53 protein-coding genes and 1 pseudogene (2 of these 54 running past the window's edge) are annotated in these 56787 nt (G+C 70.7%); 36 read left to right on the top strand and 18 right to left on the bottom strand.

What is annotated here, in order from left to right; genetic code table 11:
* The 13 genes from OG408_RS33395 to OG408_RS33455 form a co-directional block, all read left to right on the top strand.
* On the top strand, positions 1–757 hold the 3' portion of the coding sequence (locus OG408_RS33395; RefSeq protein WP_326673534.1) for an ATP-grasp domain-containing protein. 104 nt of this gene lie to the left of the window's left edge; only the last 757 of its 861 coding nucleotides appear in the window; the start codon falls outside the window, past its left edge; its stop codon occupies positions 755–757.
* Positions 754–1764 (top strand): N-acetyl-gamma-glutamyl-phosphate reductase, encoded by a 1011-nt coding sequence (gene argC / locus OG408_RS33400; RefSeq protein ID WP_266785004.1) that lies wholly within the window; start codon positions 754–756, stop codon positions 1762–1764. The genes OG408_RS33395 and argC overlap by 4 nt, the downstream gene beginning before the upstream one ends.
* A 2-nt stretch (positions 1765–1766) precedes the next feature.
* Positions 1767–2591 (top strand): [LysW]-aminoadipate kinase, encoded by an 825-nt coding sequence (locus OG408_RS33405; protein ID WP_266785006.1) that lies wholly within the window; start codon positions 1767–1769, stop codon positions 2589–2591.
* Complete coding sequence (locus tag OG408_RS33410; protein ID WP_326673535.1) at positions 2588–3676, top strand: M20/M25/M40 family metallo-hydrolase; 1089 nt, start codon at positions 2588–2590, stop codon at positions 3674–3676. The genes OG408_RS33405 and OG408_RS33410 overlap by 4 nt, the downstream gene beginning before the upstream one ends.
* A complete protein-coding gene (locus tag OG408_RS33415; RefSeq protein ID WP_266785011.1) occupies positions 3673–4401 on the top strand; it encodes a sulfotransferase family protein in 729 nt (242 codons plus the stop codon). The genes OG408_RS33410 and OG408_RS33415 overlap by 4 nt, the downstream gene beginning before the upstream one ends.
* Positions 4402–4614: 213 nt before the next feature.
* The gene (locus tag OG408_RS33420) at positions 4615–5877 is read left to right on the top strand and encodes an MFS transporter (protein ID WP_266785013.1); all 1263 of its coding nucleotides are present in this window, start codon (positions 4615–4617) and stop codon (positions 5875–5877) included.
* Between the two features lie 35 nt (positions 5878–5912).
* Positions 5913–6269: a VOC family protein gene (locus OG408_RS33425; protein ID WP_266785015.1), complete on the top strand. Its 357-nt coding sequence runs from the start codon at positions 5913–5915 to the stop codon at positions 6267–6269.
* A gap of 91 nt (positions 6270–6360) precedes the next feature.
* Positions 6361–6636 carry a phosphopantetheine-binding protein gene (locus tag OG408_RS33430; RefSeq protein WP_266785017.1) on the top strand — a complete coding sequence of 92 codons (276 nt, stop codon included), beginning with the start codon at positions 6361–6363 and terminating at the stop codon, positions 6634–6636.
* Positions 6633–8159 (top strand): AMP-binding protein, encoded by a 1527-nt coding sequence (locus OG408_RS33435; RefSeq protein WP_266785019.1) that lies wholly within the window; start codon positions 6633–6635, stop codon positions 8157–8159. The genes OG408_RS33430 and OG408_RS33435 overlap by 4 nt, the downstream gene beginning before the upstream one ends.
* The gene (locus OG408_RS33440; protein WP_266785021.1) at positions 8159–9460 is read left to right on the top strand and encodes a condensation domain-containing protein; all 1302 of its coding nucleotides are present in this window, start codon (positions 8159–8161) and stop codon (positions 9458–9460) included. Before OG408_RS33435 ends, OG408_RS33440 begins: the two co-directional genes overlap by 1 nt.
* Before the next feature lie 124 nt (positions 9461–9584).
* A complete protein-coding gene (gene cysC / locus OG408_RS33445) occupies positions 9585–10160 on the top strand; it encodes an adenylyl-sulfate kinase (RefSeq protein WP_326673536.1) in 576 nt (191 codons plus the stop codon).
* Positions 10157–11089, top strand: coding sequence for a sulfate adenylyltransferase subunit CysD (cysD, locus tag OG408_RS33450; protein ID WP_266785025.1), 933 nt, complete (start codon positions 10157–10159; stop codon positions 11087–11089). The genes cysC and cysD overlap by 4 nt, the downstream gene beginning before the upstream one ends.
* 2 nt (positions 11090–11091) lie before the next feature.
* Positions 11092–12423, top strand: coding sequence for a sulfate adenylyltransferase subunit 1 (locus OG408_RS33455; RefSeq protein ID WP_326673537.1), 1332 nt, complete (start codon positions 11092–11094; stop codon positions 12421–12423).
* A gap of 127 nt (positions 12424–12550) precedes the next feature.
* Here OG408_RS33455 and OG408_RS33460 read toward each other — a convergent pair whose 3' ends face one another.
* Both OG408_RS33460 and OG408_RS33465 read right to left on the bottom strand, forming a co-directional pair.
* Positions 12551–13324: a maleylpyruvate isomerase family mycothiol-dependent enzyme gene (locus OG408_RS33460; RefSeq protein ID WP_326673538.1), complete on the bottom strand. Its 774-nt coding sequence runs from the start codon at positions 13322–13324 to the stop codon at positions 12551–12553.
* A gap of 258 nt (positions 13325–13582) precedes the next feature.
* A complete protein-coding gene (locus OG408_RS33465; protein ID WP_326673539.1) occupies positions 13583–14554 on the bottom strand; it encodes an SDR family NAD(P)-dependent oxidoreductase in 972 nt (323 codons plus the stop codon).
* Positions 14555–14610: 56 nt separating this feature from the next.
* On the opposite strand from OG408_RS33465, the gene OG408_RS33470 reads away from it, so the two are divergent.
* Positions 14611–15033, top strand: coding sequence for a MerR family transcriptional regulator (locus tag OG408_RS33470; RefSeq protein ID WP_326673540.1), 423 nt, complete (start codon positions 14611–14613; stop codon positions 15031–15033).
* Between the two features lie 158 nt (positions 15034–15191).
* Here the strand turns inward: OG408_RS33470 and OG408_RS33475 are convergent, their stop codons facing one another.
* Positions 15192–15923 (bottom strand): SDR family oxidoreductase, encoded by a 732-nt coding sequence (locus OG408_RS33475; RefSeq protein WP_285565090.1) that lies wholly within the window; start codon positions 15921–15923, stop codon positions 15192–15194.
* A 95-nt stretch (positions 15924–16018) separates the two neighbouring features.
* Between OG408_RS33475 and OG408_RS33480 the strand changes: the two genes are divergently transcribed.
* Together OG408_RS33480 and OG408_RS33485 are read left to right on the top strand one after the other, a co-directional pair.
* Positions 16019–16930 carry a LysR family transcriptional regulator gene (locus tag OG408_RS33480; protein ID WP_285565089.1) on the top strand — a complete coding sequence of 304 codons (912 nt, stop codon included), beginning with the start codon at positions 16019–16021 and terminating at the stop codon, positions 16928–16930.
* A gap of 418 nt (positions 16931–17348) precedes the next feature.
* Positions 17349–17489 (top strand): hypothetical protein, encoded by a 141-nt coding sequence (locus OG408_RS33485; protein WP_266785039.1) that lies wholly within the window; start codon positions 17349–17351, stop codon positions 17487–17489.
* 204 nt (positions 17490–17693) lie between these two features.
* Here OG408_RS33485 and OG408_RS33490 read toward each other — a convergent pair whose 3' ends face one another.
* The 3 genes from OG408_RS33490 to OG408_RS33500 form a co-directional block, all read right to left on the bottom strand.
* Positions 17694–18389: an alpha/beta hydrolase gene (locus tag OG408_RS33490; protein ID WP_326673541.1), complete on the bottom strand. Its 696-nt coding sequence runs from the start codon at positions 18387–18389 to the stop codon at positions 17694–17696.
* 90 nt (positions 18390–18479) lie between these two features.
* Positions 18480–20066, bottom strand: coding sequence for a sodium/solute symporter (locus OG408_RS33495; protein WP_326673542.1), 1587 nt, complete (start codon positions 20064–20066; stop codon positions 18480–18482).
* The gene (locus OG408_RS33500; RefSeq protein ID WP_326673543.1) at positions 20063–20419 is read right to left on the bottom strand and encodes a hypothetical protein; all 357 of its coding nucleotides are present in this window, start codon (positions 20417–20419) and stop codon (positions 20063–20065) included. Before OG408_RS33500 ends, OG408_RS33495 begins: the two co-directional genes overlap by 4 nt.
* A 401-nt stretch (positions 20420–20820) precedes the next feature.
* On the opposite strand from OG408_RS33500, the gene OG408_RS33505 reads away from it, so the two are divergent.
* The 4 genes from OG408_RS33505 (at position 20821) to OG408_RS33520 (ending at position 24874) form a co-directional block, all read left to right on the top strand.
* Entirely contained in the window at positions 20821–22521 is a 1701-nt protein-coding gene (locus OG408_RS33505; RefSeq protein ID WP_326673544.1) for a class I adenylate-forming enzyme family protein, read from the top strand.
* A gap of 553 nt (positions 22522–23074) precedes the next feature.
* Positions 23075–23860 (top strand): esterase/lipase family protein, encoded by a 786-nt coding sequence (locus OG408_RS33510; RefSeq protein WP_326673545.1) that lies wholly within the window; start codon positions 23075–23077, stop codon positions 23858–23860.
* Positions 23861–24393: 533 nt separating this feature from the next.
* Positions 24394–24711, top strand: a complete 318-nt coding sequence (locus tag OG408_RS33515) for a hypothetical protein (RefSeq protein ID WP_326673546.1) — start codon at positions 24394–24396, stop codon at positions 24709–24711.
* Positions 24698–24874 carry a hypothetical protein gene (locus OG408_RS33520; protein ID WP_326673547.1) on the top strand — a complete coding sequence of 59 codons (177 nt, stop codon included), beginning with the start codon at positions 24698–24700 and terminating at the stop codon, positions 24872–24874. The genes OG408_RS33515 and OG408_RS33520 overlap by 14 nt, the downstream gene beginning before the upstream one ends.
* A 101-nt stretch (positions 24875–24975) precedes the next feature.
* Here OG408_RS33520 and OG408_RS33525 read toward each other — a convergent pair whose 3' ends face one another.
* From OG408_RS33525 to OG408_RS33545, 5 genes and pseudogenes are all read right to left on the bottom strand, one after another.
* Positions 24976–26238, bottom strand: a complete 1263-nt coding sequence (locus tag OG408_RS33525) for an ABC transporter substrate-binding protein (protein WP_266785051.1) — start codon at positions 26236–26238, stop codon at positions 24976–24978.
* Positions 26235–27416 (bottom strand): branched-chain amino acid ABC transporter permease, encoded by a 1182-nt coding sequence (locus OG408_RS33530; RefSeq protein ID WP_326674631.1) that lies wholly within the window; start codon positions 27414–27416, stop codon positions 26235–26237. The genes OG408_RS33525 and OG408_RS33530 overlap by 4 nt, the downstream gene beginning before the upstream one ends.
* A gap of 37 nt (positions 27417–27453) precedes the next feature.
* A pseudogene (locus OG408_RS33535) lies at positions 27454–28343 on the bottom strand (branched-chain amino acid ABC transporter permease).
* A complete protein-coding gene (locus OG408_RS33540) occupies positions 28340–29203 on the bottom strand; it encodes an ABC transporter ATP-binding protein (RefSeq protein ID WP_405407100.1) in 864 nt (287 codons plus the stop codon). The pseudogene OG408_RS33535 and the gene OG408_RS33540 overlap by 4 nt, the downstream one beginning before the upstream one ends.
* Before the next feature lie 8 nt (positions 29204–29211).
* The gene (locus OG408_RS33545) at positions 29212–30075 is read right to left on the bottom strand and encodes an ABC transporter ATP-binding protein (RefSeq protein WP_285565079.1); all 864 of its coding nucleotides are present in this window, start codon (positions 30073–30075) and stop codon (positions 29212–29214) included.
* A 364-nt stretch (positions 30076–30439) separates the two neighbouring features.
* On the opposite strand from OG408_RS33545, the gene OG408_RS33550 reads away from it, so the two are divergent.
* Positions 30440–32344 carry an alkyl/aryl-sulfatase gene (locus tag OG408_RS33550; RefSeq protein ID WP_326673548.1) on the top strand — a complete coding sequence of 635 codons (1905 nt, stop codon included), beginning with the start codon at positions 30440–30442 and terminating at the stop codon, positions 32342–32344.
* Between the two features lie 20 nt (positions 32345–32364).
* Here OG408_RS33550 and OG408_RS33555 read toward each other — a convergent pair whose 3' ends face one another.
* Both OG408_RS33555 and OG408_RS33560 read right to left on the bottom strand, forming a co-directional pair.
* Positions 32365–33588 carry a TetR/AcrR family transcriptional regulator gene (locus OG408_RS33555; RefSeq protein WP_326673549.1) on the bottom strand — a complete coding sequence of 408 codons (1224 nt, stop codon included), beginning with the start codon at positions 33586–33588 and terminating at the stop codon, positions 32365–32367.
* Positions 33589–33700: 112 nt separating this feature from the next.
* On the bottom strand, positions 33701–34963 hold the full coding sequence (locus OG408_RS33560) for a PucR family transcriptional regulator (protein ID WP_266785060.1): 1263 nt from the start codon (positions 34961–34963) through the stop codon (positions 33701–33703).
* Positions 34964–35114: 151 nt separating this feature from the next.
* Here OG408_RS33560 and OG408_RS33565 point away from each other — a divergent pair, with 151 nt between their 5' ends.
* The 6 genes from OG408_RS33565 (at position 35115) to OG408_RS33590 (ending at position 40109) form a co-directional block, all read left to right on the top strand.
* A complete protein-coding gene (locus OG408_RS33565) occupies positions 35115–36452 on the top strand; it encodes an MFS transporter (RefSeq protein ID WP_326673550.1) in 1338 nt (445 codons plus the stop codon).
* A gap of 140 nt (positions 36453–36592) precedes the next feature.
* On the top strand, positions 36593–36742 hold the full coding sequence (locus tag OG408_RS33570; protein ID WP_266785064.1) for a hypothetical protein: 150 nt from the start codon (positions 36593–36595) through the stop codon (positions 36740–36742).
* Positions 36743–36745: 3 nt separating this feature from the next.
* The gene (locus OG408_RS33575; RefSeq protein WP_266785066.1) at positions 36746–37204 is read left to right on the top strand and encodes a MaoC family dehydratase N-terminal domain-containing protein; all 459 of its coding nucleotides are present in this window, start codon (positions 36746–36748) and stop codon (positions 37202–37204) included.
* Positions 37201–37590: a MaoC/PaaZ C-terminal domain-containing protein gene (locus tag OG408_RS33580; RefSeq protein ID WP_326673551.1), complete on the top strand. Its 390-nt coding sequence runs from the start codon at positions 37201–37203 to the stop codon at positions 37588–37590. Before OG408_RS33575 ends, OG408_RS33580 begins: the two co-directional genes overlap by 4 nt.
* Before the next feature lie 115 nt (positions 37591–37705).
* Positions 37706–38863 carry an acyl-CoA dehydrogenase family protein gene (locus OG408_RS33585; protein ID WP_326673552.1) on the top strand — a complete coding sequence of 386 codons (1158 nt, stop codon included), beginning with the start codon at positions 37706–37708 and terminating at the stop codon, positions 38861–38863.
* A gap of 130 nt (positions 38864–38993) precedes the next feature.
* Positions 38994–40109: a CaiB/BaiF CoA transferase family protein gene (locus OG408_RS33590; protein ID WP_285565075.1), complete on the top strand. Its 1116-nt coding sequence runs from the start codon at positions 38994–38996 to the stop codon at positions 40107–40109.
* A 66-nt stretch (positions 40110–40175) separates the two neighbouring features.
* Here OG408_RS33590 and OG408_RS33595 read toward each other — a convergent pair whose 3' ends face one another.
* A complete protein-coding gene (locus OG408_RS33595) occupies positions 40176–41351 on the bottom strand; it encodes a thiolase family protein (RefSeq protein ID WP_266785074.1) in 1176 nt (391 codons plus the stop codon).
* 178 nt (positions 41352–41529) lie between these two features.
* Here OG408_RS33595 and OG408_RS33600 point away from each other — a divergent pair, with 178 nt between their 5' ends.
* From OG408_RS33600 to OG408_RS33640, 9 genes are all read left to right on the top strand, one after another.
* Positions 41530–42687, top strand: a complete 1158-nt coding sequence (locus OG408_RS33600; protein WP_266785076.1) for an acyl-CoA dehydrogenase family protein — start codon at positions 41530–41532, stop codon at positions 42685–42687.
* 32 nt (positions 42688–42719) lie between these two features.
* Positions 42720–43484, top strand: coding sequence for an SDR family NAD(P)-dependent oxidoreductase (locus OG408_RS33605; protein WP_285565074.1), 765 nt, complete (start codon positions 42720–42722; stop codon positions 43482–43484).
* A 32-nt stretch (positions 43485–43516) separates the two neighbouring features.
* Positions 43517–44284, top strand: a complete 768-nt coding sequence (locus OG408_RS33610; RefSeq protein WP_285565073.1) for an SDR family oxidoreductase — start codon at positions 43517–43519, stop codon at positions 44282–44284.
* A gap of 82 nt (positions 44285–44366) precedes the next feature.
* Positions 44367–45908: an AMP-binding protein gene (locus tag OG408_RS33615; RefSeq protein WP_326673553.1), complete on the top strand. Its 1542-nt coding sequence runs from the start codon at positions 44367–44369 to the stop codon at positions 45906–45908.
* Positions 45909–45922: 14 nt separating this feature from the next.
* Positions 45923–46705, top strand: coding sequence for an enoyl-CoA hydratase/isomerase family protein (locus tag OG408_RS33620; RefSeq protein ID WP_285565071.1), 783 nt, complete (start codon positions 45923–45925; stop codon positions 46703–46705).
* A 39-nt stretch (positions 46706–46744) separates the two neighbouring features.
* A complete protein-coding gene (locus OG408_RS33625; protein WP_266785086.1) occupies positions 46745–47866 on the top strand; it encodes an acyl-CoA dehydrogenase family protein in 1122 nt (373 codons plus the stop codon).
* Positions 47863–48849 (top strand): acyl-CoA dehydrogenase family protein, encoded by a 987-nt coding sequence (locus OG408_RS33630; RefSeq protein WP_266785088.1) that lies wholly within the window; start codon positions 47863–47865, stop codon positions 48847–48849. The genes OG408_RS33625 and OG408_RS33630 overlap by 4 nt, the downstream gene beginning before the upstream one ends.
* 3 nt (positions 48850–48852) lie before the next feature.
* Positions 48853–50724, top strand: coding sequence for an alkyl/aryl-sulfatase (locus OG408_RS33635; RefSeq protein WP_326673554.1), 1872 nt, complete (start codon positions 48853–48855; stop codon positions 50722–50724).
* Positions 50725–51469: 745 nt separating this feature from the next.
* Positions 51470–52456: an esterase/lipase family protein gene (locus OG408_RS33640; RefSeq protein WP_266785094.1), complete on the top strand. Its 987-nt coding sequence runs from the start codon at positions 51470–51472 to the stop codon at positions 52454–52456.
* A 92-nt stretch (positions 52457–52548) separates the two neighbouring features.
* On the opposite strand, the gene OG408_RS33645 is transcribed toward OG408_RS33640, so the two are convergent.
* From OG408_RS33645 to OG408_RS33660, 4 genes are all read right to left on the bottom strand, one after another.
* The gene (locus OG408_RS33645) at positions 52549–54240 is read right to left on the bottom strand and encodes a class I adenylate-forming enzyme family protein (RefSeq protein WP_266785096.1); all 1692 of its coding nucleotides are present in this window, start codon (positions 54238–54240) and stop codon (positions 52549–52551) included.
* A gap of 121 nt (positions 54241–54361) precedes the next feature.
* On the bottom strand, positions 54362–55126 hold the full coding sequence (locus OG408_RS33650; RefSeq protein ID WP_326673555.1) for a crotonase/enoyl-CoA hydratase family protein: 765 nt from the start codon (positions 55124–55126) through the stop codon (positions 54362–54364).
* A gap of 59 nt (positions 55127–55185) precedes the next feature.
* On the bottom strand, positions 55186–56091 hold the full coding sequence (locus OG408_RS33655) for an acyl-CoA thioesterase (protein WP_326673556.1): 906 nt from the start codon (positions 56089–56091) through the stop codon (positions 55186–55188).
* A gap of 12 nt (positions 56092–56103) precedes the next feature.
* A protein-coding gene (locus tag OG408_RS33660; protein ID WP_326673557.1) for a thiolase family protein crosses the window boundary here: on the bottom strand, positions 56104–56787 show its 3' portion. Its footprint extends 483 nt past the window's final position; 684 of the gene's 1167 nt are visible here — the last part of the coding sequence; the start codon falls outside the window, past its right edge; its stop codon occupies positions 56104–56106.

Genomic DNA, 56787 nt, shown 5'->3' on the forward strand with positions numbered 1-56787 from the left:
CATGTCGTTCGGACCGAAGGACACCGAGGGGCTGCGGGGGATGACGGTCCTCAACCGTGAGATCTCCAGCCAGCGTGCGGCGCTCGCGGCGGAGTCGCTGGAGGCCTTCGGAGCCCGGCCGCTGAACGACGCGTCGGCGACCCGGGTCTGCGGCAACAAATGGTCCACCTACCTGCGGTTGACGCAGTGCGGCGTGCCGACCCCGGTGACCCTGCTGGCGCCGACACCGGAGACCGGCAGGGAGGCCATCGCCTCGATCGGCTACCCCGCCGTGATCAAACCCCTGAGCTCGTCCTGGGGGAACCGGGTCGGTCTGATCACCGACCAGTACGCGGCCGACGCCGTCCTGGAGACCTGCGCCGCGCTGCCGTCGGCGGTCGCGAGAACGGTGATCGTCCAGGAGGCGGTCCGGCCCGGTTCGCCGGACATCCGGGGGATCGTGGTCGACGGCGTCTGCCTGGGCCTGATCACCCGGTCGGGCGGCGACTGGCGGAACAACGTGGCCAGGGGAGCGACGGTCGAGCAGCACGCACCGGACGAGGAGCTCGGGCGGCTGTGCGTGCGGGCCGCCGCAGCCGTGGGCGCGAGGATCGCCGGTGTGGACCTGGTCGAGCGCGCGGACGGGGCACACACGGTGATCGAGGTGAACTCCCGGGTGGAATTCCAGGGATTCGAGCGGGCGACGGGTGTCGACGTCGCCGCACGCATGGTCGAGGCCTGCACAGCCGAGATGATCGAGGTGAAGGAACCGGTATGAAGCGCATCGCAGTTGTGGGCGGCAGGGGGTTCGTGGGAGGTGAGCTGCTGCGCCTGCTCGTCCACCACCCCGGGGTCGAGGTCGCCGCGGTGACCTCCGACACCCACGCCGGCCGTGCCGTGGAGAACGCGCACCCACCGCTGCGCGGGAGCGGTCTCCGGTACAGCAGGCGCGAGGACCTGGAGCCGGTCGACCTCGTGTTCCTCGCCGGTGTCCACGGCTCCACGGCGAAGATCCTCGACGGCATGGCGGCGCTCGCCCCGAAGATCGTCGACCTGACGGCCGACTTCCGGATCGAGGACGCCGCGCTCATGGAGCGCTACTACGGCTGGAGCCGTCAGGGCGAGCAGGCGAAGGCGTTCGTCCGCGGTCTGCCCGAACTGCACCGCAAACAGATCGTCGACGCGGACCGGGTCGCCGTCCCGGGCTGCATGGCCACCAGCGCGATCCTCAGCCTCGCACCGCTCGCGGCCCGGGGCCTCCTGACGGATGTACAGGTCGACGCGCGGACCGGCAGCAGCGGCGGCGGCGCCTCCGGAGGCGACGGCAACTCCCACGCCCTGCGCAGCGGAGTGATGCGGGTGTTCGCACCCTTCGACCACCGTCACGAGGCCGAGGTGTCCGAGGCGCTCCGCGTGGACGCGTCGATGACGGTCACCGCGACCCCGCAGGTGCGCGGCGTGCAGACGCTGACGAAGGTCGCGGTCGGCGAGGTGAGCGAGCGCGAGCTGCTCACCATGTACCGCGAGGACTACGGCGCGGAGCCGTTCGTCCGCCTGGTCAACAGCCCGCGGGGGACGTACCGCTACCCGGACCCGAAGGTCCTGCTCGGCTCGAACTACTGCGATGTCGGCATCGTCGCCGACCACCGCGGCAAGGCCCTCGTGATGGGGAGCCTCGACAACCTGATGAAGGGGGCCGCGGGCGGCGCGGTGCAGTGCATGAACCTCATGCTCGGTCTGCCGGAGACGTCCGGGCTGACCTTTCCCGGTCTGCACCCGGTGTGACCATGACGAGAATCGTGGTGAAGTGGGGCGGCAGCCTCCAGGAGAACAGCGGGGCGATCGCCGACGACATCGCCTCCCTGTGGCGCGAGCACGACATCATCGTGGTGCACGGCGGCTCCCGGGACATCGACGACACCGTCAGGGAACTCGGGCTGCCGCGGCGCACCTTGAGGTCACCGGACGGCATGGTCACGCGGTACACCGACGCGCCGACCCTCACCGCTCTCATGATGGCGATGCGGGGGCGGACCCAGCCGCGGATCATCGCGGAGCTGGCGGCGCGCGGCGTCGAGGCCGTGGGGCTGTCGGGCATGGACGGGGGACTGATCCGCACCGAACGCAAGACGGCGGTCCGTGCGGTGTTCGGTGACAGCGTGCGCGTGGTGCGCGACAACTTCGCCGGCCGCGTCGTCGGTGTGGACACACGTGTCCTGGAGGCCCTGCACACCTGCGGCATGGTTCCCGTCGTGTGCCCGCCGGGCATGACGGCCGACGGGCAGGCGACCAACGTGGACGCGGACCGGATGGCCTGCGCGATCGCGGCGGCCTGGCGCGCGGACCGGCTGCTGCTCTTCACGGACACACCGGGGGTGCTCGCCGACCGCGACGATCCCGCCTCCACCATCGCCTCACTGAGCCGGGACGACGCCCGGAAGCTGGTGCCGGAACTGAGCGGCGGCATGCGGATGAAGGTCGCCGCCGCGGTGGAGGCACTGGGCGGGGGCGCACAGGCGGTTCAGGTCTGCGACGGCCGGGTCCACGCCCCCGTCGCGGCGGCTCTACGAGGGAGCGGAACCCTGATCGGGAAGGGCCGGGACACATTATGACGACTCATCATGCGAGACCCGAGGAAGGACAGCTGACCGACCACGACGCGGTCGCGCTGCTGGCCGAGGTGGTGGCGATACCGTCCGTCTCCGGCAGCGAGCAGAAGCTGGCGGAGCGGCTGCGGGACTTCGCCGCCGGGTACGGCGCGGAGAGCTACCTGGACGACGCGGGGAACGTGCACGCGCTGGTCGGGCACGGAACGCGCACGGTGATGCTGCTCAGCCACCTGGACACCGTGCCGGGCGAGGTCCCCTTCGAGCACGGCGAGAACCTCATCCGCGGCCGCGGGGCCGTCGACGCCAAGGGCCCGCTGACGGCCATGCTCGTCGCGGCGCTCACCAGCCGTCACCTCGGCATCCGGATCCACTGGGTGGGCGTGGTCGAGGAGGAGACGCTGTGGTCGCGGGGCGCGGAGCACGTCCGTACGACCGTGCCGGTCCCCGACGCCGTGATCGTGGGGGAGCCGAGCGGGGCTTCGTCGGTGACCATCGGCTACAAGGGAATGGTCGAACTCGAGGCGCGCTGCGATGTCCCGCGTACACACACCGCGACCCCCGGACCGAAGGCCAGCGAGATCCTGGTACGCGCTCTGGCCCGGCTCTTCGACACGTACGGGACGCGAGGGAACGACCATTTCAAGGACGTGGGAATGGTCGTCAGGGACGGCCGTTTCGAACCGTTCTCCAGTGTGTGTTCGCTGGTGTTCCGCACCCCGCCCGGAACAATGGCCGAGGGGCTGCGGCGCGACGTCTCCGCGGTGCTCGGCGAGGCGGTCGACGTGTCGGCCGTGTACGAGGTACCCGCCGTCATGGTGGCGCGGAGTTCGGTGTGCGTACGGGCACTGTCCCGCGCCATCGTCCTCGAAGGGCTGCGGCCCAACCACAAACTCAAGACCGGCACGAGCGACATGAACACGTTGAGCAGGACCTGGAACGTGCCGATGGCCACGTACGGGCCGGGGGACTGCCATCAGGACCACACCGACAACGAACACATCCTGATCCAGGAGTACCTCGACGGAATGCACATCCTGCGGACCGCCCTGAGCGAACTGGACCGAACTCTCCCGGAGGCAGCGTCATGACGGACCAGCCGAGTCTTCTGGCGCTGTGGTGTGTTCCGCGCTCGCGGTCGACCGCCTTCGAGCGTGCGATGTACGAGCGCGGTGACTTCCTCGTCGTCCACGAACCGTTCTCACGGGTGTGCGACTTCGGTGAGGCGGAAGTCGCGGGCCGTACGTGCACGAGCCAGGAGCAGGTGATGGCAGCGCTGGCCGAAACGGCGGCGGACCGGCCGGTCTTCTTCAAGGACACGACCGACTTCCGCCTCGACCGGCTCGGCGCGAGCCCGGACTTCCTGCGGCGGTGCCGCCACGCCGCGATGGTCCGCAACCCCCGCGACACCGTGCGCTCGCACCTCGTCATGCAGTCCGACGCCACGTCACCGGCCATGGGGTTCGGGCACCTGTGGGACATCGTCTCCACGGTGACGTCCGCCGGGCATCCGATGCACCTCGTCGACGGCGACCGGGTGGCCGGTGACGCCGAGGCGGAGATGCGGCGCTACTGCACTGCCATGGGGATCGACTTCCTCGCCGAGGCGCTCGACTTCAAGAAGGAGCCGCCGGCGAGCTGGAAGACGACGGAACGCTGGCACGCCGGTGCCAGCGAGTCGAACGCCCTCGGCGTCGCCCCGGCCGGGAGGAAGCAGTTCCCGGAGAACCTGGAGCAGACCGCTCTCGCCTTCGAGCAGGATCAACTGCCTTACTACGAACGGATCACGGCGACCCTGGGCGGAGGCGGCGCCTAGTGCCACGCGCCGCCTTCCGGCCGGTCGGGCCGATCCCGGCAAGCGCCGAACGGTGTACGGGCCAGGACATTAGGTTGTCATGAGCGCTGAAGCCCGACGGCCCGGTCCGGACCGGGCCGACGGCCGCACGCGTCCGCCGGTCACGGCGGACCGCCGAATGGTGCTCGACCCCACAGAGCAATGCGTAAGCGCAAGGACGACAGAGGAGCGGACATGACGTTGGGCCGTAGTTTCACCAAACTGTGGTGGTCTCAGGGGCTGTCCAACCTGGCCGACGGCCTGGTGCTGGCGGCTGTGCCTCTTCTCGCCGTGACGATGACCCGGGACCCGCTGCTGGTCTCGGGCATGACGGTGGCGCAGTTCCTGCCGTGGCTGATCTTCACCCTGCCGGCCGGGGCGCTCGCCGACCGCATCGACCGGCGTCTCATCATGGTGTGGGGAAACGCGATCCGCGCCGTCGGTTTCGGTCTGCTCGTCCTGACGCTCGTGGCCGATCTGCGCAGCATCCTCATCCTGTACCTGGCCGTGTTCCTCGCGGGAACGGCCGAGACACTGGTGGACAACGCGGCGCTGACGGTGCCGCCGCGGCTGGTCAAACGCAGCGACCTGGAGCGGGCCAACGGCCGCCTGTTCGCGACCCAGTCGGCCATCAACAACTTCATCGGGCCGACGGCGGGCGCCGCCCTGTTCGCCATGTCGGCGATCATGGTCTTCTCCTCCACCGCGGGGCTCTTCGCCCTCGGCGCCCTGGCCGCGCTCACCCTGCCGCGGATGCTGCCCACCGCGAGTGACACCAGCGGTTCCAAGCACACGCCAGGAGAGGTCGTCCGCAGCATCCGGGAGGGCTGGTCCTACTTCTGGAACCACCGGCTGCTGCGACGGGTGGCGTTCATCTCCGGCTCGATCAACCTGTTCTCCTCGGCGACCGGTGGTCTGCTCGTCCTGCTGGCGACGGGTCCCCTGGGCGTCTCCGAATCCTGGTACGGCATCTTCATCGCGGTGCCGGCCGTGGGCGCCGTCATCGGTTCGCTGATCGCGGCGAGGGTCGTCCCGGTCATCGGCGGCGGCCCGGTCACCTGGCTCGCCGCGCTCGTGCCCGCCGCCAGCTTCGTCGTCCTCGGCCTCAGCGGCAGCATCATCCTGTCCGAGGTCATCATGTTCTTCGCGGCCATCGCCACGGCCCTGAACCAGATCGTGGTCAGCACGCTCCGCCAGGCCGCGGTCCCCGACGAACTGCTCGGCCGGGCCACCGCCGGATACCGCCTGATCGTGCTCGGCGCCGTGCCGGTCGGCGCGGTGCTCGGCGGCGGGCTGGGCCGCTGGCTGGGCCCGGAGTCCACCTTCGTCGTGTGCGGCATCGGACTGACCCTCGCCGCGTTCGTGTTCGCCTCACGGGTGTCGACCCGGGCTCTGCGGGAGGCCGAGCGCGATGCCGAGCCCACGACCACGACCACGACCGCCGAACAGATCTCCTGAACACCGCCCGCACGTCCGGAAAAGAGCGCACCCCGATGAGCCTGACCCTGTCCCACACGACCGTTGACTCACGTGACCCGTACGCCCAGGCCCAATGGTGGTGCGAGATGGCGGAGTTCACCCCGAAGGAGGGGGTGCGGCCGGGGTCCGACGAGTGCTACGTCGTCACCGAGCACGGGTACACGGTCCTCTTCATCCTCGTGCCCGACGGCAAGCAGGTGAAGAACCGCATGCACTTCTGCATGCGCCCCGAGGGCGATGCCCAGGACGCGGAGGTGGCACGCGCGCTCGCGCTGGGCGCGAGTGTCGTCACCGACTTCCGCTCGTCGGACGGCTGGGTGGTCATGGCCGATCCGGAGGGCAACGAGTTCTGCATCCTGGCCGGCCGGTAGAAGACCGGCGGGCCCCGCGCGACGACAGGCCGAACAGCCACGACCGGCCGAACAGCCACGACAACCCGAGCAGACGAGAACAGGAGATCCCGTGACCGAGAACCGCGATGTCGTGTGCAAGGCCGCGTACGAGCAGCCGGCCGACGAACTGGAGGAGCAGGTCGCCGCCGTCATCGCCGAGGTGCTGGACGTCGACCTGGTGGGCCGGCGCGACAGCTTCTACGACTTCGGCGGCACGTCCCTGGCGGCCATCCGCATCTGCGCCCGCATCGAGCGCCGTCTCGGACTGCGTGTCGACCCGGCCTGGCTGCTCGAACACGACGAGCTGGCCGACTTCGCCGAGCAGATCCGGCTCGGTGCGGCGTGACCGGGCCGCAGCAGCTGCCGCCGCTGCGCACCGTGCACGCCGCGGTGGCCGCGTACGCCGAGCAGGCTCCCCACGACCTCGCCCTGGTCCAGGGCGAGGAACGCGTCGACTACCGGACACTCACCACGGCGGCGAGGGTGGTGGCCGGCCGTCTCGCCGCCTGGGGTGTGCGGCCGGGAGACATCGTCCCGCTGCTGGTCCCGCGCGGCGCCCACCTGATAGCCCTCCAGCTCGGCGTCCTGATGAGCGGCGCGGCGTACGCCACCCTCGACCCGCGCTGGCCGGCCGGCCGTATCGCGTCCATCCTCGCCCAGCTCGACGACCCGGTCGTCGTGGGCCTGTCCGGCGGCGAGCCGCCCGGTGTCACCCGCACGCTCGACGCCGTGCCGCTGTCCGGGATCACGGACGGCGCGGGACCCGCGCTCTTCGAACCGGTGCGGACCGCGCTGGACGATCCGGCCATGGTGTTCTTCACCTCCGGCAGCACCGGTGTCCCCAAGGGGGTGCTCATCCCTCACCGCGCGGTCACCCGGATGTTCGGCCCGGGCGGACTGGACGGATTCGGGCCGGGGCACATCACGGCTCAGGTCGCGCCCGGGGCCTGGGACATGTACGCCTTCGAGCTGTGGGGCCAGCTCACCACCGGCGGCGCCTGCGTCGTGGTCGACGAGAACCACCTGATGCCCAGCCGGTTACGCACCCTCGTCGCCGGCCAGGGCGTCGACACGGTGTGGCTGACGACCTCGCTGTTCAATCTGATCGTCGACGAGGACCTGGGCGCGTTCGAGGGACTGGGGACGCTGTACGTCGGGGGCGAGAAGCAGTCCCCGCGGCATGTGGCGCTGTTCCTGGAGCGCTTTCCCGGGCTGCCGCTCTGGAACGGGTTCGGCCCGGCCGAGAACTGCATGCTGACGACCGTGCACCGGATGGGCCCGGCCGACAGCGCGGCGCCCGCCGGCATCCCGGTGGGCGTGCCCGTACCCCACACCACGGTGCTGCTGCTGCGGGAGGACGGATCACCCGCACCCCGCGGCGAACGCGGCGAGATCGTCGCGGCCGGCCCCGGCGTGGCCCTGGGATACCTGAACAACGAGACACAGACGCGCGAGCGGTTCCCGGTCCTGGAGATAGCGGGCGAGAAGCGCCGCGTCCTGCGGACCGGCGACATCGGCATGGTCGACGACGACGGGATTCTGCACTACTACGGCCGTCGCGACCGGCAGATCAAGCTCAGCGGGAACCGGATCGAACTCGGTGACGTCGAGGCGGCCGCGTCGGCGATCCCGGAGATCCGGACCTGCGCCGCCGTCGCCCGCACCGACCCCGGCGGGACCGTCGCACACATCCTGCTCGTCTACACCCTGGTCGACGGCGCCGGACCGGCTCCCCGGGACATACGCAAGGAACTCACCACGAGACTTCCCGCGTACGCCGTCCCCGGCAGGTTCGAGCAGGTGGACGAGCTGCCGCTGCGCGACAACGGCAAGGTCGACCTGCAGGCTCTGGAGAGGCGCACCGCCTGATGCGTGAGTACCCGCAGACCTTCGAGCAAGAGGCGCTCTGGATCGCCGACCAGTTCATGGGGGACCCCTCCCCGTTCCTGGAGACCTGGGCCCAGCACATCGTGGGGCCGCTCGACGTCCCCGCGCTGGAACGGGCCCTGGCCTCGCTGGTCGAACGGCACGCGGTGTTCCGCACCGGGTTCACGCTCGGCGAGCAGGGCGCGGTGCAGTGCGTCGACCCGGCCGGTGCGGTCCCCCTGGAACGCCTCCCGTGGCCCGGCGGCGAACTGCACGAGACCTTGCGGCGGGCCGGGCAGCGACCGCTGGACCTGACCGTGTCACCGGCCCGGCTGACCCTGTACGACCTGGCGCCGGACGAGTACGTGCTGCTGCTCCAGATCCACCATGTCGCCGTCGACGACGCCTCCCTGGTGCTGCTCGACCAGGAACTGTCGGCCCTGTACGCCGAGGAGACCGGGGGCGGTCCGGCCGGACTCGCACCGCCGGGGCTGTCGCTCGGCGAACACGCGGTCCGGGCCCGGGCGGCCGGGATCGCGCCGGACGACCTCGCGTTCTGGGCCGCGTTCCTGGACGGGGCGCCCGTGCTCACCCACCTGCCGCCCCGGCCCCGGCCGCTCGCCGCCCGGCGTGGCTCCGCCTGTGAGTGCGTGCGCGCCACCGTCCCCGCCGCGCTGGGTGACGCCGTACGCACGGCGGCACGCGCGCTGCGCACCACACCGCACGTGCTGATGAGTACCTGCATGGCGGTGACCGCGGCCGCGGTGAACGGTGCGGACGTGGTGATCGGGAGCCCCGTGTCCCGACGCGGCGAACCGGATCTCGACACCGTCTTCGGCTGTCTGACCGATCTCCTGCCGGTGCGGTACCTGGTCCCCGCCACCGCCACGTTCGGCGAGGTGTGCACCGCGGCGAAACGCCGGTCGCTGGACGTGCTGCGGCACCGCAACGTGCCCTACGCCCGGATCGGCGGCGGCGTCACCCGCAAGCGGGGCGTGCTCTCCGGCGAGCACCTGGGCCGCATCTGCCTCGTCCTCGACCAGTCACCGAGCCGGCTGGACCTGCCGGGGCTGCGGTGCGAGCGGGTGCACGTGGGGGGAGCGTCGGCGAAGTTCGACTGGCTCCAGTACGTCGTCGCGGACGGCAGCGGCTGGGACGTACGGGCCGACTACGCCACGGACTACTTCACCGAGGACGAGGCGGCGCTCATGCTGCGGCAGTGGCTGACCGCGCTGACGACGGCCGCCGACGACCCCGGCGTGCCGGTGCGCGAGCTGTTCGACCGGCTGGCCGCGCTGGCATGACACACACCCCGCGGTCCGGGAACTCCCCGTCCCCGGCCCGGGTCGCACCCCCACGACTGCTCTTCGCACAGGTCGATCTGCCGCAGGCGGACAACGCTGGACCTCCAGAAAGAGAGCGACACCGGTGAAAACGGAGCTGCGAACCAGCCTGACCACGCGCGACTGCGCGTGCGGTGGGACGGTATGGCTGACGGGCCTGCCGAGCTCGGGAAAGACGACGATCGCCCACGCCGTGGCCGACCGGCTGCGCGACGAGGGGCGCAGGGTGGAGGTGCTCGACGGCGACGAATTCCGCCGGACCCTCTCCGCGGGCCTCGGCTTCGGCCGCGCCGACCGGCACACGAACGTCCAGCGCATCGGACTGGTCGCGGAGGTGCTCGCCCGCAACGGCGTACTGGTGCTCGTCCCGGCCATCGCCCCCTACGCGGACAGCCGGCAGGTCGTGAGGGAGCGTCATGACGCCTCGCACACGCCCTACTTGGAGATCCACGTCGCCACGCCCTCGGACACCTGCGCCCAGCGCGACGTGAAGGGCCTGTACGCCAGGCAGGCCGCCGGCGAGCTCACCGGACTGACCGGCGTCGACGACCCCTACGAAGCACCGGACAAGCCCGACCTGCGCATCGACGCGCACGAACAGTCCGTCACCGAATCCGCGTCGGCGCTGCTGGGCCTGCTGGCGGAGAGGCGGCTGATATGAGCTCCCGCCCCGGCGACCTGTTCGCGGACCACTGCTCCGCCCTCAGCCACCTGGACGCCCTGGAGTCCGAGGCGGTGCACATCCTCCGCGAGGTGGAGGGCGAGTTCGAACGGCCGGTGATCCTGTTCTCCGGCGGCAAGGACTCCATCGTCATGCTCCACCTGGCGCTGAAGGCGTTCGCACCGGCGGCGGTGCCGTTCCCGCTGCTGCACGTGGACACCGGGCACAACTTCCCCGAGGTCATCGCCCACCGCGACCGCGTCGTGGCGGAACACGGGCTGCGCCTGCACGTCGCCTCCGTGCAGGAGTACATCGACGCCGGGAAGCTCCGTGAGCGCCCCGACGGCACCCGCAACCCGCTCCAGACGGTGCCGCTGACGGAGCGGATCCGCAGCGAGCGGTTCGACGCGGTGTTCGGCGGCGGGCGGCGCGACGAGGAGAAGGCGCGGGCCAAGGAAAGGGTGTTCTCGCTGCGCGACGAGTTCTCCCAGTGGGACCCGCGCCGCCAGCGCCCCGAACTGTGGCAGCTGTACAACGGCCGGCACGCGCCCGGCGAACACGTACGCGTCTTCCCGCTGTCCAACTGGACCGAACTGGACGTGTGGCAGTACATCGCCCGCGAGAACATCGGCCTCCCCGAGATCTACTACGCCCACAAGCGGCCCGTCTTCCGGCGCGGCTCCATGTGGCTGACCGCCGGCGACTGGGGCGGCCCGGCCGGCGACGAGACGGTCGAGACCCGGCTGGTCCGCTACCGGACCGTGGGTGACATGTCGTGCACCGGCGCGGTCGACTCCGAGGCGACGACCATCGAGGGCGTCATCACCGAGATCGCCGCGTCCCGCCTCACCGAACGGGGCGCCACCCGCGCCGACGACAAGCTCTCCGAAGCGGCGATGGAAGACCGCAAACGCGAAGGGTACTTCTAGACATGAGCGGAAACAGCACCACCGCCCGGGAGCCGGCCGCCCCGTCGGCCGCCACCCTGCTGCGCTTCGCCACCGCGGGCTCCGTCGACGACGGCAAGTCCACCCTCGTCGGACGTCTGCTGCACGACTCCAAGTCGGTGCTCGCCGACCAGATGGAGGCCGTCGAGCACGCCTCCCGCTCGCGCGGCTCCGGCGCACCCGACCTGGCGCTGCTCACCGACGGACTGCGCGCCGAGCGCGAGCAGGGCATCACCATCGACGTGGCCTACCGCTTCTTCGCCACCGCCCGGCGCAGGTTCATCCTCGCCGACACCCCGGGCCATGTGCAGTACACCCGCAACATGGTCACCGGCGCCTCCACGGCCGAACTGACGGTCGTCCTGGTGGACGCCCGCAACGGCGTCGTCGAACAGACCCGCCGCCACGCCGCCATCGCCGCCCTGCTGCGCGTCCCCCACGTCGTCCTCGCCGTCAACAAGATGGACCTCGTCGGCTACCGGGAGGCCGTATTCGCCGCCATCGCCGAGGAGTTCACGGCGTACGCCACCGAGCTGGGCGTCCCCGAGGTCACCGCCATCCCCATCTCGGCACTGGCCGGGGACAACGTCGTCGAACCCTCCGCCCGCATGGACTGGTACGGCGGTCCCACCGTCCTCGAACACCTGGAATCGGTCGAACCGGCGGACCGGGCGGCGGACATCTCCTCCAGGTTCCCCGTCCAGACGGTCATCCGGCACGAGGGGGAGCGGTACTACGCGGGCCAGCTGCTCACGGGCCGCCTCCGGGTCGGGGAGACGGTGACCGTGCAGCCCTCCGGCCGCGTCACCACCATCACCTCGCTCGACGTCCTCGGCCGGCCGGCGGACGCCGTGTCGGCGGGCTCGTCCCTCAGCGTCCGGCTGGCCGACGAACTCGACGTCGGACGCGGCGACATGCTCACCGCCGGGACTCAACCGCCCCGGATCGCCCGGGAGATCGACGCGACCGTGTGCCATGTCGCCGACACACCGCTCACCGTCGGCCAGCGGGTGCTGCTCAAACACACCACCCGCACCGTGAGAGCGATCGTCGAGGACATTCCGTCGCGGCTCACGCTCGACGACCTCTCCCAGCACCCGCACCCGGGCCGGCTCGTCGCCAACGACATCGGCCGCGTCAGGGTCCGTACGGCCGAGCCACTCGCGCTCGACTCCTACGCGGACTCCCGGCGCACGGGATCGTTCCTCCTGATCGACCCGGCGGACGGCACCACGCTCGCCGCCGGCATGGCGGGCGACGCCTTCGCGTCCGTGGCGGTGCCGGCGGACGCGGGCGCGGACGGATGGGACTTCTGAGACCGGCTCCCGGGCCGGCGGCGCACCAACTCTCGTCCACCGAGGAGCCATGTGCGCTGCCGGCCTCCGCCGGTGGCCACCGCGGGAGCGGGCGCGCCACCGACAGGTGCGTCACACGTGCCGGGTCCTACTCGTTCGGGTCCCAGCCCGCGAGCTGATCCATCGGCTCGGTGTCGCCGGTGGTCTCCAGGCCCTCGAACGGGGCGCGCTCGTAGAAGTAGAGGACCAGTTCGCTCGCCGCGCCCCGAATCGTCATGTCGCCCGGCTCCGCGCCGGCGGCGAGGCCGTCGCAGCGGACGCCGTCGGCGTCGAGGGTCAGACGCCAGGAGCGGCCCTCGGTCGCGTGCAGGTCGATGGTCGCCGGCTTGAACGGCCAGGGTACGGACGTGGCCGCGACGGTCGTCAGGAACTCGTCGACGCCCTCGACCGCGACGTCCGTCGGCAGCGGCTGTGCGGCGCCCCGGACGAGCTGGACGTCGTAGGTGTGGACGGCTATCTCCTGGATCTGGTGCCGGGCCACGGTTCCGCTGGTCTCCGGGGCCTGGGACCGGCCCCACCAGGTCCAGCAGCCGCGGTCCGGGCCGGCCTCGCGCAACGCGCCGAGCATCAGCTCGGTCGACTCGGCGAGCCAGGCGTCCAGGGCTTCGCGGTCGCGGGGCGCGGTCGGGGCGCCCTTCGGGTCCGTCTTCGCCGGCGGCTCGGCGCCCGGGCCCGCCGCGACGATGGCGGCCTGGCGGCGGCGGCCGTCCCCGAGGTGCTGCGCCAGCTCGCGCAGCGTCCAGTCCGGGCAGGTCGGGACCTGGACGTCAAGATCGGGGGAGGAGGCGATCGCGGCGCGGAACGCGGCCGAGCGGTCTTCTATCAGCCGCAGGACCTGGGGGAACTCCAAGATGTTTTGCACGTCGGCTGTCTATCACGGCGCCCCGGCCGCCGGGTATCGGATTTGTTCGGACGAACGCGTCGATGGCCGGGCGGAGCGCCGACGCCGATTCGTCAGCGTGCCGGACCGTTCCTTCGGTTGAACAACCTTGCAGAGAAAGGCAGTTCACGCGCTCCCCGTTGTGGGCGGATACAGCGCGGGCCGGTGGCCCGCACCCCGCACCCCGCTGCCCGCGACGGCGGCGGGCAGCGCGGCATGGGCAGAACACGGGGCCGGGGTTCATCGGGTGATCGGCGTGGCGCCGGTCGCGGCCAGAGTCATGGACCAGAGCCGGGCCGCCTCGTCGGGAGCCGTGGCGTGTGCGCGGACGCCGCCGTCGTCCATGGGGGTGCCGGTGGCGGATGCGTGTGCGACGTCGCAGTCCTCCAGATAGAGGCCGCCCCGGCCGTCGAGGAGCGGGGACGTCGCGGCCCACAGGCCGGTGGCGGCGCCCTGGGAAGGGGACTTGAATCCCTCGCCGACGACATGGCCGTGCTCGTCCACCCAGCCGCGGTCGATCTGGTCCCGGAGCGTCATCTCCCGCTGCAGCCCCGTGATGATCTTGCCGGGGTGGAGGGCGAAGGCCCGGACGCCGTCGCGTCTTCCGACGGCGTCGAGGTGCACGGCGAACAGGGCGTTGGCGGTCTTGGCCTGGCCGTAGGCCAGCCACTTGTCGTAGCCGGTGCGGAAGTGCGGATCGTGCCAGCGGATGCCGGTCAGGGTGTGACCGGCCGAGCTGTTGACGACGACGCGTGCGCCGTCCGCGGCGGACAGGAGGGGGTAGAGCTCTGCGGTGAGGGTGAAGTGACCGAAGTGGTTGGCGGTGAGCTGGCCTTCCCAGCCGGGCCCGAAGCGTCGCTCCGGGGTGGCCATGACTCCGGCGACAGCCATCAGGAGGTCGATCCGGCCGGTCCGGTCGCGGATGTGTGCGGAGGCCGATCGGACGCTTGCGAGGTCGGTCAGGTCCATGGGGACGACCTCGCAGTCCTTCACCTCCTTCAGAGCGGTACGGGCGACGTCGGGGCGGCGGGCGGGAACGATGACCCGGGCACCGGCGGCCGTAAGGGCCCGCGTGGTCTCCAGGCCGAGTCCGGAGTAACCGCCGGTCACCACGGCCGTCCTCCCGGAGAGATCGAGGCCGGCCACGATGTCCTGGGCGGTGCTGGAGGCGGAGAAGGGCGAGCCGAGCGGCCGCTGATCAGTAGTCGTCATGCCGCTGACGCTACGATCTGGAGTGAGGTCTAGATCAAGCCCAGGGAATGAGCGGCATGACAACCCCCGAGACCGCGGTGCCGTCGCTGAGCATCGGCGAGGCAGCCGAGCGGACCGGACTGAGCGTGCACGCCCTGCGCTTCTACGAGCGCGAGGGACTGCTCGTCGGACCGGTCCGGCGCACGTCGGGCGGCCGGCGGCGCTACACCGACTTCGACATCGAATGGCTGCTGATCTGTGTCAGGCTCCGCGAATCCGGCATGCCACTCGCCGATCTCAAGCACTTCGCCGAACTGGTACGCCGCGGACCGGGTAACGAGGCGGAGCGTCTGCGGTTGCTCGACGCCCATCGGCAGCGCGTCGACGCGCAGATGGAGGCGCTGGAGGAGGCCCGGTCCGTCATCGCCTGGAAGGTCGGCGTCTATGCCGAGCACCTCGCCCGCGGTGAAGCCGACGGGCTCTGGGACCCGACAGCCTGAGGCCGGGTACGGACGGTCGTCGCGCATGCGGAATGCGGCGCCCGGAAGAAGGCGGGTACCGCCACCCGGTCAAGCCGCGACGACACCGGCGGGGCGGTCTTTCGGCCGATCCGGCCGACGTGTCGGAGCGCGAGCCGAGACAGCGTCAGGGCGGGGTATCACCAGGGCACTACGCCGGCGTCGTTGAAGAACCCGCCCGTGGGACCGTCGTCGGGCAGGGTCGCCAGCTTGACGGCGATCGCCGCGCCCTGTTCCGGGGTGCGCACACCGCGGAAGCCGTTGAGGTCGGTCGCGACGTAGCCGGGGCAGCCGGTGTTGATCAGGATGTTCGTGCCGCTCAGCTCCCGGGCGTACTGGAGGGTGACGGCGTTCAGGAACGTCTTGGACGGTGCGTACGCCACGGCCACCGGACCCGTCGTCTGCTCGGCAGCGGTTCCCGACTGCCGGGTCAGGGAGCCGACACTGCTGGACATGTTCACGATCCGCGGTGAGGCGGACCGCCGCAGCAGCGGCAGCATCGCGTTGGTGACGCGGATGACGCCGATCACGTTGGTCTCCACGACCGTCCGGATGGTGGCGGGATCGACCCCGGTGGGTTCCTGCGGCATGCCGCCGGTGATGGCGGCGTTGTTGACGAGTACGTCGAGGCGCCCCGCCCGCTCCTCGATCAGCCGCGCGGCGGCGGTCACGCTCGTGTCGTCGGTGACGTCCAGTGGTACGCCGAACGCCTCGACGCCCGCAGCGCGCAGCTTCTCCACTGCGGCCATGCGGCGCCGGTCGTCGCGGGCGCCCACACCGACGCTCCAGCCGAGGGCACCCAGACCCGCGGCGATCTCGTAGCCGATTCCCTTGTTCGCGCCGGTGACCAGCGCAGTCCTTCGTTCGCTCATGGGGACGATGCTGCCCCCGGAGCCCGGCGGCGGTCCAACACCGATGGGGTGGGCGGCGATACCTTCCGGGTATGGATCCGGAGTAGCGTGGCCGCATGGAGACCCGGGAACTGCGGTATTTCGTCGCCGTCGCCGAAGAGCTGCACTTCGGGCGCGCCGCACAGCGGCTCGGGATCGCGCAGCCGCCGCTGTCCAGGGCGATCCAGCGGCTCGAGCGCCGGCTCGGGGCATCCCTGCTGGACCGGACCAGCCGCACCGTCACGCTGACCGAGGCCGGATCGGTGCTGTTGACCGAGGGCCGCGCGGCGCTCGACGCGGTCGACGCCGCGGAGCGCCGGACCCGTCGCGCCGCCCTGTCCGTGACCGGCCGTCCCGGCCTGGTCCTGGTCACCAAGGCCAGTGCGTCCAGCGAACTGCTGGCGGAACTGCTGGCCGCCTACGCCGCCGAACCCGACGCGGTCCCCGTCGACGTCATCCTGTGCGGCCCGGCCGAGCAGGAACGGCAGCTGCGCGAGGGGCGGGCCGACGTGGCGCTGCTGCACCGGCCGTTCGACTCGACGACCGGGTTCCACACCGAGGAGCTCGGCACGGAGGGCCAGGTCGCGGTCCTGCCGGCCGGGCATCCGCTCACCGCTCGGGCCCATGTGCGCATGGCCGACATCACCGGGCTGCCGGGCCTGCCCCTGCCCCGTTGGCCGGCCTCCGACGGCAGCTACCCGGCCGGCCCCGGCCCGCGGGTCCGCGACCACGCGCAGCTGTTGCAGCTCGTCGCGCTCGGCCGTGCCTGCGCGGTCTCGCCGGAGTCGTGCCGGGCCCAACTGCACGCGGACCTCGCCGCGGTGCCCGTGCTGGACGCGCCGGCGGTCACCACCGTGATCGCCTGGCCACCGCACAGCCGGTCCAGAGCCGTCGCCGACCTCGTCCGCACCGCGACGCGTCTCCCGCGCTTCGACCGGGAAGGCGCACCGGGCCGGCGGGGGTCCGGGCCCGCCTCGCCACCGTCGTGAGGCGCGGGAGCTGACCGGGAGAGAACCTCCGGGTCAGAGGTGCCGGCTCCGGGACCGGCCCACGGTCACACCGTCCCCGGCCCCCGCCGCCCCTTGTAATTGATCTATATCCGGCGGCGACGGGCGATCATGGCTCTGACCTGCTGTTCGGCGAGCAGAGCGCGTTTGCCGGGTAGCGCCAGGGACTTCTCAGGGACTTTCTGCGCCGCGCTCTTGATCGAGCCACGAGTCCATGGCTGCGACCCCCTCGTCGCCCTGCTCCGGGCATGAAGTGTGCGTAGGTGTCGAGTGTGATCTTGGCGGATGAACGGCCCAACCACTGAGCCACGCTCACGATGGATTCGCCGGCCTCCAACCCGCCCTTTGGCAGGCAGAAATAGGGTCGCCCCTTGACATCCCACCGGAGTTGCCGCCGTACGTGCACAGTCTCACCGACGAAGTCGAAATCGGCCTCAGCGAGGCCGAACGCCTCACCCTGGCGGAGGCCGAGTCCAAGCCCGAGGTCCACGGCGAACCCTTCGCGATCGGGCAGCTGGGCCCGAACGGCGCTCACGGTTGAGCGTCGCCAGGCCTAGGCCTTCCTCTGCGTCCAGAATGTGCAGGCCGAAGGGGAACTCCGAGAACACCGCGTCGAGCACGGCCTTGTCGAGCCCTGGGACCGCCGCGTGGCCCGCATCCTGAGAGCGGTCCATGGCACCCTCTCCCGCTTTTGTCCGACCGTCCGTGGCCGACCCTTCGATTACAGCACCGCGTGCGCGATCCGCTAGCCGGCGAGTTCGGCGACCGCCGTGGTGATCAGTCCGGTGACCTCGGTAGGTCGGGACGCCAGTGACGCGTGGCTGGCATCGAGTTCGATGGTCTTGCGGGGGTTCATGCGCTGCGCCATGCGGCGCTCGTTGTCGGGGTGGATCATGCGGTCCTGGGTGGAGACCTGGTACCACGACGGCTTTACCCGCCAGGCAGGCGCCGTCACGGTGCCCCCGAACGTGGAGGCCAGCGGAGCCTTCTGGGTGACGGCCATGACCTCGGCCTCGTCCTGGGTAAGGTCCTGGGCGAAGCTGTCGTGGAACGCGTGGTGCTTGATCCACAGATAGCCGTCGGAGTCGGGCGCGATGTTCTCGAACGCGGCGGGCGGCATCTCCTGACTGAGCTGACCGGGGCTCTCTCCGGCGTCGGGAGCGAAGGCGGCGACGTAGACCAGACCGAGGACGTTCGGCAGATCACCGGCTTCGGTGATGACCGCGCCGCCGTACGAGTGTCCGACGAGGAGCACGGGGCCGTCGATCTGCTTGATCATCTTGCGGGTGCGTTCGGCGTCGTCCGCGAGCGAGGTCAGCGGGTTCTCGACGGCGTGAAGCCTGTCGAAGCCCCGGTAGTGCAGTTCGAGGATGACCTTCGACCAGTGGGCGGCCCCGCCCCAGAAGCCGTGGACCAGGACGATGGTGGGCTTCTCCGCCATGGAGGCGTCCTTACCTGTCAGTGTGGGTGATTGCTCCCAAAATATCCAGAGAGTGGTCGCCCTTGCTCTTTGTGTAGCCCGTCTGCCATGTCATCGTGCCGGGTCGTCGCGAACGATCGCGGTCGCCAGGTTCTCGTACTGGGCGGTCGCGTCGGACCTGCGGTCCAGGGTGCTGCCGAGCCAGCCCAGCGCGAAGCCGGCGGGAACGGTGACGAGACCCGGATTGACCAGGGCGATGCACTGGAAGTCCATGTCGGGGAAGGCGGCCGAGGGCGAGCCGGAGAGGAGGGGGGAGACGGCCAGCAGCGCGATGGTCAGCAGGCCGGCTCCGTAGACGGACCACAGGAGGCCCTGCCGTGTGAAGCCGCGCCACAGGAAGGTGTAGGTGAGGACGGGGGCGAGGGTGGAGGCGGCGAGCGTCATGGCCAGGGTCGAGAGCACGAGCAGGTTCCAGCCGGCGGCGGGCACGGACAGGCCGACGGTGACGGCGCCCACCACGGCCGCCGCCCAACGGGCGTGGCGGTCCTGTCGGGGGACGCTCTCGGTGCCCGGCCGTGGGCGGCGCGGCAGCAGGTCGCGGGCCACGGAGCCCGCAGCGGCGAGCGTGACGTCGGCGACGGTGGTCAGGGCGGTGAGGAAGACCGCGCTGAAGACGGCCGAGACGAGGATGCCGCCGGGACTGAGCACCTGGGTCACCAGCAGCAGGGAGATGCTGCCTGTGGGGTCGGCCTCGCTGAGCGCCGGGCCGCCGAGGATCGCGGCCGCGCCCAGGCCGATGACGAGGAGCAGGGCTGAGATCGCGATCAGCTGCCCGACGGCCCAGCGCATGGCCGTGCGCATCGCTCGGCCGCCCGGCGCGCCGAGGACCCGCATCGTGACGTGCGGCAGGCAGCACACCGCCAGCGCCACGGTGATGAGCTGACCGAGGCGGTTCGCGGCCGCCATCGGTCCGCTGCCGTACTGGACACCCGGCCCCAGGTAGGCGTCCCCCAGACCACTTTCCGCAGTCGCCGCGCCCAGCAGCCGGTCGGGATTCCAGGCGAAGCGTTCGAGTACGAGGAAGGCCGCACCCGCCGTCACCAAGAGCAGGACCACCACCTTGACGAGCTGCACATGGCCGGTTCCGCGTACACCGCCGCTCACGGCGAGGGAGACGACGAGACAGCCGATTACCAGGATGCATGCCGTTTTCGCTCCGCTGCTGGTCAGTCCCAGGACGAAGGCCGACAGGGAGCCGATGGCGGTCAGTTGCAGCACCACGTAGGGGAGGCAGACGCACAACGTCGCCAGCCCCAGGGCCAGGCGGACCGACCGTTCGGGAAAGCGGTGGGCGATGGCGTCGCCCACCGTGTACCCGCCGGCCCTGCGCAGAGGCTCCGCGAACAGCAGCGCCAGCAACACGAGGCCCATGACGACCCCGAGGGAGAGCATCATCCCGTCGTAGCCGGTCAGTGCGACGAGCCCGATGAGTGCCATCAGGGTCACGGCGGACAGAGTGGCGCCGCTGATGACGAGGCCGCTGCGCCAGGCCGGCTCCTCGCGTGACCGCGAAGGGAACATCGCGGAGTCGTCGTCCCCGGCCCCGCTGGCGACCCACAGGCAGCCGCACAGGCTGAGAAACACCGTGAACACGGTGAAGAACGACTCCGGTGCGTCGAAGGACGCCGCCGCTGTCACGACAGCCCCTGGGTGCGCCGGGTGACGTCCAGGCGGTCCGATTCGCGGCGGTGGCCCGTCAGCGCCCAGGCGACCAGCAGTACCTGGGGACACAGCAGGACCAGTGCGAGGGAGAGGTGCCCCGCCACGGGTTCGGCCAGGGTCTCCGGCGCGGCGGAGGCGACCACGGTCAGCAGGGCGTAGCCACCGACGGCGCGGCCCGCCCACCGGCCGCCGGTCCGCGTGATAGCCGCGAGCAGGCCGCCGGCGTCGAAGTCGGTGGTGACGGCGTTCCCGGCGAGGGTGGTGGCGGGCCGGGGTGGCGACGGGGGCGTGAACAGCGGAGCGGGTCGTGGCTGGCCGGGGCGCGTCAACGTGGCTCCAAGGGTTGGGAAGAGGACCGTGCGCGGGCGCATCTCGCACGTCGGCCGACGCAGCATGTGGGGCGCGAGGGTGCCGCGTCCATCGAGAAGGCGGGCGGGGCATGCGGATCGCGCGCATTGTGTGTCTGGTCCCACCGGGAGTCGGTCAGTTTGTGGGCAGACACATCGTTGCCGGAGCTGACCGGGAGGAACACCGGCCCCGCATGAGGTTCCGGCTCACCGATGCGAGCAGGACCTAGACACGATGGTTATCGGAGATTAACTTGACCGCCACTTGGTGAAGTCGTTGCCGTTTCTGTCCCACTCCCTTCGGCTGTGTCCCGTGCGATCGCGTGCGATCTCTCCGGGATCCACTGCCATCTCTTCAGGTATCAGGACTACAGGAGTTCCCCATGAGTAGAGCGTGGCTGAAGAGCATGCCTCCGTCCCTGGCCTATCCGAACGCCGGAATAGACCGGCTCCTCGCGGGCGCCGCCCGGTCCTTCTCCGATCGGATCGCCGTCCGCGACGGCGAGGAGACGCTGACCTTCGCGGAGCTGTACGACCATGCGCTGCGCGTGGCCAACGGCCTGCGTGAGCGAGGCATCGCCCCAGGCGATGTCGTCGCCATGCATATGCCCAACTCGCTCTGGTACGTCGTGGCGTACTACGGCGCGATCTGCGCCGGCGCGACCGTCGCCCCCGTCAACCCCGCCCAGCCGACACGCGCGCTCACCGAGCAGCTCCAGGACGTCGGGGCCAGGGCGGTCGTGACCCATCCGGCCTGCGCCGCCGCGCTCGCCGACGCAGACGCCCCGGGCGTACGGCTCACCGTGCACGTGCCCGGGACCGCCGCCGCTCCCGCGCCGGCCTCCCCGTCGGCTGCCCACCAGGGAGCCGTCGCCCTCGCCCAGCTGCTTGCCGCCGCACCCCTGGCCGAGGTCGTGACGGACCCGGAGGAGGTGGCCCACTTCCAGCTGACCGGTGGCACCACGGGACGCTCCAAGGCGGTGCGTGTGCTGCACCGCAACGCCGTGGCCGCCGTGCTCCAGGCGGCGTGCCTCCGCTCCGCGACCCTGCCGGAGCGGGACGAGCAGGGCGGTGTGTTCCTCCGGCCCGTACCCGACGCCCTCAACGCGTACGCGCTGCCGGTGGGCGAGGGCGCCACCATCGCAGTCGCCCCGCTCTTCCACGGCATGGGCCTGATCACCCAGAGCGTCAACATCGTCCTGGGGCAGACCACCGTCATGGTGGCCGGTTTCCACCCGGACACCTTCCTCGCCGACGTCGAGCGCCACGGCGTGACCGCGATCACCGGGTCCCCCGCCATGTACTACGCCCTGCTGGCGAGCCCGGCCCTCGAGAAGTACGACTACTCCAGGGTGCTGATGGCCGTCTCCGGCGCGGCGCCGATCGATACGAAGGCGCTGGGCCGCCTCGCCGCGGTCTTCCCCAACGCCCTGGTCTGTGAGGGGTACGGCCTCACCGAGGCGAGCATGGGGCTCGCCGGGGCCCCACCGAACCCGACCGTCGCCACTCCGGTGGGCAGCGTCGGCATCGCGGTGTTCGACACCCGACTGGAGATCCGCTCGCCGGACACGAACTCCGTCCTTGCGGTGGGGGAGACGGGCGAGGTGTGGGCGAGTGGCCCGCAGGTCGCCGACGGGTATCACGGACAGCCCGAGCTGACGGCGGAGCAGTTCGCCGACGGCTGGCTGCGCACCGGCGACATGGGGCGCCTCGACGAACACGGCCATCTGTTCCTCGTCGGACGGGCGAAGGACATGATCATCTACAAGGGTTACAACGTCTATCCACAGCCTCTGGAGGAGATCCTCTGCAGCCATCCGGCAGTTGCCCAGGCTGCGGTCGTGGGTGCCCCGAGTGCGAGCGCGGGCGAGATCCCGGCCGCCTTCGTCGTACTCCGTCCCGGCGTTGAGCCGGGAGGGGACGTCTGTGACGAGCTGATGGGGTACGTGGCGGAACGCGTCGCGCCGTACCAGAAGGTCCGTGACCTGCGAGTGGTCGGCTCACTGCCGCTCACGCCCACCGGCAAGATCCTCAAGACCGCACTGCGCGACCAGCTCACCGAGGATGCCGCCATCGTCGGCTGAACGAGGGAAGGGGCGCCTGCGGCTCCGGGGAGGCAGGGGGCCGCAGGCGCATTCGACCTTCGGGTTCATGCGCGTAGACGTCATCGTCGGTCCGGGGCTGCCGACCGGGGTGGAGGGGCGCTGTTGTGTCCCGGGGCGTGACGCGGAGCCTTCTTTTGTGACCGCCCACACGGATCGAGCCGGAACCCATCAGGCCGTGTGCGAAGGGTTGTCCGGCCCGGTCGGTGCCTGGAAGGTGATCCTCCGATTCACTCGTCGTTCCTCCCCATGCCCCGGCCGTACGCCCCTCAGGCATGGCCACGGCAGTTGCCCGTGCACGGCATCCACTTACAGGAGTCACGTTGAACAGACCGTGGAAGACCCCTCGGCGCCGTCGGCCGAGTTCCTTCGCCGCAGCCCTGGTGGGCGTTTTCGTCGCCGCCCTACTCGGACCTGCCTCGTCGGCCACGGCGGCCGCCGAACCCACCCTGGGCACCCCAGCCGCCACGCTCGACGCACGCTCGACGCGGCGCTGCACTGCCCCGGTTCCTTCGCCCATCCCGACCATGAGCCGGTGCTGCTGGTCCACGGCACCAGCTCCACCGGCGACGAGAGCTGGGGCTGGGGCTACGCCCCCGCGCTGCGTGACGCGGGCTACGACGTCTGCACGGTCGACCTGACCAACAGGTCGATGGGCGACATCCAGGAGTCCGCCGAGTACGTCGTGCGCGCCGTTGGCAGGATCAACTCCCTGACCGGCCGCAAGGTCGACGTCATCGGCCACAGTCAGGGCAACATGCAGATCCGCTGGGCGCTCAAGTGGTGGCCGAGCCTGCAGACCAAGGTCGACGACGCGGTCTTCCTGGCCAACCCCGGCCACGGCATCGGCGCCGGCAATCTCTTCTGCACGGCCCCGTGTGCGCCGGCGCTTCACCAGTTCAGCGTCGGCTCGAACTTCCTCGCGGCCCTCAACGAGGGCGACGAGACGCCGGGCGCCGTCTCGTACACCAACCTCTACAGCCTCACCGATGAGGCCATCGTGCCCGTCACGACCGCGCCCGTGAGCGGCGCCGCGAACGTCTCGATGCAGAGCGTCTGCCCCGGACGTACCGTCACCCACTTCGGCTTCCTGTACGACTCCGTCGCCTACGGTCTGGTCGTCGATGCCCTTTCGCACTCCGGAACGGTCGACCCCGGCCGACTGCCGTTCGGCAGGTGCCTGGACGTCAACCTCCCCGGTGTCACCCCCTCCGAGGCGACCGCAGCGACGGGGGTCGCCGCCGCGAACATGAGTGCGGAGCTTTTGAACGCCGCGAAGGCCTGGGCCGAGCCCTCCCTGCGCGCCTACGCTCTGTCCTGAACCCGCCCGTCCGACAACGGGCCCGTGCCGCCGAGCGGCACGGGCCCGCTCGCGTGTGTGCTGTGCCGTTCCGGACGGACCCGTATGTAGGCGCCCACACGCCCGGCGTGTGTCCGGGCCGGCCTCGTCCGAGGAGAACGCGAGTCGTTCTTCTTCGTGCGCCTGGCGGGCGGATGGCGGATCTCCCGCTACATGGTCAACACGTCCGCCCCGCCGTCCGCCCCGACGAGACGAGGAGAGCAGGCGTGAACGAGACGATGCGGGCCGTGGTCCTGAGTGGGCCGGCCGGGTGGAGAACCTGGTGGTGACCGACCGGCCGGTGCTGGCGACCCGGCCTGGGTGGGTACGGCTCGCGGTCAGGGCGTTCGGCCTGAACCGCCCGAACTGCACACCCGCCTCGGCTTGGCCGAGGGTGTCACCTTCCCCCGCACGTACCAGGCATCGAGGCCGTCGGCGTCGCCGACGGCCTCGACCTCGCGGACGCGGGCAGCGGCCTCGCGCTCGGGCAGCAGGTCGCGACGATGATGGGCGGCATGGGCCACACGCACGACGGCGGCTACGCCCAGTACTGCCTCGTCCCGGTGGCCAAATCGTTCCGTTCACGTCCGGACTGCCCTGGGGGGATCGGTGCTGTCCCCGAGACCTTGCAGACCGTGTACGAGTCGCTGACCCCGGGGCTGGACCTGACGGCCAACCAGAGTCTCCTCGTCCGCGGGGGTACCTCCTCGGTCGGACTGGCCGCTTCGGCGCTGGCCAAGGACCTCGGCGCGACGGTCCTGTCGACCACCCGGAACCCGGACCGCGCCGGCGCGCTCAAGGAACAGGGTGGCGGACCACGTGCTGATCGATGACGGGAGCATCGCGGGCGCCGTGCGCGAACTCCTGCCCGGAGGCGTCGGCGCGGCGCTCGAACTCGTGCAAAGCACACCGCGCCTCGTGCACGCGGGTGGCGGCAAGCGTGTCGGGGTGCCGAAATGGAGCTGGGACTCGCTGTCGGGAAGTTCGTCGTTCTGACCGGTGTGTGAGTGCCCGCATGGAGCACCCCCAACATGCGCACGACCGCACGGGAGCGCCTTCGGCGTCCCGTGCGGTCGTGTCACCGTGCCCGCGAGGGGTCAGTTTCCGTGCGCCGCGAGGTACTCGGCGAGGGCCGGGTCCTCGGCGGCGCCCTGGATCTGCTTCAAGCCGCCCGGAAGGCCCGCTGCGGGCTGAACGATATACGTCTTCGTGCTGGAAGCCTTGGCCGGATCCGAGAAGTCCTGCGGCTCGTGGAAGCCATCGGAGTACGCGGTGAGGCCGCGAAGAGCCTTGCTGATGCCGTCGCGGCTGAGGTCCTTCGCCTCGCAGGCGGCCTTGAGCGTGCCGACGAGGAGGGCGCCCGCGCCATTGCCGGCCTGTGCCGCCTGGTTCACCGGGTCCTTGGGGTACGCCTTGGTGTAGTCGTCGACGAGCTTCTTCACCGACGGCTCGTCCACGCTCAGGGCCGGCCAGGGACTGGCCACGTACAGCATCTTCTCCAGCGCCTGCTTCGCCGGTGTGGCCAGGAGCTGCGGTACGTAGGCCGGGGCACTGGCGAGGACCGGCACCTTCAGGCCGGTGGCGGCGGCGACGCCGACGAGCGACGCGGTCTGGGCGGGGACGCCGCTGAACACGATGGCCTTGACGCCCGCGGCACGCAGGGCGGTCACCTGCGCGGTCAGGTCCTTGTCGGTGGGCTTCACGGTCTGCGCGACGAGCGTGAGTCCGGCCTTCTTCGCGGCGAACCTGGCGCCCTCGGCCGCGTTGCCGCCGTATTCGCCCTCAATGTAGACGTGACCGACCTTGTCGCCCTTCTTCAGCTTCGCGGCCTTCACCAGGAAGCCGACACCGTTGACCATGTCGATGTCGTACGTGCTGGCCATGAGTCGCAGATGGGGCTTGCCCAGGACGGTGCCGGAGGCGCCGATCTGGATCGACTGGAGCTTGTCCTTCTCGATGCCGTCCAGCAATGCGGCGGTCTGGCCCGAGCCGCTCAGCTGGCCGAGCGCCGCGATCTGCGGCTCGATCTCGGCGTAGGCGGAGACAGCCTTCTGCACGTCGTACCCATGGTCGCGCACCACCAGCTCGACCGTGCGCCCGCAGACGCCGCCCGCGGCGTTCACCTGCTTCAGGTAGAGCTGCTCGGCCTGCAGAGCGCTCTTGCCGAGCGGCGCGACCGGACCGCTCAGGTCGGTGAGGACCCCGACGCTGATCTTGTCCTTGGTGATGCCGGGGCCGGTCTTGATGCCCGCCTTGTCGGTGGAGCCGGCGGACTCGCCGCCCTTGGTGCTGCATCCGGCCAGGACGACCGCCAGCGAGGTGGCCGCCGCGGCGGCTGCGAGGGACTTTCTGCGGTTCACGGTGTGTGCTCCTTGAGGGTGTCGCCGCCGGTGGTGGCACCGGCGGAAGGCAGGGGAAGGGAAGAGGCCAGGGACGACGAGGAGGCGGGGCGACGCGGCCACGGCAGCCGCCGGAGACGGCCGGCGGCCCGCGTGCCGCTGAGGCCGACGAGTCCCCCCGGGGCGAAGACCAGGGTCAGGACCAGTGCGGCGCCGTAGACGAAGCGCGCGGCGTCGGCCGAGCCGAGCCCCGGCGCGGTGGAACCGGCGGAGACCACCAGCGGAAGGGCGCCCGAGTAGTGGGCGAGCAGTTGCGGCAGCACGCTGACGAAGACCGCGCCGACCGCCGCGCCCGCGACGGAGCCGAGACCACCGATCACGATCATGGCCAGCATGTCCATGGACAGCACCAGGCTGAAGTAGTCGGGAACGACCCGCTGGGTGGCCAGAGCGAGGAGCGCTCCGGCGGCACCCGCGTACATCGAGGAGACGGTGAAGGCGGAGGCCCGGAACCGGGCGGCCGGAACCCCCATTACGGAGGCGGCCACCTCGCTGTCGCGCAGCGCGCCCAGCGCCCGGCCGGGGCGGCCCCGCAGGAGGTTCCTGGCCGCCACCGCGGCCAGCGCGACAAGCACCAGGCCGAAGAACCAAAGCCGTTCAAGTCCCCCGAAGGGCACACCGAGCACCGCCAGGCCGTCGTCGGCGTCGCCCAGGCTCAGCCCGAGGATCGCCATGTCGGGGACCGTGCGGCCGTTGAAACCGCCGGTGTACGACTCGGCGTTGAGCATCGCGTGGTGGCCGAAGAAGACCAGGGCCAAGGTGGCGACCCCGAGGTACATGCCGCGCAGCCGGCCCGACAGAGGGCTGAAGGCCGCGCCCGCGGCACCGGCGAGCCCCACCGCCGCGACGAAGGCGAGCAAGGGGGGAAGGCCGATGCCCGAGAGCTCCGTCGTCCCGGACCTGTGGGAGTCGTCGGCGAGCCACGTGTAGCCGTAGGCCCCCACCGCCAGGAAGAACGCATGGCCGAGGGAGAGCTGCCCGGCCGTTCCCACGAGAAGGTTCAAGCCGATCGCGGCGATCACCGCGACCATCGCGAAGAGCCCGGTCTGGAGCCAGAACGAGGAGAGGTAGAGGGGCGGTGCCAGGAGCAGCAGACAGCCGGCCAGGGCGGCGATCCGCCGGGGGCCGACGGCACACAGTCGCCGCGCGGCAGACGTGCGGGCCCTTGAGGAGAGGTCAGACACGGGTGGACTCCTTGGCTCCGAGCAGACCCTGCGGCCGGACGACCAGGACCAGCACCATCACGGCGTACGGCACCACCTCGGCGAGTCCGGAGCCGAGCCCGCTCAACTGCTGTTGGTATCCGGTCGCCAGCGCCTCCGCCATGCCGACGAGCAGGCTGCCCAGGAGCGCACCGCCGACCGACCCGAGTCCGCCCAGCACAGCTGCGGGGAAGGCGGCGAGGGCGATCTGACCCGTGGTCCGGTCGATGCCCGTGCTGGGGAACGCCGCCAGGAACACCGCGGCCACCGCGGCCAGCGCACCTGCGAGAAGCCAGGCACTATCCGCAGCCGGTCGCCCCGTACGCCCATCAGCGCGGCGGCCTCGGCGTCGGAGGAGTACGCCCGCATCGACAGGCCCCACCCCGTCCAGCGGAAGGCCGTGAGGAACGCGCCGACCAGAAGTACCGCGGCGAGCAGCGAGTACACGCGTGCCTGGGCGACGGTGATGCCGCCGACCGTGAGCACGTCGGCCCCCCAGGGGTCGCCGGTGCCGAGGACGTCGCCGCCGATCCGGCGGGCGAGCTCCGTGAGCAGCAGGATGTCGATTCCGATCGTGAGAATGGTCGGCACGGCCGGGCCGTTGGCCTTCGCGACCCGGCGCAGGACGAGCGCTTCGAGTGCCGCCGCGACCGCTGTTCCGAGCGCGGCTACGGCGAGGGCGCCGGCGAAGCCGAGCGGCTCGTGCAGGACCGCGACCAGGTAGCCCCCGAGGAGCAGCAGGGAGCCGTGGGCGAAGTTCACCGCGCCGGATGCCTTGAATACCAGGCAGAATCCAAGGGCCACGAGGGCGTAGACGGAGCCGAGAGCCATGCCGTTGAAGAGCGTCTGGACGAGCGTGTTCATGAAGCCTGCTCCGAGTCAGGGGCGTCGGGGGCCGCGGTGCCGGCCGGGGTGGCGCTGCCGCCCAGGTATGCCTGGATCACCGCCGGGTCACGCTGGACCGTCTCCGGCGAACCGCCGCCGATCCGGCGTCCGAAGTCCAGGACGGTCACCTCGTCCGCCATCCGCATCACCATCCCCATGTCGTGCTCGACGATCAGGACGGAGATGCCGAGGGAATCCCTGATGTGGGCGATCGTGCGGGCCATCCCGAGGCGTTCGGCGGTGTTCATACCGGCCACCGGCTCGTCGAGGAGCAGCAGCCGGGGCTCCATACAGAGCGCCCGCGCGAGCTCGACGCGTTTGCGGTCGCCGTAGGACAGCAGGGCGACCGGAGCGTCGAAGAGCGCTCCGAGCCCCGTGAACTCGGCGATCTCGCCCGCGCGTTCGAGGTGCAGGCGCTGCTCCCGGACCATGCTCGGCAGGCGCAGCGCTGTGGCGGTGAAACCGGCGCGGGTCAGGGTCTGGCGGCCCAGCATCAGATTGTCCGCGACCGTTCCCCGGGTGAGGACGATGTTCTGGAAGGTCCGGGCGACACCGAGGGCGGCGATCCGATGCGGGGGGAGGGAGGTCAGCTCCGTCCCGCCGAAGCGCACGCTGCCGCTTGCCGCGCGGTAGACGCCCGAGAGGACGTTGAAGCAGGAGGACTTGCCGGCCCCGTTGGGGCCGATCAATGCGTGGACGCTGCCCGGTGCGACGGTGAACCCGACGCCGTCCAGGGCGGTGAGGCCCGCGAAGCGTACGGTCACGTCCTCGACGGTCAGCGCCGGAACCTTCTCGGACCAGGACGAGGTTGCGGGAGAGGCGGTGGGGCGCCGCAGCAGGTCGCGGATCAACGGGACCACCTGCGCAGCGAGGCGACGGGAGCCGCCTCCGCATCGTCGAGGGTCGGTTCGCCGCCGCTCTCGGGCCGCTCGCCGAGATAGAGACGCCGGACCTCGTCGGAGCGGGAGAGTTCCTCGGCGGGGCCCTGGAGCCGGATCCGGCCGACGTCGAGCACATAGGCGTGGTCGGCGAGTTGCAGGGCGAGGGCCGCGTTCTGCTCGACCAGGAGGATGCCGGTGCCCAGTGCGTTGATGTGCCGGATCACCTCAGCGATCCTGGCCACGACGAGCGGCGCGAGACCGAGGGAGGGCTCGTCCAGGAGCAGGATCCGTGGCCGGGCCATCAGGGCCCGGCCGATGGCGAGCATCTGCTGTTCACCACCGGAGAGCAGGCCTGCGGCCTGCTCCCTCCGTTCGGCGAGGACAGGGAAGAGGTCGTAGACCTCGGCAGTCGCCCGCCGGGCGTCCTCGCGACCTCGGCCGGGGACACCGAGGCGTCCCGCCCTGAGGTTGTCGGCGACGGACAGTCCGGCGAACACATGACGGCCCTCAGGTACCTGCACCACACCTGCGGCCACGACATCGGCGGCCGGACGGCCGGTCAGCCGCACCCCGCCGAAGGAGACAAGGCCGTCGCTCACGGTTCCGGAGTGCAGCGGCAGGGTGCCCGAGACGGCGCGCAGCAGCGTGGTCTTTCCGGCCCCGTTGGAGCCGAGCATCGTGACGACGCCCCCGGCCGGGACGTGCAGCGACACGTCGTGCAGCGCCGTCAGTGACCGTCCGTACGTCACGGAGAGGCCCTGAACTTCGAGCGCGTCGGACGTCGCGGTCGGAGGGGGCGAAGGGAGACGGGGCGGGGAGGACGAGCTCATGAGGCCCGCTTTCTTGTACGGGACGGAGATGAGGGAGACCGGCCGCGAACAGTTGATCGTCGCGCGGGGCCGCGGTGGCGGGCCCTTGTGGCGGCGGGCGATCAGAGCGAGTCACCCCGCGTCGCACAGGCCGGAGGCCCGCAGCATGCGGTGCCGGCGAGCGCGCCGTCCAGAGAGCGAGGGCGCCCCTCCGGCCTGCGCGGCCGATCGTGTGCCGGGTCCCTCGCAACGACGGCGCCGATGGGAGGCGGCACAGCGGCGACGCGGGCATCGAGGTGTGCGGTGGCGACGGAGCGAGTGGCGCATTACCGTCCAAATTGTTGCTTATATAACCTTTTCCCTTTATGGGGGAGTGGAGACTGTGATGGCCGGTTCACAGCAGGCGTCTTCCTTCACCGCCGAGATCAACAAGGCGGCGTCGGTGTCCTACGCGATGGAGGACCGCGCCGACTTCGCCGACGTGGATCGCGGGTATGTCGCCGGCTTTCCGGAGAAGCTGTACAGCGACGAAGGCGACCTGCTGCGGGACGGGCGGATGCTCGACTATGTCGCCGACGACGCACCTGCCCCGGACTCGGTGAACCCGAGCCTGTGGCGACAGTCCCAGCTGATCAAGCGGGAAGGCCTGTACAAGGTCGTCGAGGGCCTCTACCAGGTACGGCTGAGCGCGAACATCACGATCGTCGACGCACCGGACGGTCTCGTCGTGATCGACTTCGGCACCGATGTCGGACTGGCGAAGGCCGGTCTGGAGCTGTTCCGGCGTGAGACCGGGAACGACAAGCCGGTGGTGGCCGCGATCTACACCCACACACACTTCGACCACTACGGCGGCATCAAGGGGATCGTCGACGAGGCCGATGTCGCCTCCGGCAAGATCCCGATCATTGCACCGGGCACGGTCGAGTCGTTCAACAAGCACGCGATCGGCGAGAACGTCATCACCGGCAACGCGATGTCCCGGCGGATGGCGTACACCTTCGGGCTACTGCTGCCGCACTGCGACTGCGGGGTGGTGACCGGCGGCATCGGGTCCGAGGACGACGGCTTCCGCACGAAGTTCAGCTACATCCCGCCCACCGACCCCGTCACCCGCACCGGCGAGACACGGACGCTCGGCGGCTGGACGTTCGAGTTCCTCTACGCCCCGGACACCGAGGCCCCGGAGGAGATGCACATCTGGATCCCCGCGATCAAGGCGCTCACCTGCGCGGAGAACGCCAACCACACCATGCACAACATCCAGACCATCCGGGGCGCCCGTACCCGCGACGCGCGGAACTTCGCCCGCTACCTGGACGAGACCCTGGTCCGTTGGGGCGCGGAAGCCGAGGTCCACTACGGGCCGCACACCTGGCCGGTGTGGGGCAACGAGAACGTCGTCGCGTTCCTGGAGTCCCAGCGCGACATGTACAAGTACATCCACGACCAGGCGCTGCGGCTGGCCAACCAGGGCCTGACGCCGCTGGAGGCCGCCGAGATCGTCGAACTGCCCGATGCGGTGGGCAAGAAGTGGTTCAACCGCTACTACCACGGCGGCCTGCACCACAACGTCCGAGCCGTCTTCCACAAGGAACTGGGCTTCTGGGACGGTGATCCGGCCACCATCATGCCGTTGCTGCCCCAGGACCACGCCAGGCGCCACGTCGACCTCATCGGCCGCGACCGGATCATCCAGGAGGGCCGTGACGCGATCGAAGGCGGCGACTACCGGTGGGCCGTCCAGGTCCTGCACCACCTCGTCTTCGCCGACCCCGACGACACCGAAGCGAAGGGCCTCCAGGCCGACGCCTACGAGCAGCTCGGCTACCAGGCCGAAGTCCCGCAGTACCGGGCCATCTTCCTCACCGCCGCGCAGGAGCTCCGCGAGGGCGTGCGAACAGAGGGCGGCATCCACACCGACAGCATCGACACCATCCTGGCCATGCCCGTCGATCTGCTCTTCGACTTCGTGGGCGTTCATGTCGACGGCACCAAGGCCGCCGACGTCGACATCCGCATCGACTTCACCTTCGCCGACTCCGGTGGGGACTGGACCATGTGGGTACGCAACGGCGTGCTGAACGCTCGCCCCGGCCACTCCGGCGAAGCACAGCTGACGGTGAAGGGACCCAAGGCCGCGCTCGCCGGGCTCCTCCTGGCCCCCGGCCGTGCCGCCGAAGCCGTCGAGCAGCACGCACTGACCACGGACGGCGACATGGCGGCGCTCACCGCGCTCGGGGCCGTGGTCGAGACGTTCGACCCCCACTTCCCCCTCGCGACCCCGTAACCGGGACCTGAGGAGCGCCTTTACGCCGGGTCGGTCACGCGTTCCGCCAGAAGGACCGCGGTGCCGATCTCGGTGAGGCGTTCAGCGAGGTCCGGACGGTCACCGGAAGCGCCCGTGCGGGCCGCGTTGTCGATGACGGTGAGGACGGCGAGGACGGTGATCCTCGCCTCGGCCGGGTCGAGGCCGGGGCGCACCTCGTCCAGGAGCCGCACCCAGAGCCCGAGGTACTCGCGCTGGGTCTGGCGTGCGGCCTTGCGTTCCTTCTCCGGCAACTGGTCGAGCTCGCCGATCAACAGACCGATCAGGTGGCTCTGCCCGACGGCGAAGTCGACGTATGAGCGCAGCAGCCGCTCCAGCGTCTCGCTCGGGGTGCCCGGCCCGGACAGTGCCCGTGCCGTACCGGCGCGACGCTGCTCGCCGCCCCGCACCACGGCAGCCACCAGCAGGTCGGTCTTGGTGGGGAAGTGCTTGTAGATGCTGGGGCCCGTCGCGCCGGCGGCCTGGCCGATGTCGTCGGTGCTCACGGACTGGAAGCCCCGCTCGTCGAAGAGCCGGATCGCCTCGACGAGAATCTCCTCGCGCCGGGACATCGCGAGGCCGGCATAACCGCCCGGGGGTGTCGCGGTCCCGGGCGCCGGGCTGGTTCCGAGCGGGCAGTGCGCTGCGGCGTACGCGAGCCGGTACAGGAGTTCCTCGAAGCGGCGTCGGGGCAGCGACGTGCGGTGCCAGGAAACGGAGCCGTACACCGCCAGGACGGCCCAGGCCAGCAACTGCTGGTCGGCGTGGCTGAGTTCAGGTCGCGCGGTATGGATGAGGCTGCCGATCTCCTCGGCGACACCGTTCAGTACCTGACGCTGCTCCTTGCGGCGTTCCTCCGGCAGGTGGCGTGCTTCGCGCTGCCACAGCACGGCCGACCCGCGGCGGTCCTGCGTCTCGGCAGCCGACGCACGGAGATAGGTGTCCAGATCGGGCGCGGCCGCAACGGAAGCGGCGACAGTGGCGACGGTGGACTCCACGACGTGGAGCAGCAGGTCCGGCTTGCCGCGGAAATGCCGGTAGAGTGCCGGCGCCGTGATCCCGACCTCGGTCGCCACGTCGGCCAGCGAGACGTTGTGATAGCCGCGGGTGCGGAACAGCTCGGCCGCGGCGGAGACGATCCGGGCCTTGCGGTCGGGAGGCCTGCGTGCGGTCCTCCGCCTCGTCCCTTCGGTCTGCATCGCCGCTGGTCCCTCGCTGTCGGTCATCTGGGAAAAGTACAACATCCAAGCGGTCAGGTGATCACTGACTCACTCCGATGCCTCGGTCGCAGGCTCCACGGGAGAGTGGCTATGTGCCAGAAAGTGAATACTTGCTCACTCAGGAACTCTTTCTGCTGGTGAGTCGGTGCGACTCCAGCGCGAATGCCAGGTCGACCACGTCACGCGGCCGGGCCAGCAGCCGTCCAGTGAGCCGCTCCAGCCGGCGTAGCCGGTTGAGCACGGTGTTGCGGTGACAGTACAGACGCTTGCCTGCCTCCCCCGTCGAGCCCTGGCAGTCGAGCCACGCCGCCAGGGTGGCCAGCAGTTGATCGCGCTCCACCGGATCCGCTTCGAGTACGGGACCGAGTACCTGGGCGGCGAACTCCTGTGCCAGATCGGGGCGGGCGAGGATGAACGCCCCGGGCAGTCGGTCCGCGAGGCGGGCGACTTCACCGTCCGCCGAGCAGCTGTTCAGGGCCAGCTGGGCGAACTCACGTGCGCGCCCGAGCTCCATGAGGCCGGAGACGACGGTACTGACCCCTCCGCGCAGCCCGGGTGCCGTCGGCATCGCCGCCGCGAGGTCCTCCGCGGAGCGGTCGCCGAGCAGGGCCACCACGGCCAGGCCGTCCTCCTGGGGGCACCAGTGCAGTTCCATCCCGTCGCGTACCTCGCGGGCAGGGTCCGTGGCGGAGCGTTCCGCGTCGCTGCCGCAGAGCAGCGCCACCGCGTAGCGGGCGTGCAGCGGCAGGCCGAGCGCGACGGCGATGGCCGAAACACGAGTCACCTCGGTGTATCCCCGCAGCAGTACCTTCAGGAGAGGCAGCTGCTTGCGGCCGTCGTCCTCGGGGTGGCGGTCGGCGGTGCGCCGGTGCGCCTCGACGACGAGGGCGGTGTCGCGGTCCACGCGGCCCCACACCTCGTTGGCGGCGAACGCCATGAGATGCCCCTGCTCCGGACAGTCGCGCATGACGAGGCCGACCAAGGTGTCCCAGATCTCGGCGCCTCCGACCCGATAGGCGTGCAGCACGGCCTGGAGGGGCACGCCCTCCTCGGCCCGTTTCCCGCCGGTGTGCCAGGCGTACTCGCCCGACTCCGACATGCGGCTCGGCTCGACCATGCCGCCGACGAAGCACTCCAGCGCGGTGTGGGCGGACTCCCGCAGGTCGGGCGGCGCCAGCAAGGGGTTCCCGTAGTAGGAGCTGGCCTCGCACAGCTCCGTCAGTGCCGACTCCGCGAAGGCGGGGATCCGGGGAAGGAGCAGCTCCGCCGCATGGCGCAGGACGCGGGCGCCGCCCTCCTTGGAGGGCTCGCCGGACAGTCGGGGCTGCCGATGGGGTGGACGGGCGTGCCGTACCGGCATCCCGGTGTGCGGCTGGTTCATCGTCACCTCCGCGTGAGCACAACACTGTCAAGTTAGAGAGAAGTCACTCCTGCGTCCAGTCTCATGGCATATCGATTTGAACCCTTGCCCACATGAGTTAGGGGTGATTCACTTCCTGCCACATTTGCCCCGCTGCACAAGGGAGGCCCTCGTGGCCGTCGAACAGCAGGAAGTGTCCGCATCCGAGCCGGGGGGTACGGCCCCTGGCCGCGTGGCCCCCGTGCGGCGCAAGGCGTGGGTCGTTCTCGCGCTGCTCGTGTGTCTGATGCTGGTCAACTACGCCGACAAGGTCGTCGTCGGGCTGGCCGGAGTCGGTATGAAGGAGGATCTCGGCCTGGATGACGCCCGGTTCGGCATCATTCAGAGCAGCTTCTTCTGGCTCTTCGCCGTCGGCTCCGTCCTCGGCGGCTGGCTCGGCGGCAGGGTCCGGGCCCGCTGGCTGCTGGGCGGGATCGCCGCCGTGTGGGCTCTCAGTCTCGCCCCGATGGCCGCCCAGGTCGGATTCACCACGATCGTCGCCTGCCGGGTGCTGCTGGGCCTTGCCGAGGGGCCGACGACCGCCCTCGCGATGCAGGTGGCGCACTCGTGGTTCCCGGCGCACAGGCGTGCCGTGCCCAGTTCGATCGTCGTCGCAGGTGCGGGGATCGGCCCCCTCATCGCCGCGCCCGTGCTGACCTGGGTCATCCTCGCGCACTCCTGGCACACGGCCTTCGCCGTGGTGGCGGTCGTCGGCGCGGTGATCGCGGGGCTCTGGCTGATCGGCGGCGATTCGGGGCCCGAGGCCGCATCCGCCGGTCACGGTCATGGAGTGACGCGGGGCGTGGCGACGCCTGTTCTGCCGGAACAGGTCCCCCTGAGGCGTCTGTTCTCCACCGGGACGCTCATCGGCATGGCGCTGCTGTTCTTCGTCGCCTACGCCAACACCTCGGTCAAGGTCAGCTGGCTGCCTCTCTATCTGCGTGAGGGGCTCGGCTACGACGCCACCACGGCGGGCAATCTGGTCGCCCTGCCCTATCTCGGGTCCGCGATCGCGGTGATCCTCGTCGGCGTGCTCTCCAGTGCCATGACGAGGCGAGGCATCGGCAGCCGGGTCACGCGCGGCATTCTGCCCGGCGCGATGGTCGTCGCTTCGGGGGCGTGCACCATCGCCTTTTCCTCGCTGGACCGCGGTGTGGTGCAGATGGCGCTGCTCGTCCTGGGTTCCTGTCTGAACTCGGCCGGCTACGGCGTCGCTTTCGCCGGTCTCGCCGACGTGGTGCCGGCGAGGCAGCGCGGCACCGTCTTCGGGATCATCACGGGCATCTACAGCCTCGGCGGCGTCGTGGCCCCGCTGGTGATGGGCAAGCTCGTCGACTCGGGCGAGTCCGTCGCGCTCGGCTACGGGGACGGCTTCATGGTGCTCGGGGTCGCGATGATCATCGGGGCGGCCGCAGCTCTCATGCTCGTCGACCCCGCGCGCGACGCCGCGAAGCTCGCAGCGAAGTCCTGACTCCGGGTCGCCGTCCGGATGTGCGCACGGATCGCCGTGCGTATGCATTGAAAACCATCACATGCGCTTAGAGAGCTCTTGACGTCAGGGGAAAGTGACGAGAAAGTGAATCTCTACTAACCTAATGGCTGGAGGATTGCATGGGTCTCAGAGTGCTGGCGGCAGAGGCCGGGGCCGGCCCGTTCGCCAAGCCCGGCTCAGCCGGGACGTACGACGAGGTCGCCGTCGCCGCCCGGACGCTCCGGTCCGGCACGGTCGGCGGCGGCACGCTGTTCGGGAAGGTGTGCTGACCCATGGCCGTAGGCCCCGCCCTCATCGGCAGCCGCACCCCCGCGTTCTCGACCGAGGCCGAGCGCGGCAGGCTCCGGTTCTTCGCCCGCGCCATCGGGCAGACGGACGCGATCTACTCCGACCTGGCGGCCGCCGAGGCCGCAGGCCACCGTGACCTCCCGGTCCCGCCGACGTTCCTGTTCTGTCTGGAAATGGACAACCCCAATCGGGGCAGGTTCCTGGCGGACCTCGGGGTCGACGTCCGCATGATCCTGCACGGCGGCCAGGAGTTCGCCTACCACGCCACCGCGTACGCGGGCGACATCCTGACGTTCTCCACGGTGGTCAGGGACGTCTACGAGAAGAAGGGCGGCGCACTGCGGTTCATCGTGCGCGACACCCACGTGACCCGCGACGGTGCGCCCGTCGCCACGCTCACCGGCACCCTCGTGGTGCGCGACCCGAAGGCGGACCGGCGATGACCACCCTGAACACGGGCGACTCGTTCACTCTCCGGGCCTCGCAGGTCACGCGTGCCACGCTGGCGCTGTACGCGGGTGCCTCCGGTGACCACAACCCCGTCCACATCGACACCGACGCGTGCCAGGCCGTCGGCATTCCGGACGTGTTCGCCCACGGCATGCTCTCCATGGCCTACCTCGGCCGACTGCTCACCGACTGGGTCCCGCAGGAGCGCGTCAAGACGTACGGCGTGCGCTTCTCCGCGATTACCCCGGTCAACGCCACCCCGCTCTGCAACGGCACAGTCACCGAGGTCGAGGACGGCCTCGCCCACCTCGAACTGACGGTCTCCCTCCCCGACGGCACCGTGACCCTTCGGGGTTCGGCCGTAGTCTCCGCCGGCTGACCGTCACCGGCTGCGTCAGCGCCCGGGGCGCGACGGTCGACGACGATTCCTGCCGACCACCCCTCATCCACGCACCGCACAACGACAGCAACGACAGCCACGACAGGACCGACGCATGAAGCGCACGCTCTACAACCAGGAGCACGAGGACTTCCGGGCGATGATCCGGGACTTCATCGCCAAGGAGGTGAAGCCCCACTTCGAGCAGTGGGAGCGGGACAACCTCGTCGACCGCGAGATCTTCCGCAAGCTCGGCGCGCTCGGCGTGATGGGCTTCGACATCCCCGAGGAGCTCGGCGGCGCCGGCGCGACCAGCTACAAGTACCAGGTCGTCATCAACGAGGAGTGCGCACGCGCCGCCGTCTCCTTCGGCCACTACGGCGTGTCCACCGGCATTGTCCTGCCGTACCTGCTGGACCTCGCCACCGACGAGCAGAAGAAGCGCTGGCTCCCGGGCGTCGCCTCCGGCGACATCATGCTCTGCATCGCGATGACCGAGCCGGGCACCGGCTCCGATCTCGCGGGGATCCGTACCACGGCCAGGCTCGCCGAGGACGGCACCCACTACGTCCTGAACGGCTCCAAGACCTTCATCACCGGCGCCCGCAACTCCGAACTGTGCGTCGTCGCGGCCCGCACCGCCCCGCCGACCGCCGACGACCGCCGTCACGGTCTCAGCCTTCTGGTCGTTCCGACCGACAGTGAGGGGTTCGCGTACGGCCGCAAGCTGGACAAGATCGGACTGCGTTCCTCCGACACCTCCGAACTCTCCTTCGCCGACGTCCGGGTGCCGGTCGGAAACCTGCTCGGCGAGCAGGACAAGGGCTTCTCCTACCTGGGCAGGAACCTGCCCCGCGAGCGGCTCTCCATCGGCGTGGGCTCCGTTGCCACGGCCACGGCCGCGATCGAGTTCGCCAGGGAGTACGTCCTGGAGCGCCAGGTCTTCGGCAAGCCTGTGGCCGCTTTCCAGAACACCAAGTTCGTCCTCGCCGAGTGCGCCGCCGAGGTGGAGGCCCTCCAGGCCCTTGTCGACAAGGGCATCGAACTCGACGACTCGGGAGAACTGACCGGCGCCGACGCGGCGAAGATCAAGCTGTTCGGCACCGAGGTCGCGGGGCGTGTCATCGACAAGTGCCTCCAGTTGCACGGTGGTTACGGCTACATGCTGGAGTACCCGATCGCCCGCCTGTACGCGGACACCCGTGTCTCGCGGATCTACGGGGGCACCAGCGAGGTCATGAAGACGATCATCGCCAAGGACCTGGGCCTGTAGGTCCGTCACCACGTGCCGGGGCCGCCCGGCCACCCCCGACGGACCGGCCCCGGCACACCGGCCGCCCCGCACGCCCCTGGCGGGGCGGCCGTTCCCCACTCCCGTCGCCCGGAAAGAGCCGACCATCCCCGTGAGTACCGCATCCACTCCCGCCGGCCCGCTGGCCGGTATCCGTGTCATCGAACTCGGCGGCATCGGGCCGGGCCCCTTCGCCGGCATGCTCCTGGCCGATCAGGGCGCGGAGGTCATCCGCATCGACCGGCCCGCCGAGGCCGGTACGGCGTCGAAGCACCCGATCCTGCACCGAGGCCGCCGTTCCGTCGCACTCGATCTGAAGGACCCGTCGGACGTCGAGGCCCTCCTCGCCCTCATCGATACCGCCGACGCACTCATCGAAGGGTTCCGCCCCGGCGTCGCCGAACGCCTGGGCCTCGGGCCCGACGTCTGTCTGGCCCGCAACCCTGAGCTCGTCTACGGCCGGATGACCGGCTGGGGCCAGGACGGCCCGCTCGCCCAGGCACCCGGCCACGACATCAACTACATCGCCGTCGCTGGCGCGCTGGGGGCGATGGGAGGTGCGGACGAGAACCCGCCCGTCCCGTTGAACCTCGTCGGCGACATGGGCGGAGGCGGCATGCTGCTCGCCCTCGGAATCACCACCGCACTGGTCAGCGCCCAGCGCACGGGCAAGGGCCAGATCGTCGACGCCGCCATGACCGACGGCACGGCCATCCAGCTCGCCCTCATCCACGGCCTGCTCGCGGTGGGCCGATGGGAGGACGCGCGCGGCGTCAACCTCTTCGACGGTGGTGCTCCCTTCTACCGGACGTACCGCACCTCCGACGGCGGGCACATGGCGGTCGGCAGCGTCGAGCCGCAGTTCTACGCCGTCCTGCTGGAGGTTCTCGGCATCGGTGACGATCCGCTGTTCGCCCGGCAGCACGACCGGGACAGCTGGCCCGTCATGCGGGCGCGTCTGGAGGAGATCTTCGCCGGACGGAGCCGCGAGGAGTGGACCGTCGTCTTCGACGGCACGGAGTCCTGCGTCACGCCGGTGTACGGACTGACGGAAGCCGCCGCGCACCCGCACAACATGGCCCGGGGCACGTACTTCACCGAGGGCGGTGTGCTCCAGCCGGCCCCCGCCCCGCGCTTCCACGGCACCCCGTCGGGTATGCCGCGGCCGGCGCCGGTGGTCGGCGCGCACACCGAGGAAGTACTGGCGGAGGCAGGTCTCGCGCGATGACGTGACGGGCGTGCGGAGAGGGGGTGCTGCCCGTTGCAGCACCCCCTCTCCGTCGTGCCCGGTGGTTCAGAGGAGTTCGAGGATCGTCGCGTTGGCCATGCCGCCGGCCTCGCACATGGCCTGGAGGCCGTAGCGGATGCCGTTGTCCCGCATGTGGTGGACGAGTGTCGTCATCAGGCGTGCGCCGGAGCCGCCGAGCGGGTGGCCGAGGGCCATCGCGCCGCCGAGCGGGTTCATCAGCTCGTAGTCGGCGCCGGTCTCCTTCAGCCAGGCCAGCGTGACCGGTGCGAATGCCTCGTTGATCTCGAACGCGCCGATGTCTCCGATCGACAGCCCGGAGCGCTTGAGTGCCTTGGCGGTGGCGGGCGCCGGACCGAGGGCCATGGTGACCGGGTCGACGCCGGCGAGGACGGCGGTGTGGACGCGGGCGATCGGGTCCCAGCCGTTCCTGCGGGCGATCTCGCCGGTGGTGATGAGCAGCGCGGCGGCGCCGTCGGAGATCTGAGAGGAGTTGCCGGCGCTCACCACACCGTCCTCCTTGAACGGGGTCTTCAGCCCGCCGAGCCTCTCCAGGGTGGACCCGCGTCGCACCCCCTCGTCGGTGTCGAAGACGCGCACGGTGCCGTCCGTGTCGGTGACGGTGACCGGCGTGATCTGGGCGGCGAAGCGGCCCTCGTCGACGGCGCGGGCGGCCCGCTCGTGCGAGTCGAGGGCGTGCTGGTCGAGCTGCGTGCGGGTGAACCCGTACCGCTCGGCGATGAGTTCGGCGCCGACGCCCTGATCGAAGGTGCCCTGTCCGTCGGGGAAGTAGCGGCCGCGCAGGAGCGGCCCGTATGCCCTTCCGGCGCCCGGGACGTCGCGGGCCGAGCCCATGGGTACCCGGCTCATCGACTCCACACCGCCCGCCACGGCGATGTCGTACTGCCCGGCGGTGACGAGCCCGGCCGCGAAGTGCACCGACTGCTGGGAGGAGCCGCACGCGCGTGAGACGGAGACACCCGGCACGGACTCGGGCCAGCCGGCCGCGAGTGCCGCGAACCTGCCGACGACGCCCGACTGCTCGCCGACCTGGGAGACCGTGCCCCAGATCACGTCGTCGACGGTGGCGGGGTCGAGGCCGGTGCGCTCGGCGAGGGCGGTCAGGACGTGGGCGGAGAGATCGACGGCGTGGATACCGGAGAGGGAACCTCCCCGCTTCCCGACGGGGGTTCGCACGGCGTCCACGATCACTGCGTCACGCATGGGCTGCTCCTGTATGAGGGGGTGGAAGGCGCGGTCACGCGCGGGCTCCAGTCGCCTCAAGTTATTTCAAGCTAACCTTGCTGTCTAGGTCGTGGCTCCCGTCGATCATCCCTTGACAGGCGAGCTGTAGGGCGCAAAAGTGAAAACTGCCTAACCCGAGAGCAGGAAAGAGGCGGTCATGCCGCGCACGGTATTCAACGAGGAGCACGAGGCCTTCCGGCAGGTGGTCCGGGACTTCCTCGCCAAGGAAGCGGCTCCGCATCTGCAGGACTGGGTCGCGGCGAAGGCCGTCCCCCGCGACTTCTACCGCAAGCTCGGCGAGCTGGGCCTGCTCGGCATGGAGGTTCCGGAGGAGTACGGCGGTGGCGCCCAGACCGGTCACCACTTCGGTGCCGTGCTCGCCGAAGAGGTCGCCCGGGCCGGAGCCACCCTCGGCACCGCGATGACCCACTCCAACATCATCCTGCCGTACCTTCTGCACTTCGGGACCGAGGAACAGAAGCAGCGCTGGGTCCCCGGCTGCGTCTCCGGCGACCTCATGCTCTCCATCGCGATGACGGAGCCCGGTACCGGTTCCGACCTGGCCGGCATCCGGACCGGGGCCATCCTTTCCGAGGACGGCACGCACTACGTCCTCAACGGCGCCAAGACCTTCATCACCGGCGGCACGCAGTGCGATCTGGTCCTGGTGGTGTGCCGTACGTCCCCGGCGCCGGCGGACAACCGTCGCAAGGGCCTGTCGATCCTGGTCGTCGACACCACGAGCGAGGGCTTCGCGGTCGGCCGCAGCCTGGACAAGATCGGCCTGCACGCGTCCGACACCGCCGAACTCTCCTTCACCGACGTGAAGGTCCCGGTGGAGAACCTGCTCGGTGAGCGGGACGAGGGCTTCTTCTACCTCGGCCGCAACCTCGCGCGCGAGCGCCTCGTAATCGCCGTCCAGGCCGCGGCCGCCGCCGAAGCGGCGGTGACCTTCGCCAAGGAGTACACCCGGGACCGCCAGGTCTTCGGCAAGCCGGTGGCCTCCTTCCAGAACACCAAATTCGTGCTCGCCGAGTGCGCCACCGAGGTCGAGGCCGCCAGGCTCATGGCGTACGAGGCCCTGGAGCGGGACGCGCAGGGCGAGCTGTCCGCGGACTACGCGGCCATGGCGAAGCTGCTCTGCACCGAGACCGCGAGCCGCGTCATCGACAAGTGCCTCCAACTGCACGGTGGTTACGGCTACATGCTCGAGTACCCCATCGCGCGCCTCTACGCCGACACCCGCGTCATGCGGATCTACGGCGGCACCAGCGAGGTCATGAAGACCATCATCGCCAAGTCCATCGGCCTCTGAACGGGCCGACGGCCCGAGAACGGAACCACACCATGCAGACCAACGGAGTCTCCGCCGTCATCACCGGCGGTGCGTCGGGCCTCGGCCTCGCCACCGCCACGCGCCTGATCGACCAGGGTGCGCACGTCGTCCTGCTTGACCTGCCCACCTCCCAGGGCGAGCAGCGCGCCAAGGAACTCGGCGAGCGCGCCCACTTCGTCGCCGGCGACGTCCGCAGCGCCGACGACGCAGCCCGCGCTGTCGCCACCGCGGCGGCCCAGGCACCGCTGCGCATCACCGTCAACTGCGCCGGCCTCGGCAAGGGCGGCCGCACCGTCGGCCGCGACGGCACGCCCTACGCCCTGGAGGACTTCGAGTTCGTCGTCGGCGTCAACCTGATCGGCACCTTCAACGTGCTGCGCCTCGCCGCCGCCGAGATGGCGAAGACCGACGAGGTCGCCGGGGAGCGCGGCGTCATCATCAACACGGCCTCCGCCGCCGCCTTCGAGGGCCAGATCGGCCAGTGCGCCTACTCCGCCTCCAAGGGCGGCATCGTCGGCATGACCCTGCCGATCGCCCGGGACCTCGCAGCAGCGAAGATCCGCGTGGTCACCATCGCCCCCGGCCTCTTCTCCACCCCGCTCCTCAACAAGAAGCCGCAGGAGTTCCTCGACGCGCTCGGCGCCCAGGTCCCGCACCCCTCCCGCCTCGGCGACCCCGCCGAATACGCCCACCTGGCGACCTCGATCATCGAGAACCCCATGCTCAACGGCGAGACGATCCGCCTCGACGGCGCTATCCGCATGGCCCCGAAGTAGACCGTCCCCCACACGTGCCACAGGGAGCAACCTTGACCACCACCCACCCCGCCCCCAAGGTCGCCATCGTCACCGGTGCCGCCCGGGGCATCGGCGCGGCGATCGCCGCCCGCCTCGCCCGGGACGGCTTCGCCGTCGCGGTCCTCGACCTCGACGAGGCCGCCTGTGCCAAGACCGTCGAGACCGTCGAGAAGGACGGCGGCCGCGCCCTCGCAGTCGGCTGCGACGTCTCCGATTCCGGGCAGGTCGAGGCGGGCGTCGCGCGCGTCACGGCCGAACTCGGCGCCCCCACCGTCCTGGTGAACAACGCCGGCATCATCCGGGACAATCTCCTGTTCAAGATGACCGACCAGGAGTTCGACTCGGTCATCGGTGTCCACCTGCGCGGCGCCTTCCTGATGGCACGCGCCGTACAGCGCCACCAGACCGCCGCCGGCTGGGGCCGCACCGTCAACCTGTCCTCGTCCGCCGCCCTCGGCAACCGTGGCCAGTCGAACTACGCGTCTGCCAAGGCCGGCCTGATGGGTCTCACCAAGACCCTGGCGATCGAGCTCGGCCCGTTCGGCGTGACCGTCAACTGCGTCGCCCCCGGCTTCATCGCCACCGAGATGACCGAGGCCACCGCGGAGCGCATGGGCATCACCTTCGAGGAGTTCACCGAGCGCTACGCCAAGGCCATCCCGGTGCGCCGCGGCGGCCGCCCCGAGGACATCGCCCAGGCGGTCTCCTTCTTCGTCCGCGAGGAAGCCGGATTCGTCAACGGCCAGATCCTCTACGTGGCGGGTGGCCCCAAGGGCTGACACGCCCTGCCGCGAGGGCCGGCCGGGCCCCGCGCTTCCGTATCGCCGCATCCTCTGCCAACGACGATGGAGGGAATCCTTCATGGGCCTGCACCTGCCCGACGCCATCCGCCTCCACGCGACGGAGCGCGGCGCCTCCACCGCGCTCACCTGCCAGGGCCGTACGGTCGCCTACTCCGTACTGAACTCGCGCAGCAACCGCATCGCCCGCGCGCTCCTCGCCGATACCGCCGCCAGGTCCCGGATCGGCTTCCTCGCCCGCACCCGTAACGAGGCGGGCGAGATCCTGGTCGGCGCAGCCAAGGCCGGGCTGGTGACCGTCCCACTCAACTGGCGCCTTTCCGCGGCAGAGTTGACCGCCGTCGCGCAGGACGCCGAACTGACGGTCCTGCTGACGGAACCCGAGTTCCGTGCCGCCGCCGACGCCGTGTGCGCGGCCCTTCCCGGACTGCGGCTGATCGTCATCGGCCCCTCCGAGCAGCCGGACGTGCCCGCGTACGAGACCTGGCTCGCCGCGTACCCGGACGACGACCCGGGCCGGGGCACCGGCGCGGACGCCGACGAGGTGTTCCTGCAGATCTACACATCCGGCACCACCGGCGTCCCCAAGGGCGTCCTGCTCACCCACGGCAACTTCTACGCCGACACCACCGAGCTGGAGGAGTACCTCTGGGAGCCCGGGTCCGTCGCGTTCAACGCCCTGCCGATGTTCCACATCGGAGGGCTGGGCTGGCTGCGCGTGGCGCTCACCGCCGGAGCCACCAGCCTGATGTTCCCGGACTTCGCCCCCGCGGCCGCGGCCTCGGCCATCGAGCGAGAGGGCGTCACCCACGCCTTCCTCGTCCCCTCGGTCCTGCACATGCTCACCGAGCTGCCCGGGATCGAGAAGCACGACTTCTCCCGCCTCACCCTCATCACGTACGGCTCCGCGCCCATCACCCCCGCACTGCTGCGCCGCTCGATATCCCTCTTCGCCTGCCACTTCATGGGCAAGTACGGGCTCACCGAGGGCGGCGGCACGGTCACCCAGCTGCCGCCGGAGGACCACGAGCCCGACGGTCCCCAGCAGCACCTCCTCACCTCGGTCGGCAGGCCCCGCCGCGGAGTCGACGTCGTGATCGCCGACCCGGAGACGGGCAGCCCCGTCCGGACCGGAACCGTCGGCGAGATCCGGATCCGCTCCCGCCACAACACACCCGGCTACTGGAACCGGCCCGAGGAGACCGCAGCACTCTACGACTCCGAGGGCCTGCTGTGCACCGGCGACGGTGGCTACCTCGACGCGGACGGCTACCTCTTCCTCGCCGACCGCATCAAGGACATGATCGTCAGCGGCGGCGAGAACGTGTACCCCACCGAGATCGAGTCCGTGCTCGCCGAACACCCGGCGGTGTCCGAGGTCGCGGTCGTCGGCCTCCCCGACGAGGTATGGGGCGAGGCCGTCACCGCCTTCGTGGTCCCGCGCCCCGGAGCCGACCGCCCCACCGAACGGGAACTCATCGACTTCACCCGGGACCGGATCGCCTCGTACAAGAAGCCCCGCGGCGTCCACTTCGTCGAGGCGCTGCCCCGCAATCCCAACGGCAAGGTCCTCAAGCGCGAGCTGCGGACCGCCACCCACTAGAGAAAGGGACGGCGATGGCCGATCTCGAGTACACGGTCCGCGACGGGATCGCGACCATCCTCCTCAACCGCCCCGAGCGCAAGAACGCCTTCACCATCGACATGGTGCACGCCTGGGCCGACGCCCTGACGGAGGCGCAGGGCGACCCCGAGGTGCGAGTCATCGTCGTCACCGGCGCCGGCGACTCCTTCTGCTCCGGCGTGGACCTCTCCGCGTTCAAGGGGGAGGAGCGGGCGCCGTTGGGGGAGAAGGAGCTGCTGACGCAGAACGTCCATCGTGTCGCGCTCGCCCTGGAAGACATCGACAAACCCGTCATCGCCGCCGTCACCGGGCCGGCCGTCGGCGCCGGCATGGACATGGCGCTCCTGTGCGACCTGCGCTTCGCCGGACGCGGAGCCCGCTTCTCCGAGGGATACATCAAGGTCGGCCTCGTCCCCGGCGACGGCGGCTGCTGGCTGCTGCCCCGAGCCGTCGGCACGTCCACCGCACTGCGGATGCTGTGGACCGGCGATTTCGTCGGTGCCGAGGAGGCGCTGCGTATCGGCCTGGTGGACGAGGTTCACGAGGACGCGGACCTGATGGGCGCCGTGTACGCGTACGCCGCCCGGCTCGCCGAACGGCCGCCGGTCGCGATCCGCACCATCAAGCGCGCCGTCCGCCAGGGCGCACGCCACGACCTGCGGACCGCACTCGACCTCATCTCCTCGCACATGGCCGTCATCACCTCCACCCAGGACTCGCAGGAGGCGTTCGCGGCCTTCCAGGAGAAGCGTCCCGGCGTCTTCACCGGCCGCTGACCCCCGCTTCGCACCGCCTCGCACGCCCGAAAGGCCACCATGGACCACACCCCGGGAACGGACTCCTGCGCCGAACTGCGCACGCAGGTCCGCGAGCTGACCGCCGCATGGCGGGACGCCGGACGCTACACCCCGCGCAGCGACTCGTGGCTGCGCTCCTTCGACCTGGAGTTCAGCAAGGAGCTCGCCGCGCACGGGCTCATCGCCATGACGTATCCGGAGGAGTTCGGCGGCGCCGGGCGCACCAACGTCGAACGGCTCGCCGTGACCGAGGAGTTGCTCCGCGCCGGTGCCCCGGTCGCCGCGCACTGGATCGGTGACCGGCAGATCGGCCCGGCGATCCTGCGCCACGGCACGCGCGAGCTCCAGGAGGAGATCGTGCCGCGGATCGCCTCCGGCGAGGCCGTGTTCTGCCTGGGCATGAGCGAGCCGGAAGCCGGTTCCGACCTGGCCTCGGTGAAGACCACCGCCGAGGAGGTGGAGGGCGGCTGGCTGGTCAACGGGCACAAGATCTGGACCACGCAGGCCCATCACGCCACGCACGCTTACCTGCTGGCTCGCACCTCGCGCGAGGAGCGCAAGCACGACGGGCTCAGCGAGTTCGTCCTCGACATGGACGCCGAAGGCGTGTCGGTCACCCCGATCGTGGACCTCGCGGGCGAGCACCACTTCAACGAGGTGCGCTTCGAGAACGTCCTCGTCCCGGCGCACCGCCTCATCGGCGAGGCCGGCAGGGGCTGGAAGCAGGTCGTCGAGCAGCTCTCCTTCGAGCGCGGCGGCGCCGAGCGCTCCCTGTCCAGCTACCCCGTCCTCGTGGAACTGATCGCAGCGGCCGCCCGCGACCAGGACGACCGCGAACTGCAGGCGCTGCTCGGCTCCCTCGTCGCCCGCCTCGCGGTCCTGCGCCGGCTCTGCTTCGAGGTCGCCGGTGCCATGGACGCGGGCGAGGCACCCGTCCAGCAGGCCGCGGCCCTGAAGTTCCTCGGCAACGCCTTCGAGCACGACGTCATCGAAGCGCTGCGCCGCACCGACCTGTGCCAGGAACCCGCCTTCGACTCCGCCTTCGGTCAGGCCCTGCTCGCCTCGCCGGCCTTCAGCCTGCGCGGCGGATCGGCCGAGGTCCTGCTCTCCCTCATCGCCCGCCAGGAGGCCCGCTCATGAGCCAGTTCGCCGACGAACTGCGCAGCCTGGTCGACGACCTGGCCGCGTCCGGCACACCCCACCTGTGGGACAGCCTGGTCGCATCAGGCCTGCCCCGGGTCGGCATCGACGAGGAGAAGAGCGGCTCCGGCGGCTCCCTCGACGATCTGCTCGTCGTCGTCGAGTCCCTCGCCGGGCACGGCATCGGCGTACCGATCGTCGAGGCGTCCACCGCCGACTGGATCCTCAGCCACGCTGGGAACCTCGTCGACGGCCTCACCACAGTCCTGCTGCTCGACGAGGAGCCGGAGACCGTGTCCGGCACCCTCACCGCCGAGCTGACCGCCGTCCCGTGGGCCCGCGACGCCGCACGCCTGGTGCTGTGCGCGCCCGGCGCCACGCCGCTCGTCGTGGAGCTCGCCCATACCTCGGTCACCGTGCGGCCCGTGGACAACATCGCCGGGGAGCCCCGCGACACCGTGCTCCTCGCGGGTTCGCCCGCCACCGCCATAGCGGGCGCGCCGGAACACACCGAGGTCCGCGAGCGCCTCGCCCTCCTGTGGTCGGCCGCCGTACTCGGCGCCGCACATGGCGCGTACCGACTCACCAGGACGTACGTCTCCGAGCGCGAGCAGTTCGGCGCACCCCTGCTCAAGATCCCGGCCGTCGCGGGCAACCTCGCCCGGATGCGCGTCCAGCTCGTTCAGGCCGACGCGGCCCTCGCCCTGGCCCGCGAGGCAGCCCCCGGCAGCGGCGCCACCGAGATCGTACGCATCACCACGGCCGCTGCCGCTACGGAGATCGCCCGGATCGCCCACCAGTTGCACGGCGCCATGGGCATCACCGAGGAGTACCCGCTGCACCGCCTCACCCGCCGCCTCTGGTCCTGGCGCGACGCCGTCGACTCCGAGCGCCACTGGGCCGAGAGCCTCGGCCGCCGCGCGGCGCAGGCCGGCGAGACCGGCGTATGGACCCGGATCACCTCCACCGACCGCGAGGGATGACCGATGATGCCTTCCACCCCCGAACTCGACTGGGACGACACCACCGACCGGACCAACGCCACCCGTGGCCTGATCGACAAGCTGGAGCCCTGCGTCGTACGCAACGCGGCAGGCCGAGTCGTCTGGGACAACGACCGCTGGGACTTCCTGAACAAGGACGAGTGCCCCGACACCGTGCACCCGAGCCTGTGGCGCCAGAGCAGGCTCAACACCGCCCAGGGCCTCTTCGAGGTCGCGCCCGGTATCTACCAGGTCCGCGGCCTCGACGTCTCCAACATGACGATCATCGAGGGCGAAACCGGCGTGGTCGTCGTCGACCCGCTGACGTCCAAGGAGGTCGCCGCCGAAGCCCTGGGGCTGTACACCCGCAACCGCGGCGAGCGCCCGGTCAAGGCCGTGATTTACACGCATAGCCACGGCGACCACTTCGGCGGCGTCCTCGGTGTCACCACCCACGCGGCGGTCGAGACTGGCGCGTGCGCCGTCGTCGCGCCCGACGGATTCATGGACCACGCCGTCAGCGAGAACGTCTTCGCGGGGCCGGCGATGCTGCGCCGCGCCGTGTACATGTACGGCCGCTCGCTGCCGGTCGGCCCCGAGGCGTCGGTCGGATTCGGTCTCGGGCAGGCCCTGTCCACCGGCACCGTCGGACTGATCGCACCGACGCAGAGCATCACGGCGACGGGCCAGGAACTCGTCCTGGACGGAGTGCGACTCGTCTTCCAGCTGACGCCGGACACCGAGGCCCCATCGGAGATGAACTTCTACCTGCCGGACCATCGCGTCCTGCTCATCGCCGAGAACGTCAACCACTCACTGCACAACGTCCTCACCCTGCGCGGCGCACAGGTCCGCGACGCCCACGCCTGGGCGTCGTACATCACCGAATCGATCCAGCTCTTCGAAGGCGCCGAGATCCTCGTCGGCTCCCACAACTGGCCGACGTGGGGACACGACGACGTGATGCGCATGCTCACCCAGCAGCGCGACGCCTACGCCTACCTCCACGACCAGACCGTCCGCCTGATGAACCAAGGCCTGACCGGCCCGGAGATCGCCGAGGAGATCCACTCCTTCCCCGGCGAGCTGGGCAAGGCCTGGAGCGTACGCGGCTACTACGGCTCCCTCAGCCACAACGTGAAGGCCGTCTACCAGCGCTACATGGGCTGGTACGACGGCAACCCGGCGCACCTGTGGCAGCACCCCCCGGTCGAGCAGGCCAAGAGGTACGTCGCCGCGATCGGCGGAGCGGACGCCACCGTCGCCTCCGCCCGCGAGGCGGTCGAGGCCGGCGACCTGCGCTGGGCCGCCGAACTGCTCAACCACGTTCTGTTCGCCGAACCCGAGCACACCGAGGCACGGGAACTGCAGGCGGAGACGTACGAGCGGCTGGGCTTCGGCCAAGAGAACGGCACCTGGCGCAACATCTACCTCACGGGAGCCAAGGAACTGCGGGAGGCCGGTCAGGAGAGGCGCCGGACCGGAGCGCCCGGCAAGGACAGCGTCGACATGCTCGCGGCGCTCTCCACTCGACAGCTCTTCGAGTCGATGGCGGTCCGTCTGGACGGACCGCGGGCTGCCGCGCACCGGCTGCTGCTGCGATGGGAGTTCACCGACACCGACGAGGTGTGGACGCTCCTGGTCGGCAACGGCGTGCTCACTCCGATGCGGGGCGACGCGCCGGGCGGGGAAGCCTCACAGCTGACGCTGCGCTTGGAGCGCGCCACGCTCGACCTGATCCTCGCTCAGCACACCTCCTTCCCGGAGGCGATCGGCTCCGGAGCCGTCGGCATGGAAGGCGACGCGACCGTGCTCGCGACCTTCCACGGCTTGCTGGAGAGGCCGGCGCGCAACTTCCCGATCGTGCTGCCGTAACCACCGCACCACCGTGCCGGGGTCCGCACCAAGCGGGCCCCGGCTTCTCCATGCCCCGAAGGACGAACGAATGTGACGGCCACGACCACCACCGCCGCCGACGACCGACTGGCCCACCTGGTAGAGACGGCCGTAGAGGCGTGCCAGGAGGCCGAGCGGGTGGCTCGCCGACTCGACGCCGGGCTGCCGCGCCCCCCCGAATCCCGTCGCCAGGGTCTGTCGGTTGCCATGCTGCCGGGCAGTGAGATGACTGCGGTCGGCTAGAAGCATGGGTCCGTAACGGCCAATTGAGTTGTGGGTTCAGGTGGGTACGAGAGACCGTTCGGGGCGATACCCCGTTGTGCCAGGAGTACGCGGGCGCCGACGACGAGCAGGCCGTCACCGACGCCGGCGACAAGGCCGCCGCCGGGGCCCGCCCCAAGCCCAAGGCACAGGCCAACTTCACCGACCCCGAGTCACGGATAAGGCGTGTGAGCGCAACCGCGAGGGGCGGCGAGAGGGAAGGGAGATCATCCGAACTTGTGCCGCCTGGCGCCTTCGGAAAGGCGCGGATGTGACGCTTCACAGGAATTCGGCCGGAGGCGCCGGGGACGTGCGGGAAGCCTTGTTCGGTGTCGGCGGCCCGGCCAAGGTGAACCACCAACCCCCACATTCTTCCCCGCACACGGGTGTTGCCCCTCTTCCTGTCCTTGTCATCGAGGAGGCATCCGTGTGCGCGGAAGTCGTTCCGACAAAGGAGTCGTCCGTGAACAGATCGTGGAACACCCTGAACCGGGGCGGAGGGGCCCGTACGTTCGCCGCCGCGCTCGTGGCTGCGTTCGTCGCCGCCCTGCTCGGCCCGGTCCCGGCCGCCTCGGCCGCGGCCGAGCCGCAGCTGAATACCCCCGCAGCCACACTTGACGCGGCCCTGCGCTGTCCGAGTTCCTTCACCCACCCCGACCATGAGCCGGTGCTCCTGGTCCACGGCACCACCTCGAACTACGACGAGACCTGGGGCTGGAACTACGCCCCGGCCCTGCGTGACGCGGGCTATGACGTCTGCGGCGTCGAGCTGCCCAACCGGTCGATGGGCGACATCCAGGAGGCGTCCGAGTACGTCGTCCACGCCATTGACAGGATCTACGCCGCCACCGGCCGCAAGGCCGACGTTATCGGCCACAGCCAGGGCAACATGGAGATGCGCTGGGCCGTGAAATGGTGGCCGCACCTGCAGAGCCGGGTCGACGACCTGGTCTTCCTGGCCAACCCCGGCCATGGGACCACCGGCGGCAACCTCTTCTGCGTCGGGTGGTGCGCACCGGCGCTGCACCAGTTCAACATCGGGTCCCAGTTCAACGCCGCCCTCAACCGGGACGACGAGACCCCCGGCGACATCTCGTACACCAACATCTACAGCCTCACCGACGAGGCGATCACGCCGTTCACGACCGCGCCCCTCGACGGTGCGAAGAACATCCTGGTCCAGGACGTCTGTGCCGGCCGGGTCGTCGCCCACTACAGCATGTTGTACGACGCTGTGGCGTACAAGCTGGTCGTGGACGCCCTGTCGCACTCAGGCACGGCGATACCCAGCCGGCTGCCGTTCGGCAAGTGCCTGGACGTCAACCTTCCCGGAGTCTGGCCGCACGAGGCAGTGGCGGCCACGGCGATCACGGCTGCGAACTTCACGGCGGAGATCCTCAACGCCACGAAGGTCCCGGCGGAGCCCCCGCTGCGGGCCTACGCCCAGTAGCACCGGGGAGCAAGCGCGTGAGGCCGGGCAGAGACTTCCCTCTGCCCGGCCCCATCACAATCGCCGCCCGCGAAGGCGGCCGTGACCCTGCCTCAGGAGTCGGCAGCCCGCCTGCGCAGCTCCGTCTTGAGGATCTTTCCCGTCGCCGAGAGCGGCAGTTCGTCCACGATCACCACGTCCCGGATCCGCTGGTACGGGGCGACGCGCTCGGCGACGTACGCGATCAGTTCCTCGGCCGTGACCGACACGCCCGCCTCGGCCTTCAGCGAGACGAAGGCCACCGGGATCTCCCCGTGCTCCGGGTGCGGCCGGCCCACGACCGAAGCCTGGGCGACCGCCGGGTGTTCGCGAAGGACGTTCTCCAACGGGCCGGGGTACACGTTGTACCCCTTGTAGATCAGCATGTCCTTCGCCCGGCCCACGAGCGACAGCCATCCGTCCGGGGCGAGGGTGCCGAGGTCGCCGGTGCGCAGCCAGCCGCCCACGTACTGCTCGGCGGTGAGCTCGGGGTGGCCGAGGTAGCCGCCGGTGACCTGCGGGCCCCTGACCCAGACCTCGCCGCGCTCGCCGGGCGGCACGGGCGTGACCAGGTCCGGCTCCCGGATCTCGACCTCGGTGTCGAATAGGACCAGGCCGGTGCTGCCCTCCGGGCGCGGCATCGAGCGGTCCAGCGGGCTGATCGCGACGCCCATCGTCGCCTCCGTCAGTCCGTAACCGTCGCTGACCACGGCGTTCGGGAAGATCTCGGAGAGTTCGGCGGCCGCGGCCGGGTTCATCGGCGCGGAGCCGGTGCTGACCACACGTACGCACGACAGGTCACGTTCCCGCACGTCCGGTACGGCGAGGACCGCGTGGCACAGGGCGGGGGAGCCGGTGATGGCGTGGATGCCCAGCTGCTCGATGGTGTCCAGGTACCGGACCGCGTCGAAACGGCCGAAGACGACGACGGTGAGTCCGGCGGCGACGAAGACGCTCTGGCCGACCATGCCCATGCCGTGGAAGAGCGGGGCGATGGAGATACCGGTCGCGGTGCCGATCGGGATGTGGTGCGAGGTCCGGGTCTCTTCCACATGGCGCAGCGTGATGCGGCCCTCGGCATCCGCGTGCGGGACGGCGGCACTGCGCCAGCACGCCACCTGGAGCACGTTCTTGAGGAGGTTGCGGTGCAGGACCCGCACGGCCTTGGGCACGCCCGTCGTGCCACCGGTGAAGGCGAGGTGCGCGACCGCGTCGCCGTCCACCACCGTCGCCGGCGCCGCCTCCGCCTTCATGAGGTCGTCGAACGGGAAGTCGGCGACAGGGAACACGGCCGGTGCCTGGTCACCGGCCGGGGCCGCCGTCGTGGCCGGTGCGACACAGATGCGGCGCACCGTCCCCGCGCCCTCCAGGGCCACGGCCATCCGCGCCGCCACGGAAGGGTGGGTGAAGGCCGCGACCGCGCCCGAGTCGTCGAGCTGGCGGCGCAGCGCGAGGGGCGGCTGCGTCGGGTTGACCGGCACCACGGCCGCGCCCGCGAGCAGGATGCCGTAGTACGCGACCGTGAACCAGATCGAGTTGGGCATGTGCACGGCGACGGCCTCGCCCGGGACGATGCCCTGCTCGCGCAGCCCCTGGGCCACCCGCAGGGCTCGCTCGTGCAGTTCGGCGAAGGTCAGCCGCTCCTCGCCGTCGACCAGCGCCGCACGGTCGGGATAGGCATGGGCGGACCCGGCGAGCAGATCGGCGATCGTGCCGTCGGGGTAGTCGAGGGTGCGGGGCAGCCCCTGCGGCCAGAGGGTGGTCATGGCGGAACTCCTTTGTCCGGTCATGCCCGAGCGTTGCCTCGGGATGGTAGCTGTGGGTCACCTCGGTGCTGTGGCGCTCGACGACGCGGTGCACCGGGAACGTGGAACGGCGGTGAGGCCGTCAGCGGCTTCCCCAGACGGGGGTGCGCTTCTCGGCGAAGGCCCGCGCGCCTTCCTTCGCGTCGGCCGACGCGAACACCGGGGCACAGGCGTTCCGGTTGCGGTCCCATGCCTCGTCGGCCGACCAGTCGGCCGAATCCACGACGATCCCCTTGCTGGCGCGCACGGCCAGCGGGCCGTTGGCGGCGATCGCCTTGGCGAGGGCCAGGGCACCCGAGAGCGCCTCGCCCTGCTCGGTCAGCTCGTTGACCAGGCCGAGTTCATGGCCACGCTCAGCGCCGATGAATTCACCCGTCAGCGCGTACTGCATGGCGATGTTGTACGGGATCTTCCGGGGCAGGCGTACCAGACCGCCACCCGCCGCGATGAGCCCGCGCTTGGTTTCCGGGAGGCCGAACTTCGCGGTCCTGGCGGCGACGATCATGTCGCAGGCGAGCGCCAGTTCCGTGCCGCCGCCCAGCGCGTATCCCTCGACCGCGGCGATCAGCGGCTTGACGGGCGGCGTCTCGGTGATCCCGCAGAAGCCGCGGCCGGGGATGCCGGAGCGTTCACCGGCGGCCAGCGCCTTGAGATCCGCGCCGGCGCAGAACGTCCCGCCGGCGCCGGTGATCACACCGACGACGAGGTCGTCGCGGGCGTCCAGTTCGTCGACGGCCTCGGCGACGGCATCCGCCATCGCCCGGTTGACGGCGTTACGGGCCTCGGCGCGGTTGATCGTGATGACGGCGACACCGTCCTCGAACGAGGTGAGAACCAGGTCGGACATGAGGAGTTCCTCCGATGAGACGTAGCGAGGGGGAGCGGGGGGAGGGGGAGCGGGGGAGATCAGCGGCGCGCCCGCGCGGGGCGCACCACGGTCTCCTGCACCACATGGGCGATGAGGGTGCCGTCGAGGGTCCAGACGTCCGCGAAGGAGAGGCCGCGGCCGTCAACCAAGGTCGGGCTGCGCTGGGCGAACAGCATCCATTCGTCGGCGCGGAACGGCCGGTGGTACCAGACCGAGTGGTCGAGCGAGGTGAGGAAGACCGACGACGGCCGGTCGCTGAGCATCCGGGGAGGCTGGAGGGACAGTGCCGCGGCCGGAGCGAGGAAGAGATCCGAGGCGTACGCCAGGGCGCAGGCGTGCAGCCCCGGGTCGTCGGGCAGCCGCTCGCTCACCCGGATCCAGAGCTTCTGCTCCGTCAGGCCGGGCGTCGTCGGCTCAGGAGGCCCGGGAACGTAACGCATGTCGAGTCCGTTGCAGAACTCCGCACGCGCGAAATCCGCGGGATTGTTCCTCACCCAGGTCTCGTACATGTCGGGCAGGGCGAGGGGTTCGGGGGCCGGCGGCATCGTGGGCTGACGGTCGTGGGACGTCTCCGGCCGCTTGAACGACGCGGTGAGGGTGAAGACGGGCTCGCCGCCCTGGACGGCGGTGACGCGGCGGGAGAGGTAGGAGGAGCCGTCCCGGACCCGCTCCACGGAGTAGACGAGCGGGCGCGCGGTGTCGCCCGGTCGCAGGAAGTGGCCGTGCAGCGAATGCGCGGTCCGGTCCTCGGGCACGGTCAGCGCAGCGGCCGCGAGTGCCTGGGCCGCCACCTGGCCGCCGTAGGCGCGCGCGGGCACGCCGTCATGACACCAGCCGCGGAACAGGTCGCGCTCCAGCCGCTCCACGTCCAGGAGCGTGACGAAGTCCTTGCCGTGGCCCGAGTCCCCGCGTGGCGGCGTCTCGGTGTGGGGCGGAAGGGGCATCGGGGTTCGTCCTTACAGGAGTTCGAGGACGGTGGCGTTGGCCATGCCGCCGCCCTCGCACATGGACTGCAGGCCGTAGCGGATGCCCTGGTCGCGCATGTGGTGGACCAGAGTGGTCATCAGGCGCGCGCCGGAGCCGCCGATCGGGTGGCCGAGGGCCATCGCACCACCGAGCGGGTTCATCCGGGTGCAGTCCGCGCCGGTCTCGCGGAGCCAGGCGAGGGTGACCGAGGCGAACGCCTCGTTGATCTCGAAGGCGCCTATGTCCCCGATCGACAGGCCGGCCTTCCTGAGTGCCTTGGCAGTCGCCGGGATCGGGCCCTTGAGCATGGTGACCGGGTCCGTGCCGGTGACCACGGCGGTGTGGATCCGGGCGATCGGCGCCCACCCCTGGGACGCGGCGAACTCGCTGGTGGTGACGAGCAGCGCGGCGGTGCCGTCGGAGATCTGCGAGGCGTTGCCCGCGGTGATCGTCCCGGCCTCCGTGAAGGCCGGTTTGAGTCCGGCGAGCTTCTCGATGGTGGACCCGCGGCGGACGCCCTCGTCGGTGTCGAAGACCCGGGTGGTGCCGTCCTCGCCGGTGACGGTGATCGGGGCGATCTGGTCCCTGAACCGGCCCTCGTCGATGGCCTTCGCGGCCCGCGCGTGAGAGTCCAGGCCGTGCTGGTCCATCTCGGTCCGGGTGAGGCCGTACTC

Origin of the sequence: Streptomyces sp. NBC_01257 (assembly GCF_035917255.1) — a bacterium.
GTDB lineage: Bacteria > Actinomycetota > Actinomycetes > Streptomycetales > Streptomycetaceae > Streptomyces.

Excerpts from the sequence above, each read along its gene's own strand:
- argC (WP_266785004.1), top strand. The coding sequence starts at position 754 with ATGAAGCGCATCGCAGTTGTGGGCGGCAGGGGGTTCGTGGGAGGTGAG.
- OG408_RS33405 (WP_266785006.1), top strand. The coding sequence starts at position 1,767 with ATGACGAGAATCGTGGTGAAGTGGGGCGGCAGCCTCCAGGAGAACAGC.
- OG408_RS33410 (WP_326673535.1), top strand. The coding sequence starts at position 2,588 with ATGACGACTCATCATGCGAGACCCGAGGAAGGACAGCTGACCGACCAC.
- OG408_RS33415 (WP_266785011.1), top strand. The coding sequence starts at position 3,673 with ATGACGGACCAGCCGAGTCTTCTGGCGCTGTGGTGTGTTCCGCGCTCG.
- OG408_RS33420 (WP_266785013.1), top strand. The coding sequence starts at position 4,615 with ATGACGTTGGGCCGTAGTTTCACCAAACTGTGGTGGTCTCAGGGGCTG.
- OG408_RS33425 (WP_266785015.1), top strand. The coding sequence starts at position 5,913 with ATGAGCCTGACCCTGTCCCACACGACCGTTGACTCACGTGACCCGTAC.
- OG408_RS33440 (WP_266785021.1), top strand. The coding sequence starts at position 8,159 with ATGCGTGAGTACCCGCAGACCTTCGAGCAAGAGGCGCTCTGGATCGCC.
- cysD (WP_266785025.1), top strand. The coding sequence starts at position 10,157 with ATGAGCTCCCGCCCCGGCGACCTGTTCGCGGACCACTGCTCCGCCCTC.
- OG408_RS33455 (WP_326673537.1), top strand. The coding sequence starts at position 11,092 with ATGAGCGGAAACAGCACCACCGCCCGGGAGCCGGCCGCCCCGTCGGCC.
- OG408_RS33465 (WP_326673539.1), bottom strand. The coding sequence starts at position 14,554 with ATGACGACTACTGATCAGCGGCCGCTCGGCTCGCCCTTCTCCGCCTCC.
- OG408_RS33470 (WP_326673540.1), top strand. The coding sequence starts at position 14,611 with ATGACAACCCCCGAGACCGCGGTGCCGTCGCTGAGCATCGGCGAGGCA.
- OG408_RS33475 (WP_285565090.1), bottom strand. The coding sequence starts at position 15,923 with ATGAGCGAACGAAGGACTGCGCTGGTCACCGGCGCGAACAAGGGAATC.
- OG408_RS33480 (WP_285565089.1), top strand. The coding sequence starts at position 16,019 with ATGGAGACCCGGGAACTGCGGTATTTCGTCGCCGTCGCCGAAGAGCTG.
- OG408_RS33490 (WP_326673541.1), bottom strand. The coding sequence starts at position 18,389 with ATGGCGGAGAAGCCCACCATCGTCCTGGTCCACGGCTTCTGGGGCGGG.
- OG408_RS33505 (WP_326673544.1), top strand. The coding sequence starts at position 20,821 with ATGAGTAGAGCGTGGCTGAAGAGCATGCCTCCGTCCCTGGCCTATCCG.
- OG408_RS33515 (WP_326673546.1), top strand. The coding sequence starts at position 24,394 with ATGGGCCACACGCACGACGGCGGCTACGCCCAGTACTGCCTCGTCCCG.
- OG408_RS33545 (WP_285565079.1), bottom strand. The coding sequence starts at position 30,075 with ATGAGCTCGTCCTCCCCGCCCCGTCTCCCTTCGCCCCCTCCGACCGCG.
- OG408_RS33550 (WP_326673548.1), top strand. The coding sequence starts at position 30,440 with ATGGCCGGTTCACAGCAGGCGTCTTCCTTCACCGCCGAGATCAACAAG.
- OG408_RS33555 (WP_326673549.1), bottom strand. The coding sequence starts at position 33,588 with ATGACCGACAGCGAGGGACCAGCGGCGATGCAGACCGAAGGGACGAGG.
- OG408_RS33560 (WP_266785060.1), bottom strand. The coding sequence starts at position 34,963 with ATGAACCAGCCGCACACCGGGATGCCGGTACGGCACGCCCGTCCACCC.
- OG408_RS33570 (WP_266785064.1), top strand. The coding sequence starts at position 36,593 with ATGGGTCTCAGAGTGCTGGCGGCAGAGGCCGGGGCCGGCCCGTTCGCC.
- OG408_RS33575 (WP_266785066.1), top strand. The coding sequence starts at position 36,746 with ATGGCCGTAGGCCCCGCCCTCATCGGCAGCCGCACCCCCGCGTTCTCG.
- OG408_RS33580 (WP_326673551.1), top strand. The coding sequence starts at position 37,201 with ATGACCACCCTGAACACGGGCGACTCGTTCACTCTCCGGGCCTCGCAG.
- OG408_RS33585 (WP_326673552.1), top strand. The coding sequence starts at position 37,706 with ATGAAGCGCACGCTCTACAACCAGGAGCACGAGGACTTCCGGGCGATG.
- OG408_RS33595 (WP_266785074.1), bottom strand. The coding sequence starts at position 41,351 with ATGCGTGACGCAGTGATCGTGGACGCCGTGCGAACCCCCGTCGGGAAG.
- OG408_RS33600 (WP_266785076.1), top strand. The coding sequence starts at position 41,530 with ATGCCGCGCACGGTATTCAACGAGGAGCACGAGGCCTTCCGGCAGGTG.
- OG408_RS33605 (WP_285565074.1), top strand. The coding sequence starts at position 42,720 with ATGCAGACCAACGGAGTCTCCGCCGTCATCACCGGCGGTGCGTCGGGC.
- OG408_RS33615 (WP_326673553.1), top strand. The coding sequence starts at position 44,367 with ATGGGCCTGCACCTGCCCGACGCCATCCGCCTCCACGCGACGGAGCGC.
- OG408_RS33620 (WP_285565071.1), top strand. The coding sequence starts at position 45,923 with ATGGCCGATCTCGAGTACACGGTCCGCGACGGGATCGCGACCATCCTC.
- OG408_RS33625 (WP_266785086.1), top strand. The coding sequence starts at position 46,745 with ATGGACCACACCCCGGGAACGGACTCCTGCGCCGAACTGCGCACGCAG.
- OG408_RS33630 (WP_266785088.1), top strand. The coding sequence starts at position 47,863 with ATGAGCCAGTTCGCCGACGAACTGCGCAGCCTGGTCGACGACCTGGCC.
- OG408_RS33635 (WP_326673554.1), top strand. The coding sequence starts at position 48,853 with ATGATGCCTTCCACCCCCGAACTCGACTGGGACGACACCACCGACCGG.
- OG408_RS33645 (WP_266785096.1), bottom strand. The coding sequence starts at position 54,240 with ATGACCACCCTCTGGCCGCAGGGGCTGCCCCGCACCCTCGACTACCCC.
- OG408_RS33650 (WP_326673555.1), bottom strand. The coding sequence starts at position 55,126 with ATGTCCGACCTGGTTCTCACCTCGTTCGAGGACGGTGTCGCCGTCATC.
- OG408_RS33655 (WP_326673556.1), bottom strand. The coding sequence starts at position 56,091 with ATGCCCCTTCCGCCCCACACCGAGACGCCGCCACGCGGGGACTCGGGC.